The following is a 56,288-nucleotide window of genomic DNA, read 5'->3' on the forward strand; positions in this document are numbered from 1 at the left end:
GGCGACTGCGATCAGCACAGCAAGCACCGCGAAGCCGGTTGACCAGAGTTGCGACTGCTCGCGCAAGGTCAAAAATGGCTCGACCACGACCGGGTATGCGAACAGTGCCGCGAAGGATCCAAGGTTGGAGGCGGCATAGAGGACGTATGGATTGCGCGCCTGGCGATGGTCGAGGCCAGCAAACCATCCCTGCAACAGCGGAGCGCTCGCCGAGAGCGCGACGAAGGGCAGTCCGATCGATGCTGAAAACAGCCCGATGAGCCAGATCGATGTGCCTTCGCTCGGGGGCGCACCGAACAGCGCGGATACCGTGATCGGCAGCGTCGCGGCCGCACAGGCCAGCAGGCAGAAGTGAACGAGCGCGCCGTGCGACGGCAACAGCCGCCGCACCAGCACATGCGCGTAGCTGTAGCCGGCAAGCAGCGCTGCCTGAAAGAACACCATGGCGACGGACCAGACGGTGGGCGCGCCGCCAAGCCGCGGCAGCACCATCTTGGTGAACATCGGCTGGATCAAGAACAGCAGGAGCGCCGACACGAACAAAGTCGCGGCGTAAAGGGCGGGCAGAAGCCTCAGCGTGTTGACTTTATCGGGTGTTCGAGAGCGCTCGACCGTCATTCCCAGGGAACCAATTCTGGAGGGCACTACGTCCACAACTCTACCTGGCCGAGTATTAAGACGAGCTTAGTTCGGCACCTCGTTTTTTAGGCAGAGACCAGAGCTGCAAATCCCCTGCGCCTTTCTTTTGTACGGCCGGATCGTGCGTATTCAGCATCCGGTCGGCGCAGCACAGGATGACCGCCGCCGCCACCACAGCTTGTGCGAAGAGATTGTGCAGCCGATCGGTTGACCACGACTCGCACAACGCCACATCGGATTTAGCCGAGGCATCGCAGGGACCATTAGTCGCGAGATAGCTCTCGGCTTGATCAGCGTCGCAGAGGCGTTTCTCGGCAAGGCCGGCCTAAAGCTGCCCGGCGCGGCCGCTCCTGCTCCCCAGTCCCGCTTCGATGCAGGCCGCGGCGGCGAGAAGCCGGCGGTCGCTGTTGCGCCGGCCGATCAGCATCAGGCCGACCGGTAAGCCGGGGCCCGCGATCGGCAGCGAGATCGACGGACAATCAAGCAAATTGGCGACCCGCGGATTGCGCAGCACCAGGCCGTTGGCCTCACGAAACGCCGCGATATCGTCAACCGCGGCAATAAGCGGCGCGACGATCGGCGTGGTCGGCACGACCACGATCTCGTCTTCGCCGAGCGACCGGTCGAACGCCTCGATCGCTGCTTGTCGGTGCCGCGTCATCAGCACATAGTCGGTCGCCGAGACGTTCCTACCCGCCTCGATGCGCGCCCGCGTCTTCGGATCGACGCCGTCGAGCGACGTGACGGCGAGCTCGGCCAAGGTCGCGGCGACCTCGACGGACGGGAAGGTGCCGAGCTTGTCGATCCGGTCGGTGTATTCGAGGATCGGATCGAGCGAACGCTCGTCGACGGCAATGCCGACGGCTTGGCATCTGGCAATGGCGCGGTCGAAGGCCTGCAGCACGTGCTCGTCGCAGCGCGCGAACAGACGGCCCCGCCCGATCGTCAGCCGGAAGTCCTTCGGTTCGGCAGGGATCAGCGCGGCGGTGCCGCAACGCCCCGACAGGATTTGATCGGCCACCGCGCAGTCGGCGACGCTCAAGGCGATCGGGCCGACAGTGTCGAGGCTCGACGATAGCGAGAAAGCGCCGGCGGTCGGCACGCGCCCGCCGGTCGGCTTGAACCCTACCGCGCCGGACAGCGCGGCCGGAATCCGCAGCGAGCCGCCGCTGTCGCTGCCGGTGGCGATGTCGGCCATGCCCCCGACAACCGACACCACGGCGCCGGACGACGAACCGCCCGGCACCCGCGCGCGGTCGCGCGGATTGCCCGGCATGCCGTCGTGCGGATTGGTCCCCAGGGCCGAGAAGGCGAATTCGGTCATCTGGGTCTTGCCGATGATGATCGCGCCGGCGGCGCGCAGCCGTTCGATGATCTCCGCATCGCGGCTGGCCGGCGGCAACTGGCGCAGCACCGCCGAGCCGGAATGCGTCACCGTGCCCGCGACGTCGAACAAGGCCTTCACCGACACGATGCGACCGTCCAAAGCGCCCTTCGACATGCCGCTGGCGGCGCGGCGTTCGGCGGCAAAGGCTTCGATCTTCGCGCTTTCGCTGAAGACCTCGGTGAAGGCCAGAGGCCCCTGCCCGCCGCGAGCGTCAATGTTCGCCAGTGCAGTTTGCAGTCGGTCGGTTGCCGAGGCCATGTCAGCTCACAGAGGTTCGGTGATTGATTTAGGCGCGAGACAACGCCGCGCGGGCGAGATTGTCCGGGTATGGCGGATTCCGGCCGCCACGGGCGTGCCCGCTTAGCAACAGGCCAATATTCGCGCCGAGCGCTGCGGAAGACGTATCGGCGGCGCCTCGTTCGGACGACGCCAGCCACGCCACGAGGCGATCCTGCTCAAGGTATTCGGCGGCGAGTTCGATATCCTTGACGCGGTCGCGAAGCGATTTCGCCTCGGCCGCCTGTTCGCGCGCGAGCGCGGCAATCCCCTGCTTCATCGCCCGCCGGCACGTGCGCAGCGGCACGATGACGCCTTCACGAATGCCGGCCACTTCGCGATCGATCGCGGCGAGATCCTGCGCGCTCAGCATGATCCTGGCGACGACCCCGGCATAGGCGCAGAACAACAGAATGTTGACGTCAACACCGTGACCGTCCTGCAGGCTCAGACACTCTTCCTCGACCCCCGGCGCGGTGTAGACGGCAAACGAGAAGTAGCGGAACGACATCATCGCGTCTCGCGGCCTTATGTGAGCCGGCCCGCTTCCACCGAAAGACGATAGCGGTGGATGGACCACTTCTCGAAGCAGCCGACCTCGACGAAAGGATCGCCGGTGACGATCCTTTCGGCGGTTTCACGGTCGGCCACATCGAGCAACAGGATCTGGCCCATGCGGGTCTTGCCGTCATCGGACAGGATCGGTCCGCCGAAGCGGATGCGACCGAGGTGCTCCTCCCAATAAGCATCGTGACGAGGCTTCGTCTCGGTGCGGAGCACCTCGGTATTCGGCTTGCTGGTCAAGATAGCGACGTACACACGCGCGCCTTATTGCTTGGTGGTGTAGACGATGTCGATGAGGTCCTTGAGCTCGGCCGCGGTCAGCGGCTTCGCCAGGAACTTGCCCTCAACCGCCTGCTGCATGGTCTGGTCGATGCCCTTGATCGGCCCGAACGCCAGCGTCTTGCGGTTATAGAAAGCGATGCCCTTCTCGGCGATGTTGGCCTCAACCTTGTTGAGCTTGCCATAGAACTTCGAGGATTCCGCCTTGTTGGCATAGGCCCAGTCGATGCACTTATCGAGCGTCTCGAGGAACTTGGCGACCACGGCGCGGTTCTTGGCGAGGTAATCCGCCTTCACCACGATGACACGGCCGGTGAGATCGGCCTGCGACTTGACGTCATCGCCGGCGAACAGGACGCGGATCTTGCCTTCGTCAACCGCGGCGAGACCGGCCGGTGGGATCGAGTAGCCGACATCGACCTGCTTGGTCATCGTCATGGTCATGGTTGCATCCATGCCGCCGGTCGCGACCGGCTTGAAGTCGAGCTTGCTCTCGCTCTTGAAAGCGAGCAGCAACGCCTCGCTGGCGCCGCCGGGACGCGGAAACGCCACCGACTTGCCGGCGAGGTCCTTGGTCGACTTGATCGGGCTGTCCTTCGGCACATAGAAGAAGGTGTCGTTCTGGCCAAGGAACTCGGCACTGACGATCTTGAGCTTATTGCCCTGAGCATAAGCCGCAAGCACGGCGTTGAGGCCGGGCGAGTAGCCGATGTCCATGCCACCGGCGATGACGGCCTGGATGTTTTCAGAGCCGCCGCGCGTCGATGTAACGTCGACGTCGAGACCCGCCTTGGTGAATTCGCCGCGCTCCTGGCACAGCGTCGGCTGCGAGGTATCCCACAGGCCGAGGAAGGTGGTGGCCACCTTCACCTTATCCTGCGCCAGAGCAGGTTGAACGATCATGCCGACGCCGGCTGCCGCAAAAGCTACTTTCATCAGAGTACGCATAGTCCGATCCCTCTTGAGTAGTTGTTGTTGACCCCGGACTTCCAATCCACCCGCTCAGACCAGGACGACCTGTGCGGGCCCAATCGCTCCATACTTCGCCTTGTTGCCCGTAATCTCGATGGCTTCGGGCACTTTCTCGATCCCTTGAAGCACGTGCGTCACCGTTGGCTCGATGTGCACGCGCTTCGAGGCGACCAGATCGATCGCGTAATTGATGATGCGCGGCGACGGGCTGCGCGTACCGATTACGTGCAGGCCCTTCTTGTCGATCGGCCCGATCGGAACCGTCGAGCCGACCGGCAGATGGCCGAATTCGGAAATGCGGCCTTCGTTGCGCAGCATCGCCAGCCCCTGGATGAAGGTGTCGACACCGGCGTGGCCCTGCTCCTTGCTGCCACCGGCGCATTCGAGCACGACGTCACAGCCGAGACCTTTGGTGATCTCCATGACCGCCTCGACCGGGTCGGTCTTCGTCGCGTTGATGATGTGCGTGGCGCCAAGCTGCTTCGACAGCGCGAGCACCGGATCGCGCCGCGCGATCGCCACCACCTTTGCGGCGCCGGCGACGGCGGCGATCTGAGTGCAGAACAGGCCCATCGGTCCCTGACCGATGACGACGACGGTATCGCCCATCGCAATGCCGACGCCTTCGATACGGCCCATCACCGACACCAGCGGCTGCATGCCGCACGCTTCGATGTCGGAGATTTCCGGCGGGATCGCCGCGATGGTGCTTGCCGGAATCGGGAAGTACTCGGCGAGGCAGCCGGGCGTGTCTTCCGAGACGTTGATGACCGAGCGGCAGAGATGCGACATCCCGGCGCTGCAGTACTTGCAGGTGCCGCAAGGCACGCCGCGATGATAGAAAACGCGATCGCCAAGCTTGACGTTGGTCACGCCGGCGCCGACTTCGACAACTTCGCCGCAGAATTCGTGGCCCCAGAGCTGCATGGGCGCCCGCTCGGCGAGCATGCGCTTGATGTTGTCATGCGACGGAACGGGCAGCCCGCGAAACTCGGCGATTTCGGTGACCGACAATTCGGCGTTGCGGACCTTGCACACCACCCAGCCGGGCTCGGCATGCGGCATCGGCACCTCTTCGAGGCGCATGTCGTTGAAGCCGTAGGAGAGCCAAGCCTTCATACCGATATCCTATAGTTTATCTATGTTATGCTTTTTAGTATAGTACCTAGTCTGAACAGGCAGTCAATTGCGCCATGTTTATTTTGCGTCGCAGTGGCTGCCCCATCTTGTCGCGCATCGAGCCGTTTGTTTGTGCACGTCGTCCAAAGGTAACGGCGTCCGGCCTTCCGGCGCTCCACCTTTCGGCTTTCATGCGCGCTCCGCGTTTCGTAACGCCGCCCACACGTTCTGGGCGGTCGCCGGCATGTCGATCCGAGGGACGCCCGCGCGGTATAGCGCATCGGCAACCGCGTTCATGACGGCCGGCAAGGCGCCGACCGTTCCGGCTTCCCCTGCGCCCTTGGCGCCAAGCGGATTGGTGGCGGTCGGCACGGCGTGGCTGATGACGTCGAAAAACGGCAGGTGGCTGGCGCGCGGCATGCCATAGTCCATGAACGAGCCGGTCAAGAGTTGGCCGTCGGCATACGCGATGTGCTCCATCAGCGCCTGGCCGACACCCTGAGCGATGCCGCCATGCAGCTGGCCCTTGAGCAGCAGCGGGTTCATGACCTGGCCGACATCGTCCACCACGGTGTAGGCCACCAGCTTTGTCACCCCGGTGTCGGGATCGATCTCGACCTCGCAGATGTGACAGCCATTGGGAAAGGTGGCGTCGCGCGGCGTCACGACCGCCTTGGCGTCGAGGCCGAAATCCATGTCGCGCGGCATGCGCGCGGGCAGATACGACGCACGCGCCACGTCGGCCAAAGCGATCTTGAGATCGGTGCCCGGCACGGCGAAAGCACCCTCGGTAAACTCCACATCGCCCTCGCCGACCTCGAGAAGATGCGCGGCGACCTTCTTGCCGCGATCGATGACGCGCTGCGCCGCGGTTGCGAAAGCGGTGCCGGCCGCCATCATGGTGCGGGAGCCGAACGAGCCGCGGCCATGTGCGACTTCATCGGTATCGCCGCTGACGATGCGTACCTGATCGGGCGCCAGACCGAGATATTGCGCTGCGAACTGCTTGAGCACCGTCTCGTGGCCTTGGCCGTGCGAGTGGCTGCCGGAGACGACGGTGCAACTGCCGCTGGAATCAAAGCGGATCTCGACCGCCTCCTCCATGGGCATGCCCTGCGGACCGCCCGCGATCTCAATGACGCAGGCAATGCCGATGCCGCGCAGCAGGCCGCGCGCCTCGCTGGAACGGCGGCGGGCGTCGAAGCCTTTCCAGTCGGCAGCTTCGAGACAGCGGTCCATCACGGCTTCGAACTCGCCGCAATCGTAGGTGTAGACCAGCCCGGTCTTGTAAGGCATGGCGCTCGCCGGAATGAGGTTGCGACGACGCAATTCGGCCGGATCGACGTTCAGCTCACGCGCGGCGAGGTCAATGATCCGCTCGATGCAGTATGACGCCTCGGGCCGCCCCGCCCCCCGAAACGGACAGGTCGGCGGCGTGTGGCTGAATGCGCCGGTGACGGCGACGTCGAACGCCGGGATCTTATAGACGCCGGCGAGGCCGCCGAGGTTGTTGGTCGATGAATGCAGGCCGTTGAGCGCGATATAGGCGCCAATATTAGCCACCGTTTCGACGCGCAGCGCCAGAAAGCGGCCGGCCTTGTCGAGCGCCAGCGCCACGTCGGAAATGTTGTCGCGCGCCTGGTGGTCGGACAGGAAGCCTTCGCTGCGCTCGGCCACCCATTTCACGGGCTGGCCGACAATCCGCGACGCCCACAGCACCAGCACCTGCTCGGGATAAACGCTGCCCTTCATGCCGAATGAGCCGCCGACATCGTGAGCCACAACGCGGAAACGGTTTGCCGGCTGGCGGAAAATGCCGGCAATCTCGCGCTGGATCGTGTGCGGCGACTGCAGGCTTGAGTAGAGCGTGTAACGACCGTCCTTTGCCGTGTAGTGACCGAGGGCATTGCGCGGCTCGATCGAGTTGGTCGTCATCCGGGTGATGATGAGGCGGTCACGGACGACGTGGTCGGCCCGGGCGAAAGCGGCTTCGGCCGCCGCCTTGTCGCCGAGCCGGAAGACGAAACAGCGATTGTCGCCCTGCCCCTCCCACACCACCGGTGCGTCGGCGTCGAGGCATTGCGCGGTATCGGTGACGTCGGGCAGCACCTCGTAGTCGATCTCGACCAGTTCGGCGGCGTCCTTGGCCTGCGCCAAAGTCTCGGCGACGACGGCGACGACGGCGACGCCGCTGTGCGGCGCCACCTCCACGGCCAGCGGATAATACGGCGGCACGAAATTCGGCTCGCCATTGGCCTTGTGACGCTGCACCCGCGACGGCAGGGTGGCGATATTGGCCGCGACCACATCGACGCCGCTCAACACCGCCAGCACCCCGTCCACCGCCCTCGCCGCCTCGACATTGATGCTGACGATCCGCGCCGCGGCGTGCGGCGAACGTACCAGATAGAGCGAAGCGGCGGGCCCCAGATCGATATCATCGGTGTAGCGGCCGAGCCCGCCAGTCAGCCGCGCATCCTCGCTGCGCACCACAGATCGGCCGATGCCCCAGTCGAGTTCACGCATGCCGCGGCCAATACCTCATGCGCCCGAGGTCGCGGCGAGCGCGGCCTTGTCGGCGGCGCGTTCCGCGGCCGTCGTCTTTTGCCCGCGTCTGCCGAGAAAACCCTGCAGCAGACTCAAGGCGAAATTCATGAAAGCGGCAGTGGCAAAGATCAGAATGGCATCGGCATAGACCGACGCGATACGGAACTGATCGGCGTAGCGGATCAGACGGAAGCCGAGGCCGCCTTGCGAGTTGGCAATCTCGGCGGACAGCACGCCGATGATCGACATCGACATGGCGAGGCGCAGGCTGGTGAGCACAGGATTGGCCATCGCCGGCAGATAGACCTTGCTGAACATCTGCCAGGTGGAAAGATTGAAGCTGCGGCCGGTCAGCAGAAAGATTTTCGGAATCTGCACGAACGCGCTGGTCGTGCTCAGCACCACCGGAAAGAACGCCGACAGCGATGCCTTGGCAATCTTGGATTCGATGCCGAGGCCGAATACCAGGAAGATGATCGGCAGGAAGATCACCTTGGGCGTGCCACCCAGCGCGGTGACGAACGGCTCGAAGACGCGCCGGCCGAATGGCCGCAGGCCGAGCAAAATGCCGAGAACCAACGCGATCAGCGAACCGGCGATAAAGCCGGCCGTGGCCGCGAACACGGTCAGACCAAGATCGACGTAGAAGTCCTTCGCCATCAGTTCCTGCACCAGCGCCACGATCACGGCCCAGGTCGGCGGAATGACACCTTCGTAGAAAACGCCTGAGCGCGCAGCGAACTCCCACAGCGCCACCAGAGCCAGAATGGTGCACACCCGGATCCACAGAACCTGGAGATGAAGCGCGTGTTGTCTCGGGTCGAATATCTTCATCGCGACCGGATCCATTGTTCGCCGCGGCCGATCAACCAGTTCAGCAGGACACTGACCGCCGCGACGGCGACGATCGCCGAATAGGTACCCGGAATATCGAAGCGGAAATAACGGTCGGCAACGATGCGGCCGAGGCCGCCGACATCAACGAGATACTCGACCGCGACGATGTTGATCAGCGTGTACATCAACGCCAGACGCACGCCGGTGGCGATGGTCGGCGCCGCGGCCGGCACCATGATGCGCCAGAAGATCGCGTTCTTGGACAGCGCATAGCTGTGCCCGACATTGATGAAGGTCTGTTTGACGCCGAGGAAGCCCTCCTGGACGTGCAGGATCAGCGGGATGACGCCCGGCAGGAATCCCATGACGATAAGCGTCACCTGGTTGCGGCCAAAGACGACGAGGAACAACGGGTACAGCAGGAAAATCGGCGCGGCCGACAGCGAGGCCAGCCAACTCGTATAGGCGATGCCGACGGCGCGTCGCTTGTACATCAGGTGGCCCAGCGGGACCGCGACCAGGATTTCGAGCCCGACCGCGGTCAAGGTCGACGTCAGGGTGGATCGCAGTGCGCCGAGAATATCGACCTTGGCCTGCAGGTCGACGATGCCAAGGATCGTCGCACTCGGCTCGGCGACGATCGCGCGCGAGACGAGGCCGCTTCGCACCAGGCCCTCAAGCAGAAGAAGGAATGCCACAAGCAAGCCGAACGAGCAGAACGCCGGCGAACTCAGAAGCCGGATCACGAAAGGTCGTCCATTTGCCGGTCGGTTCGCCATGTCAGGCATCGCTCAACCAATCGAAACTTGCGCCCCGCGAGGGGTCGATGACGACGTCGATGACATAAGGCTTGCCAGCCTCGGCCGCCTTGATGCCGCGTTCAAGCGCGGCGAAAAGATCCCCGGCCTTCTCGATCGGACCTTCAGCCTCGACGCCAAAGTCGCGCGCCAGGCCGGCAAGATCGACCGCCGGGTCATCGATGCGCTGGCCGATCCAGCGATTGGCGACCGGACGCTTGCGCTCGCGGGCCACGGTCTCCTGCTGGATTTCATCGGTGAAATAGGACCGGTTGTTCGCCACCACCATCAGCAGCGGGATGTTGTAATGCGCTGCCGTCCATAGTGCCGACACAGCGCCGAGGAATTCGCCGTCGCCCATGATGCCAACGACGACACGCCCCGAGCCGGCCAAAGCCAGTGCGGCACCCACGGTCATTCCGGGACCGGAGCCGACCCCGCCACCGCCGTCATACCCGAGATAGTCGAGCGGCTCGCGGAACGGATAGCTGGCGGACGGCCAATTCAGCGGCGCTCGCGCCAGCGTGATCTGGCGGCCGTCACGGAGCTTCGCCATGGCCTGCCCCAGATCCGCGAGCGTCGGCGTCAAAGCGGGATCGCCGGTGAAGTCGGGCGCCCTCTTCTGCTCGATCGCCATAGGCTTGGCCGGCGGTTTGAGACGATCCAGTAGCGCTGCAACCGCCATGTGCGGCTCGACGGCCATATCGAGATCGACGGGGGCCAGGCGCTGATGATCGCCACTGTAGGAATTGTGCGCGTGATGATCGACCGAAACGCTGATCACTTTGGCGCTGCCGCCGGCCTGAAGCATGGTATCGGCAAGGTCATACCAATCGAGGCTGAGGACGAGATCGGCCTTGCCGATGGCCGCCTTGTCGTTCGGCGACAGGAACAGGTCGGCCGGCCCACCGTGCAGTGGATGCTCGGTCGGAAACGACGCGCCCATACGCAAATCGGTGACGACGCGCGCCTTAAGGCGCTCGGCCAGCGCGACGCGCCGGTCCCACTGCTCCCGGTCAAGCGAAACGCGACCGATCAGCATGACGATGTTCTTCGCCGCGGACAGCATTGCCACGGCACTGTCGAGTGCCTCTTTCGACGGTGTGGCCGGGGCCTTCGGCTTGTAGCGCGCGATATCCGGCAACGCGATATCGCCTTGCAACGCGTCTTCCTGTAAGCGGCGATCGAGAATAACGTAAGAAGGACCGCACGGTGCCGTGTTCGACGCCTGATACGCACGCAGAATGCTGTCGATCTGGGCGCGCGGCGTGGTCGGCTGCTCGTCCCATTTGACAAAGTGACGGACCAAAGCGCCCTGATCGCGGAAGGTATGACTCCAGTCGATCCAGTTGCGACGCACGGCGCTGTCCACCGCACCAGTGGCGCCGAGAATGAGCATCGGCACGCGGTCGCACCAGGCATTGAAGATCGACATCATACCGGCCATCAGTCCGACATTGCTGTGCACCACCACAGCCATCGGCTCACCGCAGGCCTTGTAATAGCCGTGCGCAATCGCCACGACCGATTGTTCATGCAAAGACAGCAGCATCTGCGGCTTCTCATTGCCGAGATAATTGATCAGGCTGTCATGCAGACCGCGGAAGCTCGAGCCCGGATTAACGCAAACGTATTTGATGCCGAGACGGCGCAGCAGCTCGGCGACAATGTCGCTGCCCCAACCCAGCACCGGCTTTGCATCTTTTTCCGTCAGGTCGGATTTCATCGGCCCACTACTGGTAGGTTTCGGTGATGGTCTTAATGTTCATGTGCTCGAGCAGACCTTCGATGCCGGACTCGCGGCCGATGCCGCTGTCCTTCATGCCGCCGAACGGTCCTTCCGGAGCTGTCACGGTGACGCCGTTGATGGCGATAACGCCGGCCTGCAGCGTTTCGCCGATCCGCGCTGCGTAAGACTGCGAGCGCGTGAAGGCATAAGCCGCAAGCCCGTATGGGAGACGGTTCGCTTCCTTGACGACGCCATCGAAATCCTTGAACGGCACGATGGGCGCCAGCGGCCCGAACGGCTCGGTATTCATCAGGCTGGCCTCGTTCGACAGGCCGGTGATGACGGTAGGTTCGAAGAAGAACCCGGTATTGCCTTTACGACGGCCGCCGGCCGCGACACGCCCGCCGCGCGCTTCGGCATCGGCGACCAGTTTTTCCATGGCCTCGATGCGGCGCGCATTGGCCAGCGGACCCATCTGCGATTTCGGATCGAGGCCGCTGCCGACCTGGAGCGCGGAGGCTGCCGCCGTGAACCCCGCGACAAACCTATCGTAGAGAGACTCGTGGATGAAGAAGCGCGAGCCGGCGGTGCACACCTGTCCGGCATTACGGAAACGGCTGCCGACCGACAACGAGACGGCTCGGTCGAGATCGGCATCCTCGAAGACGATGACCGGTGCGTGTCCGCCGAGCTCGAGCGTGACTTTCTTGAAATCATGGCTGGCGAGCGATGCAATATGCCTGCCAACATTGGTCGAGCCGGTCAGCGTAACTTTGCGGATGATCGGCGATTTGATGAGGCGTTCGGAAACCTGCGCCGGTTCGCCGAACAGTATATTGACGACGCCCTTGGGCACGCCGGCCTGCTCGCACGCCTTGCCCAGCGCCACCGCGGTGCCTGGCGTCTCCTCCGCCGGCTTGAGCACGATCGAGCAACCCGCGGCGAGCGCATGGGCGATCTTGCGGCCCGGCATCATGCAGGGGAAATTCCACGGCGAGAACGCCGCCACCGGCCCGATCGGCTCATGCACCACCATGGTGCGGGTATTGGCAACGCGGCTCGGCACCAGGCGGCCGTAGATGCGCCGGGATTCTTCCGCCAACCACTCGAACAGTTCGGCCGTTGCGCCGACTTCGGTGCGCGCCTCGGCGATCGGCTTGCCCTGCTCCAGGGTCATCGTGTTGGCGATGGCGTCGGTCTGCTCGCGCAGCAGCGTCGCGATCTTGCGGATGACCTTGGCGCGCTCCTGCGGCAGCACCTTCTTCCAGACCTCGAAGCCGCGCTCGGCGGCCGCCAGCGCCCGGTCGATATCGTCAAACGACGCGAACGGCACGCGGCCGATCTCCTCGCCGGTCGCCGGATTGAGCACGGCGCCGCTGCGCTTGCCGTCGCCCGTGCTCCACGCGCCGTCGATGAAGAACGCCAGGCGGTCGTGCATGTTCAGACCAATCTGCCGTTCGGCATATGAGCGAAGGTGCTCATCTCGTGGCACGGCCCGAGCGGATCGACCGAGCAGAGATAATCCTTCGTCAATTCCTTGAACGAGACGAGGCCGAGCAGCGCCAGCGTATTGGTGATCTCGCGCTCGATCAGTTCGAGAGAACGCACCAGACCGTCGGCGCCGCCGGCGGCCAGCGCCCAGCCCTGCATCCGGCCGATCAGCACCGCGTCGGCGCCGAGCGCAACCGCCTTGATGACGTCCGAGCCCCGTAGAAACCCGCCATCGACGAGAATGCGGGCCTTGCCCGCCGCCGCGGCAACCACGGTCGGCAGCGTTTCCATCGCGCCGAGACAATGATCGAGCTGACGACCGCCGTGGTTGGAGACATAGATGATGTCGACGCCGCGCTCGACGGCCAGCTTGGTGTCGGCGGCGGTGGCTACGCCCTTGAGAATGAACGGCCCGCCCCACTCCGCTTTGATCCAGTCCATCAACTCCCAGGTAATGGCGGACTGCAGGTGGCGGTTGGTCTGCGCCTTCACGCTCGGCGGCTGATATTGATTCATCAGCTGGCGTTCACGGATGCTGTAAACCGCCGAGTCCACTGTCAGCGCCAGCGCGGCATAGCCCGCCGCCTTGACGCGGCCGATGATGTCTTTTAGCCAGGCCTTGTCCCCGCGCACGTAGAGCTGAAAGATCTTCGGCCCTTCCGCGGACTTGGCGCAGTCCTCCAGACTCGGCTGCGTGATCGACGAGATCATTGGAATGGTGCCGAACTTCGCGGCCGCGGCGCAGGACGACGCACCACCGCCTTCATGAATCGCCTGCAGCGAGCCTATCGGCGCCAGCATCACCGGGATGCGCAGCTTGTGGCCGAGGAAGGTGGTCGATGGATCGACCTTGGAAACATCGCGGCAGACGCGCGGCAGGAAGGCCAGCTTGTCGAGCGCATAGCGGTTGCGCCGCAAGGTCGTCTCGGACTCAGCGGCGCCGGTCAGATAGTCCCACACATCCTGGGTCAGATTCTTGCGGGCAACCTCGATGATTTCCTGGTTGCAGGTGAAGTCCGCGGCCATCCCAGAGCTCCGTTACCCTATTGGTCTCGATCAGTTCGCCGTCGCAGCTTCCACTTCCTTGATGGCTTCAAGGAATATGTCGATACCCTTACGCAGATGCGCCTCCGTGATGACGAGCGGCGGCATCAGGCGGAACGTATTGCCATTGCGGCCACATGCCATGACGCGCACGCCGCGCTGTTCGCAGGTCTTGGCGATCTGGCCCATGTATTTGGCTTCGAGCGGGGTGCGCTTATCCTTGTCGCTGACCAGTTCGACGCCAATGAAAAGGCCACGCCCGCGCACTTCGCCGACCAGCCGGCATGTCTTCTGGAATTCGAGCAGACGCTGCTTGAGGTCGGCACCCAGCTTGGCGGCGCGGCCGATCAAATCGTCTTTCGGGTCGCTGAGGATCTCGAGATTGGCAATGCCCACCGCGTTGACCACGGCGTTCTCCGCGCTGGTGATGACCTGCGAGCTTTGCGGCAATCTTTCGTAGAACTTTTTGTGCGCGGTGACGCCGGACAGCGGCATGTCGCCACCGACCGCCTTCGCCCAGACCAGCATGTCCGGCTTGATGCCATAGTGCTCGATCGCCCACATCTTGCCGGTCCGGCCGGCGCCGGCCTGAACCTCATCGATGATCAGGATGATGCCGCGTTTGTCGCACGCCTCGCGCAACGCTTTCATGAACTCGATCGGCGGATCGATATAGCCACCATCGGCCTGCATCGACTCGACGATAACGGCGGCGACGTCGTCAGCCCCGGTATTGGGCGTGTTGAGCTTGAAATCGAGGTACTTGCCGCATGCCTGCGCGCAGGTCTTGCTGTCGAAGCCGGCAAAGCAGCGATAGCAGTACGCATATGGCATGTGGATCGCGCCGGGCATCAGCGGCATGAACGGCACACGGAAGTTCTCGCGTGTCGTCAGGGCCAGCGAGCCGTGAAAGACGCCGTGATAGGCGCCCTCGAAGGCCACGATCTGGTGCTTGCCAGTGATGGCCTTGGCGAACTTGATCGCAGTCTCGACCGCGGCGGAGCCACTCATGCCGAACACCGTAAAGCACTCGCCGCGGAGGCCTTCCGGCATGAGGTCGGAAAGCTTTTGCGCGAGTTTCACCGTGCTCGACGATACGAGACCGGCCGAATGCATGAGTTTGGTAGCCTGCTCCCGCACGGCCTCGACCACCTTGGGATGGTTGCGACCGACGCTTGATACAGCCACGCCGGCGGACAGATCGATATAGACGTTGTCGTCGGGATCCTTGATGCCCGCGCCAAACCCCTCCTCGATCACCAAAGTGCCGCGCACTGAAGGGCGCGTCGGCGTCTGCACCTTGAGGGCGTCGTCAATGACCTGCCGCGACTTCGGGCCCGGCAACTCGTTGGAGACGATCTTCGGCATCTCCGGGTAAGACAGCTTGGCCAGTTCCTGCTCGGAAATCATGGGAGACGCCTCGGAAGGAGATGGACGGGTTTCAGACGCAGTCAGTCACATCGGGATACGTTGCAGCGGCATTATCCGGCGGCGGCATTCACGCCCCGTTGGGCGCGCCGCTCGTGCTTACCCGGCGCGAGCGTCGTTTCGAGATTGAACAGACGCTGTGCGTTGCCGCCGAGGATGTCGCGCTTGGCCTGCTCGTCAAGAAACGGCAGATCGTAGATGGTCGACGGCAGGTCCATGTCCCAGTGCGGATAATCCGACGAGTACAGAAGTTGCGTCTTGGCGTTGATCATCTCGAAGGTAACTTCCAGCGCCTTCGGATTGTTGACCATCTCCATCGGCTGCGACGTGTAGTACATCTCACGCATGTAGTCGCTGGGGATGCGCTTGAGCAGCGGCGCGTCCGACGAGCGCATCATGAACTCGTTGTCGAGGCGCTGCATCAGGAATGGCACCCAGGCCAGACCGGATTCGATCCAGACGACCTTGAGCTTCGGGAATCGCTCCGGCAGCCCATTGACCAGCCAGTTGGTCATGTGGAGCATGTTGTGCCAGGTGAAGCCCAAGGCATGCACCGCCATGAAGCGGTTGGTCAGCGAGAGCTGCTTGTCGCTCCAGGTATAGGCGGCATGGAATGCCAGCGGCAGGTTGCGCTCCTGCAGCATGGCGTAGAGCTTCATATAGGCGTTGTCGTGGACGGAGCGATAATGCGTCGCCACCACCATGAAGCCGATGACGCCCTTGCGGCTGCCGAATTTCTCGACGATGTCGATGCAGGCCGCCGGATCGTTGAACGGCAGGTAGAGCATCGACTTGAGGCGGCCATTCTCGCTTTCGAGGATGTTGTCGCACAGCCAGCGATTATAGGCCCGCGCCAGCGCGACCTCGACCTCGATGCGCGGACAGGTGACGATATTCAGCATCGGCGTCGGGAACATGCAGGCCACGTCCACGCGCAGCGCATCCATCCAGCGGTACATCAGCGTGATGTCGCGATGCGGCTGTGGCGGCACCTTCTCGCCGCGCCGCTCGGGATAGCGCGTGATGCGGCCGGTCATTTCCTGGTAGGAGCCGTCCATCGAGGCAATGCCGCCGCGCGCCATGCCCTGAAACTTGGCCTCGCGGCGCAACACCGGATCGTCGATGTAGTCGGCGATCTCGCTGAAGGCCTCGGTCTCATAGTGGTGCGCGTCAACGTCGACGATCATGAAGTCGTCATAGTTGCGCGATTCGCCCTGCGCGGCGGCGTTCTTCAGATGCACCGAGCTGTTGAAGCCCTCGTTCGCGACATCGCGGTTGCCGGTCACCTTCAACATCAGTAGCGCTCCGTCACGGACTCGTCATACTTGATACGGCCGACGCTCGACATGTTCTGCCACGCGCCGAGTTCGAAAAGGGCGAGATTGACTGCTTCGAGCATCGCGGTGCAGCCGATCGCGACGTCGGTCGCGGTCACGCCGCTATTACGGCCGAACGGCAGCATGCCCTCGCCGGCCTGCGCCTTGGCAGCGTAAAGCTGCAGAACCGAAGCGAAGGCCTGGCCCAACGCATCGGCCGGAATGTCCTCGAGGCGGTTTTGCTCGATGGCCTCGAGACAGCGCGCCGAGAGCTCGCTCGCCAGGTCCGAAAATTCTCGCGCTTCAGATCGCGACATAAATCTGCCCTTCCCGCTCGACCACGTCGTATTTCTTGAGCCTCACCTTGGGATCGATGACGTGCTCGCCGGACTCGATGTGGAATTCGTAGCCGTGCCACGGGCAGACGATATGCATGTCGTTTTCATTGAACTTCTGGCAGACGAAAAGACCGTTCTCGTCGATCACGTCTTCGACCTGCGGCATGCGCACGCCTTCGCAAACGGGACCGCCCTGATGCGGGCAAACATTCTTGTAGGCGTGGCATCCGCCATTGTGGCGAATGATGCCGATCTCGACATCGCCGATGGTGCACACTCGGACGGCGCCCTCTTTGAGCTCGTCGCTCCGGCACACCGGGACCTGCTCGCTCATCTGTCTCGTCCTCCTTGCACGCACCGGGCCGCAATTGCTAAGGTACCTATTAGTAAGATATCTTACGATTAACATAAGTCAACTCAGTTTTCTGTATCAATTGTCTGCCGGAGATTTGCCTTGCCAGATACGCCACGCCGTCTCGCCGAAGGCGCTACGCAACCGCCGCCCATCGGCATCGGCAAATTGCTCCGGCGCTCGCATCTCGCCTTCAGCAAGCTGCTCCGCGATCGTCTGAAAGATCACGATATTAGCTTCAGCGAGTTCGTCCATCTCGAACGGTTGTGGTACGACGACGGCCTCAATCAGACCGAGTTGTCGCGCCGCGTCGGTATCGAAACCGCATCGTCCACCACCGTCCTCGATGCGCTGGAAAAGCGTGGATACATTCGCCGCGAGCGCGACGCGCGGGATCGCCGCAATGTTCGGGTTTTCCTGGAGCCCGCAGGCGCAGAGATAGAAGCCAAGCTGCTGGAATGCGCGGCCGGGATCAACGCCATCGCTCGCGAAGGCTTGAGCAAGGCCGATATCGCGGAGTTTTTCCGGATCATGGCCATCATTGCCGGGAATCTCGAAGCGCAGAACCGCGGCGCCTCGCGCAAGGCCGACAAAGCCTCCCCTGTCACGCCCGAATTGCCGCAGACACGCCGCAAGCGCGGCCAGTCCTGATCAGGACGCGCGCTTGCGCTCGGCTTCCTGCATGCCGCGCGAAGCCTCTTCGCGCAGGTCGGCCCAGATCATGCCGACGAGCTGACCGAAGCGCTCGCTGCTCATAATCTCGGATGAACGCGGCCGCGGCAGGTCGATCGGGACGATGCGCTTCACCGTGCCCGGCCGGTAGCTCATCACCACGACGCGATCGGAAAGCTGCACGGCCTCGGTAATGTTGTGGGTAATCAGCAGCGTTGTCTGCTCGAGCTCCTGCTGGATTTGCAGCACCTTGTCGCCGAGCAGCAGCCGCGTCTGCTCATCAAGCGCGGCGAAGGGCTCATCCATGAGCAGGATCTTCGGGTCGAAGGCCAGTGTCCGGGCAATAGCGGTGCGTTGACGCATGCCGCCCGAGAGTTCGCTCGGATAGTTGTGCTCAAAGCCCTCGAGGCCGACCAGTCTGATGAAATGCCGCGCTCGCTCGACGCGCTCTTTCTTCGGCATGCCGGCCGCTTCCAGCGGGAACATCACGTTCTGCAATGTCGTCCGCCAGGGAAAGGTCGACTCTTCCTGGAAGACGGTGCCTATGGTGCGGTCACCTGGCTTACCTTGTCCATCGAGCACCACCTCCCCCTCGTAATCCTTGAGGAAGCCGCCAATGATGTTGAACAAGGTCGATTTGCCGCAGCCGCTCGGTCCGATGATGGAGATGAATTCGCCCGGCTTCACGTCGAACGACATGTCGCGAACGGCGACGATGCCGGCGTGTCCGCCGAACCTCTTGGTTACATTCCTGATCTGAAGTCCGTGACCATGCGACATGATATTGATCCCTCGACTGGGTCTGGCTCAGGTCCCGGCACCGTCCAGCACGACATTGATGCTCTTAAGCTGCGTATTGTCCAGTAGCTCTTCGATGGACTCTTCGCGTCCAAGCCCGGACTGCTTGTAACCGCCGAACGGCACGCCGTAATAATGCGTGCTGGCGCCATTCACCCAAACATAGCCGGCTTCGACGCGCGCCGCCGCACGATGGGCGACGGACAGATTCCTGGTCCAGATCGAAGCCGTAAGGCCGTAGCTCAGTTCGTTGACCGACTGGAACATCGCTTCTTCATCGCGCCATTTGAAGACGCTGAGCACCGGCCCGAAGATTTCCTCGCGCGCGATGCGCATATTCGGCGTGACGTCGGCGAAGATCGTCGGCTCATAGTAGAAGCCATTGGCGAAGGCTGGATCGTCGGGACGTCGACCGCCGGTAACGAGCCGAGCGCCGTCCTGTTTGCCGGCTTCGACATAATGAATGACCTTGTCGAGTTGCGCCTGGCTGACGAGGCACCCCATCTCGGTGTCCGGATCGGTCGGAATCCCGAAGCGCAGCGTCTTGAGCTTCTCGACGACGCGGTCGAGCACCGCATCGTGAATGCCCTCGTGCAGGAAGGCGCGGGACGTCGAACCGCAGGATTGGCCGAGCCAGACGAAGTTCATGCCCTGGATTACGCCGGCGGCAAGCTTGTCCGGATCGGCATCCGGATAGCCGATCAGCGCATTCTTGCCGCCCAGTTCAAGCGACACCTTCTTCAGCGAATCCGCCGCGCCTTTCAGGATCGCCTTGCCGGTCGGAATGGCGCCGATCAGGCCCACCTTGGCGACCAGCGGATGCGCCACAATGGCCTCGCCGCAAGCGCGGCCGCCGGACAACACGCTGACGACACCCTTCGGAAACAGCGGCCCGATCAGTTCGGCCAACCGCAAGGTCGACAGCGGGGCCTGCTCCGGCGGCTTCATGATCACGGCATTGCCGGCGGCCAGCGCCGGTGCGGCATGGGTCGCCGCGAACAGCATCGGATGATTGTAGGCGTTGATGCGCACGACAACGCCGAGCGGCTCACGCACCGTGAAGCTCAGCACGTCGTCGCCGCCGGGAATGGTGTCGCCTTTGATCTCGGTGATCAGGCCGGCGAATTGCTCGAAGGCCTGCGCGCCGCCCTCGCTGTCCTTGATCATGCGCTTGAACGGACCGCCGCAATCGGCGGCGTCGAGCATCGCCAGTTCGTCGGCATGCTGGCGGATGACGTCGGCCGCCTTGCGCAGCACGGTCGCCCGCTCCAGTGGCTTCATGCGCCGCCACACCTTGAAGCCCTCATAGGCGGCCTTGACGGCTGCATCGACGTCTTCGGCACCTGCCAGAGAAACCGAGCCGAGGCTCTCCCCGGTCGCCGGATTGAAGGTTTCCTGCGTCGCTCCGGAATGCGCCTTGTGCCAGGCGCCGCCGTAATACAGCTCTCGTTTCACGGTGGGGAGAACGAATGCAGCAGGCTTCTTCAACGCAGTCGCCATGGCGGACCTCAGAGCGGTAACGGCACAACAAGGCTCGCCTTACGGCGAGCCGACTTCCTTGGTTTCGGTGAGCGCGGCAACGGTGCTCGGTGCGTAGCCAGCGGCGACGTGGACATCGACGACCACCGTCTCGCCGGCTCTTGCGGCGGCTACAGCTTCGGCCAAGGTCTTCGCCAGTTCGGCATGACTTTTGACCGGGCCGAAGGCGGTCGCGCCCTGGGCGCGGGCAAACATCACGATGTCGGGCTCCGGGTCGGCGATGCGCTGGCCGATCCAGCGGTTCTCGACCGGGCGGCCGCGCATCACGGCGACGCGCTCCTGATGCACCTCGTCGTTAAAGTACGAGTGGTTGTTGGCGACCACCGTGAGCATCGGCACCTTGTAGTGCACGGCGCTCCACAGCGCAGTGACGCCCATCAGGTAATCGCCGTCGCCGAGGATGGCGATCGGCAGCCGGTTGGTGCCTTTGAGCGCCAGCGCGGCGCCGACAGCCATGCCGGGGCCGGAGCCGACCCCACCGCCACCTGAGTGGCCGATCTGATCCAGCGGATGTTCGAACGGCCAGTACGAACCGTCCCAGCCGAGCGGCAGGCGCGACAGACAAACGTCATGCCCCTTCACCGCCTCACGCAAGGTCAGCGCAATATCCTTGAGGGTGATCGGGCCCTCGCCCGTTCCCTTTGCCACCTTGGCCGGCGACTTGCCGTACGCGCGCTTCGAGGCCGGCAGCGCCTTGATGAGCGCCGGCACCGCAGCTTCCGGTGTCACTGCGAGCCGCACGTCCACCGGCGGCAGCGCCATGTAGCCCATGTCCCATCCGTTATGGACGTGGTGATCGACTGAGACATGAATCACCTTGGCCGGACAGCCATCGGGCCAGGCTTGTTTCAAGGTGCCGGCGAGATCGACCCAATCGAGGCTGAGGACCACGTCGCTGCTCTGCAGCTTGCCGAGCGATTCCTTGCTGATGAACATGCCACGCGGCATGGCGTGGAGCTCGTGTTCGCTGGGAAAGCTGGCGCCGACCTTGAGATCGGTGAAGACCGTGGCGCCAAGCTGCTCGGCAAGCCGCACGCGGTCGGCCCAGGCCTTGGGATCGCGCGACACACGGCCCGACAGGATGACCGGCGACTTGGCATTCGACAGCAGACGAACCGCGGCATCGAGGCTGACGGGATCGGGGCTCGGCGACGGAATCGCCTTGTAGCGCGCCATGTCCGGCATCGGCGCGCCGCCGACATGCCTGGCTTCCTGCATCGCCGAATCGAGCACGATATAGACCGGGCCGCACGGCGCCGTGGTCGCGATTTGCATGCCGCGCAGCAGCGACTCTTCCGTGGCCTCAACCGAGGCCGGCTGGTCGTCCCACTTGGTGTAATGTCGCGTCATCGACGCCTGATCACGCGAAGTATGGATCCAGTCGATGAAGGGCCGGCGCTTGTTGGCATCGACCGGGCCGGTGGCGCCGAGGATCATCATCGGCACGCGGTCGCACCAGGCATTGAAGATCGCCATGGTGCCATGCATCAGGCCAACATTGCTGTGCAGCACCACCGCCAGCGGCTTGCCGGAGACCTTGGCGTAGCCATGGGCGATTGCGACCGCCGCCTCCTCGTGAAGGCACAGCAGCATTTGCGGCCGCACATTGCCGAGCAGATTGACCAGGCTGTCATGCAGGCCGCGGAAACTGGCGCCGGGGTTCAGGCAGATGAATGGGAGATCGAGCTCCCGGATGATGCGAGCAATGCGGTCGCTGCCCCACCCGTCTTCGACTGCATTCGGGAGGGTCGGCATCTCCGGAATGCCGGCATTGCTACGCGACTCGCCTGACTTGTTACGCACGCCTGAGCTTCCTTCCGCCACCTGCGATCGTTGTTACTTCGTCGTGCCCGCACCGGGGCCGACATAGAACATCAGCGTCGACAACGCGGTCTCGCGCTCGTCATTCGTGAGCTGGCTGGTGAAATAATCGACATGAGGCTTCACCTCGTCGTCGATGCGGTCACAGACCGCCCGGCCCGCCGGCGTAATCTTCAGGATCGTAACGCGCCCATCCGAGGCATCGGAATCGCGCTTGAGATATTTCGATTTGACCAGACCCTTGATCAGGTTCGAGGCGAACGCCGGCGCGATATCGAGGCGTTCGGCGAGCTCGCTGACGCGCAGTTCCTGGTTCTTGCTGCCGTAGACCTGGAGCAGCGCCTGATGCGCCAGCGACTCCAGGCCCAATTCCTTGGCCTTCTCTTCGATGATGCGGAAGACCTTGCGCAGGATGTAGCGCACATGCGCTACGGCCGCGAAATACTCGTGCTTGTCGGCGCCGTTGCGCGAGCGCGCGGCGGCGGCCGAGCGCCTTTCAATCTTCGCGAAGTTGAGAACCACGGTCATCGATCATTTCCCGGCATTGGCAGCGCGATCCGGTTACCGTAGCGTTCGGCACCATCATCGCGTTGCTGATTCGAATTAGTTAGTTAACACATCTTTCTGGAAATGCCAGCCTTATTTCCGCGACGGTTGTGGCGGCGGTATCGGACGGCGCGCGCTATGCAATGCACAGGCCCGCAACCCGCGATTTATGTATGTTTACAACCTTAGTTCTATAATATATGCCTGATATGCCCGTCGGCCGAACGCTGCGGCGGCGAACAGGACCATCCCGTGACCAAGCGTATCATCGTCGGCATCAGCGGCGCCTCGGGGGCAATCCTCGGTATCCGGACACTCGAGGCCCTGCGCCTCGCCGGCGTCGAGACACACCTCGTTCTCAGCAAGTCGGCGCTGCTGACGATTGCGAGCGAAACCGATTACGCGCCTGCGCAGGTCCGCGACCTCGCCGATGTCACCTACAAAGCCGAGAATGTCGGCGCCGCCATTGCCAGCGGCTCGTTCAGAACCATGGGGATGATCGTCATTCCCTGCTCAATTCGCTCGTTATCTGAGATTGCGTACGGCAATACGACGACGCTGCTGACCCGCGCCGCCGACGTCGTCCTCAAGGAACGCCGCAAGCTCGTCCTCATGGTGCGCGAGACGCCGCTGCACCTTGGTCATCTCAAAACCATGACGCGAGCCGCCGAAATCGGCGCGGTGATCGCGCCGTTCATGCCGGCGCTCTACACCCGGCCGCAGACCATCGACGACATTATCAACCATACGGTCGGACGCGTGCTCGACCAGTTCGACATCGATACCGGAGCCGTCAAGCGCTGGGGCGAACAGGTCCCGGCCATTGGCGAAACATAACGTTCAAGGGAATGCCGGATATGTACCGTGACTTGCGTGAATTCATCGATCTCGTAGACGGCCTGGGGGCGCTGCGGCGGATCGATAACGCCGACCTCATGCTCGAGATCGGCGGCATCACGGAAGTCGCCGCCGGCATGCCGGAATGCCCGGCGCTGCTGTTCGACAACATCAAGGGCTACCCGAAGGGTTATCGCATCTTCAGCAACGCCACCGTGAGCGCGCAGCGCGCCGCGCTGGCGCTCGGCCTCGATCCGCATTTGCGGCCGCTCGACGCGCTGAAGGCCTGGATGGCGAAGCGCCAGACGCTGAAGACGCTCGACCCCGTTGTCGTGAAAGACGCTGCCTGGCTCGAGAATTCGATGACCGGCGACGATGTCGATCTGGCGCGTCTACCGTCGCCGCACTGGCACCCGGACGATGGCGGCCCCTACATCGGCTCCGGCAGCCTGGTGATCATGGGCGACGCCGACGACGGCTGGGTCAACGCCTCGATTTATCGCGTGCAGGTGCATGGCAAGGATCAGGTGACGATCCAGTTCGATCATCAGGGCCGCCACGGCGCGATGATCTCGAAGAAATACTGGGAGCGCGGCAAGCCCTGCCCCGTGGTCGTCGTCAATGGCGAAGATCCGGCGTTGTTCATCGCCGGCTTCGAATATCTGCCGGCCGGTCAATCGGAATATGCCTTTGCCGGCGCGATCAAGGGAGCGCCGATCGAAGTGCACCCCGGTCCGGTCACGCGCCTGCCGATCCCGGCCTATGCCGAAAGCGTGCTCGAAGGCGAACTGCCGCCGATTTCGGAAGTGAGCCTGCTTGAGGGCCCGTTCGGCGAATTCACCGGTTACTATGCCGCCGACAAGCGGCCGGCGCCGGTGATGAAGGTCACGGCCATCCACCACCGCAATGATCCGATCCTGCTCGGCTCGCCGCCGATGAAGCCGCCGCGCTTCCATTTCGGCCTGCCGTTCCGTGGCGCCGGCATCTGGCAGAACCTGATCGCCTGCGGCGTCACCGATGTCGTCGGCGTCTGGCAGCATGTCTCGCAGCTCATGACCGTAATCGCGCTCGAACAACGCTATCCCGGCCACGCCAAGCGTGCCGGGCTGATCGCCGCAGCCAACAGCTATATGGGCCGCCTGGTCGTGGTCGTCGATGAGGACGTCGATCCGTCCAATCTCGCCGACGTGATGTGGGCGGTGACGACGCGCTCGGAGCCGTCGGAATCGGTGGACATCATCCGCGGCGGCTGGAGCTCGGGCCTCGATCCTCGCCTGACGCCGGAAGCCCGTGATCAGGGCCTGACGCAGAACTCGAAGATGATCATCGACGCCTGCCGTCCGTTCGGCTGGCGCAACAAATTTGCAAAGACCTCGGCGCTCTCGCTCGCCGAGAGCCGCGTCATCGAGGACAAATGGATGGCGAGCCTGAGACCTGCCATCCGCAGCTGATCGAAGCGCACCATGCCGAAGCCCAGGATCCTCGTCTTCGCGCCGCTCGCCGGCACAGATCAGATGATGAGTGAACTGGCCGCGCACGGTTACGACGTCGTGCTCGGCGAGCCGCGCTGGCAGCAGCCCGGCCGCGCGCAGGCCTCGGAAATCGCCGCCGCCGCGCGCGACGCCGTCGCGCTGATGGGCACCTCGATCCGAGCTACGCCGATCAGCCGAGAGGTGATCGAAGCCTCGCCTCATTTGCGCACCGTGACCAAGTATTCCGTCGGCGTCGACGACGTCGACGTCGCCGCCGCCACCGAGCGCGGCATCCTCGTCTGCCACGGCCCGACCGAAGACAACTGCTTCGCGGTCGCCGAGAACACCATCGCCCTGATGCTGGCGCTGCTGAAGAAGATCCGCCGCCGCGACGCCGATGTGCGCGCCGGCCAGTGGCGCGAGGAGCGGCACGCCGCGACTTTTCTCGGCGCTCGTGTGTCCGATGGCTATCCGGGCATCACCGTCGGCTTGGTCGGCCTTGGCCGCATCGGCACGCGCGTTTCGCAACTACTGGCGCCGTGGCGGCTGCGCGTCATCGCCTACGACCCTTACGTGCCGCCAATCAGCTTCATGCTCGCCGGCGTCGAGCGCGTCGATTACGAAACGCTGCTGCGGCGATCCGACGTCATCTCGTTCCATGCGACGCTCAGCGACGAAACGCGCATGATGTTCGGGGCGCGCGAGATTAGCCTCACCAAGCCAGGCACCATCGTCATCAACACCGCGCGCGGCAAGATGATCGACGAGGGCGCCGTCGCCGCCGCGCTGCGAGAAGGCCGGCTCGGCGGCGCGGCGATCGACGCTTTCGAAGAAGAGCCGCTGCCGATGAACTCGCCGCTGCGCGCCATCGGCGACACGCTGATCCTGTCGCCACACGCCACCGCGAAGACCGACACGATCGAATTGCGCGCCGGTGCCGAATGGGCCGGGCGCTCGGTGCACGACGCGCTCAGCGGCCGCGTGCCCGACAATGTCTACAACAAGGACGCCATCGCGCTGTGGAAGAAGCGGTTCGGCGGCGTCGATCTGTCGAAATCCTGAGCGCATAGAAAAAGGGCCGCCCTGTGCGGGCGGCCCAGTGTCACCGGGAGGGGTTTCCGGTGGGAATCGGCCTTATGCCGCGATGGCGCTTTCAGCCGACACATAAGGCAGGTTGAGGCTGTCGGCGACCGCCTTATAGGTCACCTTGCCTTTGTGAACGTTGAGGCCGTTGCGCAAATGCGGATTGGCCAGCAGTGCCTTCAAGCCCGACGAGGCCAGAGCCAGACCGAACGGCAGCGTCGCGTTGTTGAGCGCGTGGCTCGAGGTCACCGGCACCGCGCCCGGCATATTGGCAACGCAGTAATGGATGACGCCGTCCACAACATAGGTCGGTTCGGCATGCGTCGTCGCGTGCGAGGTCTCGAAGCAGCCGCCCTGGTCGATGGCAACATCGACGATCACCGCGCCTTTCTTCATCGTCTTCAGTTTGTCGCGGCTGACGAGCTTCGGCGCGCTGGCGCCTGGCACCAGCACCGCGCCGATCACGACATCGGCGGCCGCCACTTCGTTGTCGAGCGCCTCGGAGGTGGAATATAAGGTGCGAACCCGGCCCGCGAACAACTCATCGAGTTCACGAAGCCGAGGCAGAGAACGGTCGAGGACGGTCACCTCGGCGCCGAGGCCGACGGCCATGCGCGCCGCGTGAACACCAACGACGCCGCCACCGATGACGACGACGCGGCCGGCGGGCACGCCCGGCACGCCGCCGATCAGCAAGCCACGGCCGCCGGCCGGACGCTTGAGCGCAACACCCGCCGCCTCGATCGCGAGGCGCCCGGCGACTTCGCTCATCGGCGCCAGCAGCGGCAGGCCGCCGCGGTCGTCCGTGACGGTCTCATAGGCGACTGCCGTGCATCCTGACTTGACCAGCGCCGCGGTCTGTTTCGGATCCGGCGCCAAATGGAGATAGGTGAACAGGATCTGGCCTTGGCGGAGCTGGGCGCATTCGTCCAGTTGCGGCTCCTTGACCTTGACGATCATGTCCGCCGCCTTGAACACCTCGGCCGCGGATTGGGCGATATCGGCGCCGGCCTGACGATAGACGTCGTCCGCAGCGCCGATGCCGTCGCCGGCGCCGCTCTGCACCAGGACCTTGTGGCCGCGTTGGACATATTCCCGGACCGACGCCGGGGTCAGGCCAACGCGGTACTCATGAGTTTTGATTTCGCTTGGAACGCCGACGAGCATGGGCTCCCCTCCTCTGTTGGCGACAAGCTAGACCAGGTCGAAGTTGTCTTTCCGGCGTTTCCTGCGTAATCTTGTCACTCCACGCAGTATTTCTGCGCGTGCTGCCGAGATGTGGCTCGTTTCATGCACGACTTGGACCGCATCGATATCGCTTTGCTGCGCGAGATCGCGAGCAACGCGCGCGTCTCGCATGTCGATCTTGCCGAACGCGTCGGCCTGTCGAGCACGGCCTGTTCGCGGCGCCTCGCCACGCTCGAAGAGGAAGGTTTCATCGCCGGCTATCACGCCGCGCTGGGCCTGCAGGCGCTTGGGCTCGGCACCACGGTGATCGTGCGCATCACGCTGGAAAGCCAGAGCGAAGACGCGCTGCAGGCTTTCGAGGCCGCGGTGGCCGAGTGCCCGTCGGTCATCCGCTGCCTGCTGATGTCTGGCTCGGACGACTATCTTGTGACTATTCTCGCCCGCGGCATCGAGGACTTCGAGCAGATCCACAAGACGCAACTGTCGCGCCTGCCGAAGGTGGCCCGCATCCACTCGAGCTTTGCCATCCGCAACGTCGTCGAACGCCCCTTCCCGCCGACCGCTTTGGCCGAAAGCGCAAAGCGGTCGAAGCGGTAGGACGCTTGCTTACTTCGTGTCGCCGATCGGCGGCAGCGCGAGCGCGCTTTCGACCATGCCAGTGGCGCGGGCGAAATCGAAGTTGCGATAGACGTTCATCTTCACCAGGAACGACGCGCCGCCGTAGAACTTCTCATATTGTTGGTGACGGCTGCCGAACTCGGACCCGATGAAATCCCAAGCCATGCGCATCACGGCCACGCGGCTCCTGGCGTCGGCGACGCCGGACTGCATGAAGCGGTCGATGTCGGAACGCATGTCGGCGTTCTGGAAGTCGGCGTAAGCCGACGGCACCGTGATCATGCCGGCGCCGCTCAGTTCGCGAATGATCTCGAGCATGCGCGAGTTCAGTTCGGACTGCAGCGCCATGATCGAATAAAGCGCGGTCTTGGATGGCCAGAGCACGCCATCCTTGTCGATCGTTGCCGTGGTCTCCTGGGACAACAGCATGTTCTCGACGATCGAGACGAGCGAAGCCAGCTCGCCCATCTGGACCTGAACGGCCGGGTTGGAATCGTTGCCGGTCATCTCGTTCATGCGCTTGGCAAGACCGATCATGAACCGCAGCTTGGTCGCATAGCGCGCCTGGGCCTGATAGTTGCCATAGAGGTGCGACGGCGTGCGCCACCACTGATCGCGGCACACCGCGGGATTGCGGTAGATGAAGACGTTCTCCCACGGCACGAAGACGTTATCGAGAACGACGAAGCAATCGACTTCATCGAAGCGCGAGGACAGCGGGTAGTCGAACGAATTTTCCGCAACATTGGCGTAAGCCCGGCGCGGGTAGAGCTTGAGCCCCGGCGCATTGGCCGGAATAGCGACGCCATTGGCGTAGTTCTCATCGCCTGCCTGCAATGGATGGATGCAGCTCAGGTAGATGTAGTCGGAGTAAAGGCCAGCGGTCGCGAGCTGCTGCGCGCCCGACAGGATGATGCCGCCATCTGTCTCCTTGACGACACCGGCATACAGCGTCGGATCGCTCTGCTGATGCGCCGGCTTGCTGCGGTCGATCTGCGGCGGGACGATGGCGTAGCTGAGATATTGATGGGTATCGCGGATCTTCTCGTAAAAGTTGACCACATTATCGGCGAATTGCTGGCCGCCCGCCGCGAAGACGCTCGGCACCGCAGCGTAACCGGCGAAAAAGCCGGCGACGTGGTCGGGCGTCCGCCCCATCAGGCCGTAGGTCGCTTCAGCCCAGGTCTCGGCGGCCAGGCGTTTGGCCTTGAGATCGGCGTGGGTTTTCGGAATCTGGTAGGCGCGCCAGACCGGATTGCCGGTTTTCGGCGAAGTGAAGGTCATGCGCTCGCGCATCTCCGGCGCGGCAGCGACGTCGAACAGGCGCGCCAGCGACTTTGCTCCCCCGGAGAATGCCGGATGGGTCGTAACGTCCTTCACCTTTTCGCCATCGACATAGACCTGACGGCCGTCGCGCAGGGATTCGAGATATTCGGCGCCCGTGCGCAACCCGCTGCCGGCGCTCGTCCGAGAACTCCCCTTCGTCACGTTTTCAACGACGTTCATGGCGTTCCTTAACCTCCGCGGTCCGATGGATCTCTCGTCAGGATGGGGAAAACCGCCCCTACCCGGCTCTTGCATTATGCTATAAAACATAGGTATGTTAGATTAGCAATCAAATTTCACACCCCGCCGGGACAACGAGGAAAATTCGATGGCAACGAGTTCGATTTCCGAGGCCCCCTCTGCTGTAAGTCCGGCTGCGAAGCGTCGTTGGCTGGTCGCCGGCGTTCTGCTGCTGGTCGTCATCGCCGGCTTTTTCGATCGCATCAGCATCGCGGTGCTGTTCACGAACAGCGAGTTCAATCAGGCGATCGGGATCGGCTTCAATCCGCCGATGCTCGGCCTCTTGATGACGTCGTTCCTGTTTGCCTATGGCGTCTCCGGCGTGCTCCTGAGTTTCATCGGTGACATTTATGGGCCGCGGCGCAGCCTCGCGGTCGGCGCCTCGCTGTGGGGCGTGTTCATGGTGCTGATCGGCGCCGCCAGTTCCTTCACGTCGATGATCGTCTACCGCGTGCTGCTCGGCCTCGCCGAAGGGCCGCAGTTCGCTTTGGTCAACAAGGTGGTCAAGCGCTGGTTTCCCAAGCACGAGCAGGCTCGCGCCAATTCAGTGTGGATGGTCGGCAGCCCGCTCGGCTCCGCCATCGGTTTTCCGCTGACCATTGCCCTGGTGGCCGCCTTCGGCTGGCGGTCGTCGTTTTACGCCCTGGCGATCCTCAACATCGTGATCATCGTGCCGCTGGTTCTGATGCTGGTGCGCGACTGGCCGCCGCATCGTGAAGCCGAGGCGCGCGCCGAGGAAGTCTCAACCACGTCAATGACCGGCAGCATCGGCATCTTCCTGAAGGACTGGCGCTTCTGGATGATCCTGCTCTTCAATTCGGCCTGTCTGGTCTATCTCTGGGGCCTCAACGCCTGGCTGCCGAGCTACCTGCAGAAGGTGCAGCATTTCGATTTGAAGTCGCTCGGCTTCTTCGCGTCGCTGCCCTTCATCCTGATGTTTTTCGGCGAACTGCTCGGCGGTTACATCTCGGACCGTATTGGGCGCCGCGCCATCGTCTGCTTCGTCGGCCTGTTCATGGCCGGGGCGCTGATTTACGTGGTGTCGTACGTTTCGAACCCCTATGCCGCCGCAATCGTGATGGCGCTGAGCGCCGGTTTCTGGGGCTCCGCGCTGCCGCCTTTGTTCGCCATGGCCGCGCAGATCATTCCGCCCCAGGTTACGGCATCGGGCGTCGGCGTCTACAACGGGGCCGGCAACTTGATCGGCGCCTGCTCGCCATTGCTGATGGGCTGGATCATCGGCACAGCCGGTAACTTCGACGCCGGCCTTCTGGTGCTGGTCGGCGCGGGAGTCCTCGGCTCGCTCGCCATGCTGCCGCTCATCAAGCGTTACTGAACGCGCAAAGGATCAAGCCATGCCCGAGATCAAACTTACTTTCTCATCGGACGATGCCAGCGGCGATATGAACGTCAGCATCTCCGCACTCGTCATCGCGGGCTGGACCGGACGCGACCAGGCGGCGATGGAGGCGCACATCGTCGAACTGGAAAAGCTCGGCGTGAAGCGGCCGGCCTCGACGCCGATCTTCTATCGCGGCGCCACGTCCCTGCTCACCCAGGCGGCGGACATCGAGGTCGTCGGCACACATTCGAGCGGCGAGGTCGAGCCGGTAATCTTCAGCCTGCCCGATGGCCTATGGCTCGGCGTCGGCTCCGACCACACCGACCGTCAGGTCGAGACCGTCGGCATCACCATCTCCAAGCAGGTGTGCGCCAAGCCGGTGTCGAAGCGGCTGTGGCGCTTTGCCGACGTATCGGCGCGCTGGGATCAACTGCTGGTGCGCTCCTTCGCGACCCGCAACGGCAAGCGCAGCCTGTATCAGGAAGGTCCGCTGGCCAAGATGCGCCACCCTGACGACCTCACCGCGCGCTATCTCGGCGCCGGCGCCAGGCTGCCAGTCGGCACCGCGATGTTCTGCGGAACGCTGGCCGTCCATGGTGAAATCGAGGGTGCCGACCTGTTCGAGCTCGAGCTCGAGGACCCGGTCGCCAAGCGCAAGATCACCCACCGTTACACCACCCTCACCCTGCCGATCGCCGGCTAACACGCGAGGTCTCATGCCGTTCAACAAGCCACATCTCGAATTCTTCGCCCTCGACATGAACTCCGGCTGGGAGACGCCGCCCGGCTATCCGTCGGGCATCAAGCAGAAAATCCTGGCCAGCGACCTCAACGAGACAACGAAGACCGGCAGCCGCTCGCGCATCCTGCGCTTCGACCCCGGCGTCTTCACCACCGACCCATTCGTGCACGATCACTGGGAAGAAGTCTTCCTGTTCTCCGGCGACCTCACTGTCGGCAACGACAAGAACGGCAAGGGCGGCGAACCGTTCAATCCGCTGACCTATGCGTGCCGTCCGCCGGGCGCCTATCATGGCCCGTTCAAGTCGGAGAAGGGCTGCATGCTGTTCGAGATTCACTATTACGACGAAACCCAGAACAAGAAGTAGCAACCGATGAAGATCGCGGTCCCCGACCTGATTTCAAATTCGTATTTTCCGGCGGCGGCCGCGGTCGAACTCGGCTATTTCAAGGAAGAAGGCCTCGACGTCTCGCTCGAACTGATCTTCCCGGTCGACAAGTGCTATGCGGCCTTGCGCGACGGCACGATCGACTTCGTCGGCGGCTCGGCGCATTCGGCGCTGGCCGCCTTTCCCGAGTGGAAGGGCGTCAAGCTCTTGTGCGCGCAAGCACAAGGCATGTACTGGTTCCTGGTCATGCGCGCGGACCTTAAGGCCGCGCGCAACGATCTCAGCATCGTCAAGGGCAAGCGCATCGGCGCCGCGCCGTGGGTCGAGATGGGCCTGCGGCAATTGTTGAAAGCCGGCGGCATCGATCTCGAACGCGACCAGGTGTCGATCGCGCCGGTGCCGGGCGCCGTCGGCGCCACCGTCAATTTCGGCCTCACCGCCGCCAAGGCGCTCGAGGACGGCAAGATCGACGGCTTCTGGGCCAACGGCATGGGCACCGAAGTCGCGGTGACGCGTGGCGTCGGCACCGTCGTGCTCGACATCCGCCGTGGCGACGGGCCCAAGGGCTGCTTCGACTACACCATGGCCTCGATCGCCACGTCCGACCGCTTCATCGAGCAGTCGCCGGACAAGGCAGCCGCCGCCGTGCGCGCCATCGTCAAGACCCAGGCGGCGCTGAAAGCCGATCCGGCGAAAGCCACGGCCGTCGGCCGCAAGCTGTTCCCGCCATCGGAAGCCGAACTGATCGCCGAATTGATCAGGCGCGACCTGCCCTATTACGATGCGTCGATCACGCCGTCCTTCGTCGAGGGCATGAACGCCTTTGCCCGCAACATCGGCATCCTCAAGGGCCATCCGCGCTACGAGGACGTGGTCGCGACGCAATTCAGCCCGCTATGGTCAAAGGCGTGAGCGAGAACACCGACCCCAAACTGGATGCCCGCGCGTTCCGCAATGCGCTCGGACTATTCGCGACCGGCGTCGCCATCATTTCTGCCGAGGTGGATGGCAACAAGATCGGCGCCACGGTCAGCTCGTTCAACTCCGTGTCGCTCGAGCCGCCGTTGGTTTTGTTCAGCGTCGCGCGCAACGCTTATGGCCTGCCGATGTGGAAGGCGGCGAAGGCGCTGGCCATCTCGGTGCTGGGCGAACACCAGGTCGAGCTGTCCAATCGCTTCGCGCGCGCCGCCGGCAGCAAGTGGGATGGTTTGGACGATCGCCGCGCCACCAATGGCAGCCCGCTGCCGCCGGACATCCTCATGCATCTCGAATGCCGGCCTTATGCCACCTATGACGGCGGCGACCATGAGATATTTGTCTGCGAGGTCACGCGCTACACGATCCATCATCCCGGCGCCCTGCCCTTGCTGTTCTTCTCCGGACGCTATCGGCGCCTGGCACATGAGGATGGCGAGCGGGCTCCCGACGATAATCTGTGGCTCCACGGCTGGTGAGATGCGCGTCGATGTTCCGCAACACGGCCCCTTCGTGTATTTGATGCATGTCTGCGGCTAGCGGCAACGAGGCGTCGATGCCTAAAAAGCGGTATTCTGCGGTAAAAAGCGTGCCGGAATCCGGGTCCCGGGGGTCGGCGAAGAACCTCACCGTCAGCCTGCCCGAACTGCTCGTCGATGGCTCCGATCTCAAGTTCCGCGAACTGGTCGCCGACCTGTTCGCGGCCGCAGCCGGCATGCTGGCGCTGCGCCGCGCTCTGGCGACGGCGGTCGGCCTCAGCGCCGCGGAATACGCGATCCTGCTCGCGACCTGGCATCTGCAGAAGAAGGGCCCGGTCGGCATCAACACGCTCGCCGGCCAGTTGCATGTCGCCGCCGCCAATGTCACGGCGGAAGTCGGCAAGCTGGTCACGAAAGGCATTCTCGACAAGCAGCCGCATCCGAAAGACAGCCGCGCCGTCCTCATTCGCCTGACCGCGGACGGCACCGCGATCCTGCACGAACTGACGCCGTTGCTGCGGCGGATCAACGATCGCCTGTTCTCCGGCAACCGGGCGCGGGACATGGACGCCGTGGCAAACTTCCTGCGCCACATCGCCGACGAAACGCCGAACTCCATCCATCTGGCGAAGAGCTTCCACCCCCGCACGCCCCTTCGCGAAGAGCGGCGGCGGAAGCCATCCGCCAAGGAAAGCCGTTAATAATGCAAGTCCTCGTCATCGGAGCCGGCGTGGTCGGCCTCGCCGTGGCGCGCGCCATCGCGCAAAAGGGCCACGATGTCATCGTCGCGGAGGCGGCCAACGCCATCGGCACCGGCGTGTCGTCCCGCAATTCCGAAGTCATCCACGGCGGCATGTATTATCCGACCGGCTCGGTCCGGGCAAAGCACTGCGTCCTCGGCCGCCGCCTGCTCTATGCGTTCTGCGCCTCGCATGGCGTATCGCACAAAAAAGTCGGCAAGCTGATCGTCGCCACCAATGACGCCGAGACGGCCAAGCTCGAACAGATTGCGGCGCAAGGCAAGATCAACGACGTCGAAGGCCTGACCATGCTCAGCGCCGCCGAGGCCATGGCGCTTGAGCCGGCGCTCGCCTGCACCGCGGCGCTGTTGTCGCCCGAAACCGGCATCGTCAGTGCGCACGACTACATGCTGGCGTTACGCGGCGACATCGAGGACGCCGGTGGCGCCATCGCCTTCAACACGCCGGTCACCGGCGCGGTGCGCAAAGACGGCCAGTGGCTGGTCGCGTTCGGCGGCAGCGAGGCCGGCGAGATGGAATTCGATGCCGTCATCAATTGCGGCGGCCTGTCGGCACAGAAGATCGCGCTGACGATGCCCGACTATCCGGCGGTGCGGGTGCCGAAGCAGGTCCTCGCCAAGGGCAATTACTTCACCTATGCCGGCAAGCCCGCCTTCACCCGGCTGATCTATCCGACGCCGGTGACCGGCGGCCTCGGCGTGCATGTCACGCTCGACCTTGCCGGTCGCATGCGCTTCGGACCCGACGTCGAATGGATCGACAGAGAGTATTACCCGGTCGATCCCAAACGCGCCGACGCCTTCTACGACCGCATCAGAACCTATTGGCCGGCGCTCAAGGATGGCACGCTGTCGCCGGATTATTCCGGCATCCGGCCGAAGCTCACCGGCCCGGGCGAACCGGCGGCGGATTTCCTCATCGATCCGCCGGCCGCGCACGGACTGCCCGGTCTGGTGCAGATGTTCGGCATCGAGTCGCCTGGCCTGACCAGCTCGCTGTCGCTGGCCGAACACGTCGCTGCGTCGCTGGACGCCTGACGCCGGGCTACAGCGCATTCCGGCCTTGCCGGAACGCCGGGACACAAAGATATACATAACTAAGCTATCTGTTATAGTCTTTTACCGCGCGCGTTTTTCGCCGCCGGTCCATCAATGCGCCGTCGCTCAGCGTCTCGGAGACATGCCGTGCAAGACCCTGTCATACAAAACATCGACCGCCCCACCGTCCCGGTGAAATCCAACGATCTCGCCTGGAAGAGCGATGTGGCCGCCGAGCTGTTGCGCCGGTCCAAGATTCCTTTCGTCGTCCTCAATCCCGGCGCCAGCTATCGCGGCCTGCATGACAGCCTGGTCAACTATCTCGGCAATACGGCGCCGCAAATGCTGCTGTGCCTGAACGAAGATCACGTCGTTTCGATCGCGCACGGCTACGCCAAGGCGACCGATCAGCCGCTCGCCTGTGTCCTGCACAGCAATGTCGGCCTCATGCATGGCCTGATGGGCATCTTCAATGCCTGGGCCGACCGCGTGCCGATGCTGATCCTCGGCGCCACCGGCCCGGTGCAGCCGGAAAAGCGCCGGCCGTGGATCGATTGGATTCACACCGCCAAGGATCAGGGCGCCCTGCTCCGCCATTACGTGAAATGGGACGACGAACCGCGCTCGGTGCACGGCGTCATCGAAAGCATGACCCGCGCGCTGCAGATGACCACCAGCGCGCCCAAGGCGCCGGTCTATGTCTGTCTGGATGCCGGGCTGCAGGAAGAGCCGATTGCCGACGCGATCGATATCCCGGACTTCGATCGTTTCGCTGCACCGGATGCACCCTGCGGCACGCCGGCCGACATCGCCGAAGTCGCCGACATGGTCGCCGCTGCCAAGCACCCGGTCTTCCTGATTGGCCGCGGCTCACGGCAGCAACTGCATTGGGACCGGCGCGTCGAACTCGCCGAGACCGCCGGCGCCGCCGTCATCACCTCGCTGCGCGAACGCGCCGTGTTCCCAACCAGTCATGCGCAGCACATTTCGCCGCCGAGCGGCTGGATGACCGCCGGCGCCAAGGCCGCCATCAAGGACGCCGACCTGATCGTCAGCTTCGATTGGGTCGATCTCAACGGCTATCTGCAGCAATTCGACCGCAAGACGCACCGGCTCGGCGCCCGCATCGTGCATGTGTCGCTCGACAGCATCCTGCACAACGGCTGGAGCATGGATCACTTCGCGCCGGTCGCCGCCGACCGCCATGTCATGGCCGATGCTGACGCCTTCATCGAACAGTTGCTGCCCGCCATCAAATCGCGCCTCGGCAAGCCGCGCGCGCCATGGCTCAAAGGCGGCCCGGCGACACCGCGCGGCTTCAGCGACGATGCCGAGAAAGAACTCATCCCGCACGACATCGAGGCGCTCCTCACCGAACTGCAAAAGCAGCATCCGATCACGCTGGCGCACACCGTGATCGGCTGGGCCTCGACCGACCTCCCGATGTCAGGACCGCTCGATTATCTCGGCCATGATGGCGGCGCCGGCCTTGCCGCCGGTCCGGGCCTGACCATCGGCGCGGCGCTGGCGCTGCACGACACCGGGCGCATCGTGGTCGGCGTGCTCGGCGACGGCGATTTCCTGCAAGGCGCGACGGCGCTGTGGACCGCGGCGCATTACAGCGTCCCCTGCCTGTTCATCGTCTCGAACAACCGGTCCAACTTCAACGACGAGGTGCATCAGGAAACCGTCGCCAAGACGCGCGGCCGGCCGGTGGAAAATCGCTGGGTCGGACAGCGCATCGACGATCCGGCGGTCGATCTGGCCGCCATCGCACGGGCGCAAGGCGTCGACGCCATCGGCCCGGTGCAGACGCTCAGCGAATTGCGCGACGCCGTGAACCAGGGCCTCGATGCCGTGAAGAGCGGCAAACCGTTCTTTATCGATGCCCGCGTCAAACCCGGTTACGCCAATATCATCGTGTCGCGGCACGGCTGAGGCCGCGCCCGGTCCGGTCAGGGCGTCGACCGCGGCGGCTTGCGATGCTGCGTGGCCTGCTCATAGGCATAGGCCAGCTCGATCATGCGCGCGTCCGAATAAGGCCGCCCCAGGAAGGTGATGCCAGCGGGCAGATCATCGGTGGTGAAGCCTGCTGGCACCACGACCGAGGGCACATTGGTCAGGAACGTGTTGAGGTGCGGGGCGCCCTTCTGATCGACGAACGGAGGCTCGATGCCGTCCTTGATTAGCGTCGGCTGGTGTTCGACTGCCTTGTGCACGATGGCGTCGAGCCGGTGATCGGCCATCACCTTCAGCAGGTTCGTCAGCAGTTGTTCGCGAGCCCGGTGATAGGCGAGCTGCTTGTCGTCGGACGGCGCGTCGAGCCAGCGCTTCTGCGAGTTGATCCAGACTTTCTGGAACAGCGGTGACGCCGCCACCTCCCGGCGAGTGGCGAACGGCGCCTGGGTACCCTTGACGTACATTGCATACATCTGATCGTCGTTGTCCGGATTGCGCGCCCGCTTCTTCAACAGCGCCACCAGATTTGGAATGACGATCGGATCGACGATCTCGGCGCCGGCCTGCTTCAGCTCGGCCACCGCTTTGTTGAAGACGTCATCGACCTTCTGGAAATCGTCGGACTGCGGTTCGCTGTCGTAGCCGATCGGCTCGCGCAGGATGCCGATGCGCGCGCCGACGAGCTCGTCCTTCTTCAGCGTCGCGCTGTAGCTTGCCGGCGTCTGGCCTACGCCATAGGCGGTGCTCGGATCGCCGGGGTCGTAGCCGGCCATGACGTCGAGCAGCTTCGCCAGATCGGCGACGCTGCGCGCCATCGGCCCGAGCGAGCCGTTGGTGGTGGGCCAGCCGCCATAGACGCCGCCGCGACTGACCAGTCCGATCGACGGCCGCATGCCCACGATCCCGTTCCAGATCGACGGCCGCCGGATCGAGGAGAAGCCTTCCTGCCCAATGGCCGCGGCGCAAAAATTCGCCGACACCGCGGCGCCACAGCCGCCTGACGAGCCGCCGGCCGTGCGCGCGGTGTCATAGACGTTGCGGGTCGAGCCGAACAGCGAGCCGTGAGTATCGCCGCCGCCGAGTTCGCCCAGGGTCACCTTGCCGAGCATGATGGCGCCGGCCTGTTTTAACTTGTTGACGACGAAGGCGTCGCGGCCGGGGCGGAAGTCCTTGAACAGCAGCGAGCCCATGGTGGTCGCCATGCCGTCGACGTCGATCTGGTCTTTGATCAGCAGCGGAATGCCGTGCAGCGGGCCGGTCATGCCCTGCGCCTTGAAGCGGGCGTCGAGCCGATCGGCCTCATCGAGCGCCTTGTCGTTGAGCGCGATCACTGCATTGATGGCGGGGCCCTGCTTGTCGTAGGCGGCGATGCGCGCAAGATACGTCTCGACCAGCTGCCGCGCCGTCAGCGTGCCGGCTTCGAAAGCGGCGTGAATGTCGGCGATCGTCGCCTCGACGACGTTGAAGGCTGCGGAGGTCATGGGCGTTTCCTTTCAGGCGTCAGGCACAGGCTTCGAACGGCCGGCTTCAGACGTTGGTCTCGTAATTGCGCAGCAGCGCGCCGCTCCAGCCGATCAGCAGGTTGACCGCGAGGCCGAGAATGCCGGTCAGCATCACCAGGCCGAACACCGTCGCGCTGCGGAAGGTGCTTTGCGCCAGCGAGATCTCGCGGCCGATGCCGGAGCCCTGAGTCAGGATTTCGACGAGCAGCACGATGATCAGCACGATCGGCGCCGCGATCTGGGTACCGAGCTGGATGGCGCCGACCAGCGACGGGATCAGGATCTTGCGCTGCGTCGCGAACCACGACAGGTGCAGCACGCGCGCCGCGTCGAGCCGGTCCGGGCTGATGCGCCTCGCCGCCGAGCGCACATTGAGCAGGATCGGCCAAATGCTGGTCAGCGTCACGACGAACAACGTCATCTGCTCGGTGTAGCCGAGGATGAGTACCGCCACCGGCACTAGCGCGCCGGCCGGCATGGTGCGCCAGAATTCCAGCGACGGCCCGAGCATGCGGTCGAGGCGTTGCGAACGGCCGAGCAGGATGCCGAGCGCCGAGCCGATCAGGATGCTCAGCACCAGCGCCTCGGCGAAACTGGTCATGGTCGTGAAAATGGCCGGCCACAGGCTGCCTGACACGCGCAAGGTCTCGAGCGCTTTCAGCCACTCGAGCGGCGGCGGCAGATACGCCACGCTTTTCGGCGCCAGGAACTGCCAGGCCAGCAGGCCGACGATCAGCGGCAGCAGCCCGCGCAGCGGCGGTGCCGACGCGCCATGATTGCCGCCCGGCGTCATGGCGTCACCGTGTGAACGTTGAGGAAGCGCTCGACCGCGGCCATCAGCGCCGCGTTGAGCGCCCAGCCGATCAAGCCGATGACCAGGAGATAAGCGAAGGCCTGCGCCGGCTGGATCGCCTGCTGCGCATAGACGATGCCGAAACCGAGCCCGGCCGGATTGCCGACCATCTCCGCCACCACCGCCAGCGCGATCGACAAAGTCAGCGCCAGCCGCACGCCGACCAGAATGCTCGGCAGTGCCGCCGGGATGCGCACCTTCATCACCGTGGCGCGCTGCGACAGCCGCAGCACACGCGCCGAATCCAGGTAACTGCGCGGCGTCGCACCGACCGCGCTCGCAGTCGCCAGCAGCACCGGCCACTGGCTGACATAGACGACGATCACCATCTCCATCTTCGACGAGAAGCCGAACAGCAGGAGCGCGATCGAGATCAGCGAGATCGACGGGATCGAGCGCAGCACATCGATGCTGGCCATCGAATAGGTCCACACCGGGCGCCACAAGCCGATCACCAGCCCGGCCGTGAGGCCGACGGCGCTGGCGATCAGCCAGCCGGCCACCGACACCAGCACGGTGTGCCCGAGCTGGGACAGAAGCGCGCCATCGCTGACGAGCTGATAGAGCGCGATGAGAATCGCCGACACGGACGGAATGGTATCGAGCCGCGCGCCGACCGTGCGGCTGAAGATCTCCCACAGCAGCACCAGGGCGGCCATGCAGGCGAGCCCGGGGAGATTGATCCTCTGAACCATCCTGTTCATGCCGGCCGCATCCGCTCCGCTGTCACGCTTCAGGCCCGCGTGCCATGGCCGCGCAGCATCTCGTAGATTGTGTGCCGCAGTTCGAGGAACGCCGGCAATTCCTTGGTCGTGATCTGGTCGCGCTCCTTCGGCAATGGACTGACGATGTCGAGGCCGACCGCCGCCGGCTTGCCGCGCAGCACGATCAGCCGGTCGGCGAGCAGCACCGCCTCATCGACGTCATGCGTGATAAACATGATGGTGGCGCCGGAGGCCTGATGGATGCGGCGCAGCTCGATCTGCAAATTCTCGCGCGTCATGGCATCGAGCGCGCCGAACGGCTCGTCCATCAGCAGCAGCCGCGGCTCAAGCGCCAGCGCCCGCGCAATCTGCACGCGCTGCTGCATGCCGCCCGACATCTGCCGCGGATAGTCATTGGCGCGGTCGGCGAGGCCGACCTGCTCCAGTGCCACCATGGCGCGGCGCTGCCGCTCGGCCTTCGGCAACGTCTCCTCGAGGCCGAGCTCGACATTCTTGCGTGCGGTGCGCCACGGCAGCAACGAACCCGCATAGTTCTGGAACACGAACACCGCGCCCTGCGGCGGGCCGGAAATCGCCTGACCGTTCAGTTCGAGCCTCGAGCCTGGTGCCGCCGGTACCAGGCCGCCGAACACGCGCAGCAGCGTCGTCTTGCCGACTCCGGATTCGCCGAGGATGCAGACGAACTGCCGGCGCGGCACCTCGATGTCGAGATTTTCGATGATGCGCCGCTTGTAGTCGGCGATGCCAAGATCGACCGCCAGCGACCGGCAGCGGAACGCGATTCCGTCATCGGATGACTGCATCTCCGGGCCGCTACCGCCGCCAGCCGCACGCTCCGCCACGCTCACAAATCCTTCCTCCGACGCAAAGTCCCGCCGCCGCGCGGCGTCAGTTCATCTTGATGGTCTTGAGATGATCAATCGCCGCCCCGACCGTGGTGACGTCGCCATACTTCATGTCGATGTCGGCGAGGAACACCCAATGTGCCGTCTGGATGCGGTCGAAGGTGGCGTCAGCCACCACGGCGACTTTGAAGTTGTGCGAGAAGCCGTCGACCGCTGTCGCATAGATGCAGCCGCTCGACGTGCCGCCGCAGATGATCAGCGAGTCGATGCGGTGGGCGATGAGATAAGGCAAGAGGCCGGTGCCGAAGAACAGGCTCGGCTTGTTCTTCGAGAACACCATCTCGCCCGGCTGCGGCGCCAGTTCCTTGACGATCTGGTTCTCGCCCTTCTGCGGATCCGGGTTGAAGCCGGTGTCCTCGACGCCGCGGCGGTTCTTGGCGCGCCACAGCCCGGGTTCGTATTCCGGGCTCGCCGGGTCTTCCATGGCACTGTAGATCACCGGCGCGCCGGCGGCGCGCGCCTGCGCGAGCAGCGCCGCGCTGGCCTCGACGGTCTCCCAGGCGAACTCGCCGCAGGAGCGCCGTTGCGCGGCGATCGATTCGAGGATCGGCTTCGGCTCGCGGCCGCAAAAGCTGTAGGTCGCGTCGACGAGCAGGATCGCGGGACGCGATCCGAAGCCGATGCGCTTGCCGTAGCCTGCGGCATCGGAAATCTCGCGCTCGGTCGGCGTCAGACAGTCGCGAAGCCGCTGCGCCAGAGCGGCTTCCTGGGTCTTGTCGGTCATGTTCCGCGTCTCGATTGCAAAGCCGTTATTGAGCCCAGGCCGGCATCAGGGCCTCTTTCCTCACCGGCGGGAAATCGCTAGTGCGCTTGAGGATGTCGATCCAGGTCGTCACGTCCTGGCCCTGCTCCTTCTTGAGATCCTCAACGGTCGTCGAGAAATGGAATTCCGGGATCGGCACGCGATCGAGGATCGGCCCCTTCAGCCCGGTGTAGGAGCTCAGGATGGTCTTCGCCTCTTCGCGATTGGCCTCGATCCATTTCACCGCGTCTTCGAGCGCCGCCGAGAAGGCCAGGATGCGATCCTTGTTGGCGTCGGCCCATTCGCGCTGCGCCAGCAGGATGCCGACATAAGCGCGATCGCCGATCGAGCGGAACGGGTTGCCGAGCGACACGCCGCCGTTGGCGACGGCGCTGGTCGCGAACGGCTCGATCTCCTCGATCGCATCGACGCGGCCCGCCTTCAACAGATCGGGCAGCTGCGGCACGGTGCCGCTGACCCAGCGGATGCGCTTGAAATCGACGCCCTGCTTCTGCAGCCCGTCGAGCAGCGCGAAATGGATGTTGCCGGTGAGCGTCAGCGTGCCGACGGTCTTGCCTTCGAGCTGCTTGAGCGAGGTGATGCCGGATTCCTTGCTCGCGACGATGTCCGAAGTCGGCACCTTGGTGGTGTCGAGCGCCGCGCCCGTCACCACCACGATCGGCAGGCCCTGCCCGGCCGCGGCAATGAGCGCCGGCTGTGTGCCCATCGCGATATCGAACTGCCGGCCGAGCGCCGCGATCGAATCGGAAATCTGCACCTGCGAGATTGTGTACTTCGCCGCGACGTTATGTTTGGCGAACAGGCCCTTCTCCTGCGCCACCACGATCGGCAAGGCCGTGGTGGTGCGCTGGATGGTCACCCGGATCTCATCCTTGGCCTGCGCATGGGCCGGCGTAAGCGACGCCGCCAAGAGCAGAGCCGCGGCGGAGAGGCCGAGCGTCGTGAAACGTTTGTCAAAATACATGGGGCAATTCCTTGTTTCGTCAGAGCAGCCGCGACTCAACGGCCGCGCTACGGTTTGGCGGCGGCCTTGACCGTCGCCGCGATCTCATTCCACTGCGCCACCTGATCGCGAATGAAGCCGTCGAACTCCGAAGGCGTCGTCTTCTGGACGAAGATGCCCATCGGCTCGAGCCGCTTCTGCAGGTCGGGCTTGTCGAGCGCGCGATTGAGCGCGGCGTTGAGCTTCTCGATCACAGGCGCCGGCGTGCCGGCCGGCGCGGCGATGCCGTACCAGGTGCCGCGCTTGAAGCCCGGCAGATCCATGCCCTTCTCCGCGAAGGTCGGAACGTTGGGCGCTTCCTTCAGCCGCTCCTGGCCGATGGCGGCGAGCATCTTCAGCTTGCCTTCCTGGACGAGCCCGACGGCGCTTTGCGGTCCGACAAAGGCGCTCGAAATGCGCCCGGCCAGCAGATCGGTGACCGCCGGCGTCATGCCGCGATACGGCACCATCAGCGGCTTGATCTTGGCGACCTTGGCGAAAGACAGGCCGGCCAGATGCGGCGTGCTGCCGAGACCGGCATTGGCGATCGAAACGCCTTCGCCAGCCTGGCGCGCATTCTGGACGAAGCTGTCGAGATCCTGCGTCTTGCTGTCGGCCGGCACGACCAGCACGAGGGTGGACAGCGTTGTCTGCCCGACCATCTTGAAATCTTTGACCGGGTCGTAGCCGACATTGTCGTGGAAGTGCGACAGCACCACGAACGACATATCCACCGCGACCAGCGTGTAGCCGTCCGGCTTGGCGCGGCCGACGTAGCTGAAGGCAATGGCGCCGCCGGCGCCCGGCTTGTTTTCGACGACGACGGTGCCGTTGATCTCCTTCGACATGCCATCGGCAACCGCGCGGGCGATGACATCGACCGGGCCACCGGCCGCAAAAGGCACAACGAGCGAAATCGGATGATCGGGGAAATCCGCCGCCGCCGCGAGCGCGTAAGATGAGCCGGACCAAAAGCTGAAGACCGCCAGCGAACAGACGCCAAGACGCTTCAACCAGAAACTACCGACTTTCATTTCGCGCTCCAGTTCATGTCCAACGACAGGCAGACGCTCTCCAGATGCGCGCGGGGTGCCGCGCGAGCCCCCGGCAATGGCTGATCAAGAGACCGCCCCGAGAGCCCTTCCGGCTCCCAGGCTACTAAACATATATACAGTAGCTATATTACATAGTTTTATTTTAGAGGCAACCCGGACGGGCGCATCGATTTGTCGCGCGGCGCGACGTCGGATATGCTCGCATTGCAATATAACGTCACGGCTTCTCTTCCTGAGCGCAGGCTTCGCCACGATGGCTGCGCCATTTGCATCTTCGGTGCCAACCGGGCGCGGCGCGTTGCGGCGCCATTTGCACGGCGATCGTGATTGAACCCTGCCGTCGCCAACTCTTGCGGCCGCTTTTATCGGCACGCTGCACGTTCAATGAGCGTTAAGCCGCCGGAACCCGGCACTCTGTGTTCTCCCGAGAAACAGCCGGCGGTTGCGCCGCGCGATGGAACGGCGGCTTTCGCCGTCGCACATGAAGCGCAAGTCCAACGAACAGCAATGTAGATGATCGACGTTCGCTGGCTTCAGGAAATGGCGAGCCGGTCGCCGGCTTGCGCCAGCGAGGGCCACACCAAAGTCGATGACGGAAAGGGATTGTCGGCGGTCGGCGGCACGATACCGAGAAATGGAATGCAGCTGTCGCGGGCCGCCTAGAACTCGGTCATGGAGTCGCCGATGGCCAGCGCCTCGGCCGGCCGACATCCCTCTTCCGACAGGATTTGCTGGAAGCGCTCCCGCTTCGTGGCCGGGGCGCCGCGTACGGTGACGAAATAGCGCGCCAGCGCGCGCTCGCGCACGACCTCGTTCAATTCTCCGTCGGGCGTTCCGGAGATGACATGCATGCGGACCTTGCCGGCGGCGCGGTCGAGCAACTCCAAGGCACCGTCGATGAAGGCGCAACGCAGGACACCTTCGAACACGATGTCGAAGTAGCGCCGGCACAGCGCATCGACACTTGCGGCATCGCCGGAACGGCCGAAGATCTCACGCTCGTAGTATTCGAACTTGACGCGCCTCGTGATGCCGCCGTGATATTCGGCGTGCCTGATGATGGCGCTCACCTTGTCGGCGTCTTCGTTGGCGTAAACCTGCGGATAGGCTCGCAGCTTCAAGCCCGCGGAATCGAGGATCACGCCATCGAAATCGAAGATAATCACCTTCGGCGGACGGGGCAGGCCTGGTGTCATCGCATTCGCCAACGCTTCGGCTGCCATCCTACCGCGTGCCCCGAACGCTCGACGAGGTCGCGACCCTCCGCAAACACAACTACATTACAACCGGCAGCGCAACGATATCGTAGGCGTGACCGATGCGGCGGCCGAGCACGGGATCCTCGATTTCCATCTCGAAGCGCGACGCCGGGCGAATGCCGCCGATGGCGCCGACCGTGCCGCAGAACATTGCCGAGCCGTTCCTGAGCGCGGTCGAGCCATCGTAGCGCGCCAGCAAATCCGCCGGCGTGCGCATGTTGATGAGCGAGCCCTCCTGGTAGAGCACACGCTCGCCGCCGATCGTTGCATGCGCGCGAATGATAAGTTTGTCCTAATGCGGCGTGAGCTCGGCAAGCGGCCACACATCCTCGCCAATCACCTTGCCGCAGATCTGCTTCGACAGCGCAATGCCGAGCGTCTCGAGCTTGCGGTCGGTGTGATCGGAGCCGACCCCGAGCCACATCGCCCCGTCGAACGACAGCACCACGGGCTCGACCTCGCCGGAGCTGTCGCCGCCGAGCACTTGAAGCCGCGTCGTGCGTCCTTGGTGTCACGGCCGGTCCAGCCGGCGACGATCAGGGTGTCGAGTGCGGCCGCGATCGGCGCGCCGCCGGGCCGCTTGAAGTTGAAAACGGGCAAGAGCACATCTCCTTCGGTCTCAATATTTCCTCGGTGACATAGCTAACTTTAGAAGGTAATAATCGCACAAAGCAAGCCGGATTGGACCTGCGATGAGCTTCGACGATCGCCGATTCCGCGACGCACTAGGCGCCTTCCCGACCGGCGTCGCCGTCATCACCGCCGTCACGACCGCGGGCGAGCGCCTCGGCATGACGGTGAGTTCTTTCAACTCCGTCTCGCTGACGCCGCCTCTCATTCTCTTTAGCGTCGTCCGCCGCGCCCACAGCTTTGCCGCCTGGATGCAGGTCACCCGCTACGCCGTCAACATCCTGTCGCAGGACCAGGAGAAAATATCCAACCGCTTCGCGCGGCCGCTGGCGGACAAATGGAGCGGACTGGTGGTGATCGATGGCGAGACCGGCGTCCCGCTGCTGCCGAATGCGCTGGCGAGCTTTGAATGCGAGTCTCACACCCATGTCGAAGGCGGCGACCACGTGATCTTTCTCGGCCGCGTCACTGCGCTGCGCACGACACCCCTGCGGCAGTCGCAACCGCTGATCTTCTATGGCGGACGCTATCGCCGGCTCGATACCGGCTTCCGGGATGAGCCGCCGCGCGATGCCCACATTTTCGAGGGCTGGTAGCCCTTCCCGCTCACGTCAAAGGAGACCGGCATGGCCGTCAACAAGGAGCACAAGGAATTCCACGCGGTCGATATGTCCACGGGGTGGGAAACGCCGCCGGGTTATCCGGCCGGCATCCAGCAGAAAATTCTCTCCGGCGCGCTCGATGAGCCGAACAAGCGCGGCACGCGCTCGCGGCTGCTGCGCTTCGCGCCGGGCGTCTACACCACCGCGCCTTTCGTCCACGACTACTGGGAAGAAGTGTATCTCGTGTCCGGCGATCTCACCGTCGGCAACGACGCACAGGGTCAGGGCGGCACACCGTTTGCGCCGAACACCTATGCCTGCCGCCCGCCGGGCGCCTATCACGGCCCGTTCAAGTCGAACGGCGGCTGCCTGCTGTTCGAACTGCACTTTTACGATCCAGTGTAATCCTGATCGAACGCGGCCTAGTGCGTCGGCGCGGCGAAATCCTGCATCACCGATGACCGCACCACCCGCGCCTTGCGGGTGGTCGCGGGCGTGTTGCGGCTACGGCCGACGAAACGCGGCACGCCAGCCGTGACGACGCCACCGATGGCGGCAATGTCGCCATGCTTGATCGCCGCCAGCGCGATCTGCTGCGTGCCACCGTCGGGCGCGTCCAGCAGCACAATGTCGGCCGCCTTGCCGGCGGCGAGATAGCCGGAATCGAGGCCGTAAATGCGGGCATTGCTGCCCGAGGCAGCGCAGACAAAACGCTCCGGCTCCATATCGGTGAGGCTCGCGCAATGCGCGATGGTGTAGAGCATCCCGAGCGGCATGATGCCGGAACCAGTTGGTGTATCGGTTGCGATAATGAAACGATCGAAGGCGTCCAGCTCATCGGCAAGCTTTGCGCATAACAACGTGGTCCGCAGATTGCCGGCCGTGCAGACCTGCAAGGCGATCTCGCTTTCCTTGATGACGCGCTCGAAGTGCGAATCCGGCATCGCCGTCGGCCCGCCATTGATGTGGAACGAGACGTGAGGGTGAAACGACAGAAGATGATCGCCGGTGATGGCGCCCGAACCGGGGATCGACGAACCGCCGGTGTGGCAGGTCGTGATCATGCCGGCATCCTTCGCCGCCTTGACCAAAGGGCCGTAATCGTAGGCGGTCTTCACGGCGCCGAAGCCGGCCTTGGCGAGCTTGACGCCTTTGCTGAAGAGTTCGGTGAAATCTCCGGGCACGAGCCCCGGCTCGAGAATGACCGAGCCTGCGATGACGCGCATGCCGCCGGGCCGGTAGGTTTCGAAGCAGCGCTGCGCCGCCAGCGCCAGCGCTTTCACGCCTTCCGGATCGCGCGGGCGGCCCGGCACATGCACCTCGGAAGCGCTGATGCAGGTGGTGGTGCCGCCGTGCAGATAGCTCTCGAGATAGCCGACGGTGCGTTGGCGCGGCGTATAGTCGCCAAAGGTAATGTGGACGTGGGAGTCGATCAGGCCGGGAATCGCGGTCATGCCGTCAGCGTCGATGACAACGTCCGCAGCTTCGACTGCCGCGGAGGATGCGGTGCCGACACTGACGATCTTCTCGCCGTCGGTGATGATGCTATCACCGGCAACAAAAGGCGACCGCCATTCGCCGGAAACAATCTGGCCGAGATTGACGATCGCGACTTTCATCGGTCCTTCGCCTGTCAGCTGGCTGCCTCGACGCGCTTCAATTCGTCGTCGAGCTCGTAGGACGACAGAAGTTTTTCGACAAGACCCGTCGCGCCGTTCCAATCATAGGTCCGCATGCTATGGCCGCAAGTGACGAACCGCGCGCCGGCATAGAACATTTCGTACTGGGTGTGCCGCGAGCCGAACTCTGACCCGATGGCATCCCACGCCGCCTTCATGAATTTGACCTTGTGTTCGGAATCCATGGTTGCCGAGCGCTGGGTCTTCTCAATGATCTTGGCCATCTCCGGATTGCCGAAATCGGCGATCGAGGAAGGCAGCATGATCAGTGCGCCGCCGGCAAGGTCGCGGATGGTGTTGATCACCTTCGGATAGAGATCCTGGGTGATGACCTGTGCCGAGTACATGAAGTGCCGGTTCGGCACCCAGTAGCCGCCACGCATCTCGCCGGACGCTTCCATGCCGGACAGCATCGAATTGACCATGCCGGCCTGCGCGGCCAGCAGGCCGAGCTGCTCCGACACGCTTGGAATTTTCGTGGTGCCGATCGCCTCGGTGATCGAGCGCGCCAGACCGACGAGGAAAGCGATCTTCACCGACAGGCGAATCTGCGCCTGGTAGTTCTGGTAGGCGTGACCTGGCGTATCGTGAAATTGGGCACGGCAGGCGTCGGTGTCGCGGTGAATAAAGACGCGATCCCACGGTACCTTGACGTCCTCGAAATAGATCAGGGCGTCGTTCTCGTCGAACTGTGACGAGATCGGATTGTCGAACTTCGACACGGCGTGAGCTTCGTAGGACTTGCGCGACAGAACGCGGATGCCCTTGGTATTCATCGGCAGCGCGCAGCAGAACGCGAGATCTTCCTCGCCCGGCTTGAGCGGCTGCAGATTGGCGACGAATACCTCGTTGGCCATGATCGAGGACGTGCCCAGCATCTTGGCGCCGCGGATCGTGATGCCGGTCGAATCCTCGTCGACGATGCGCGCCACGAGATCCTCGGCCTGCTCGCCCCAGCCTTTGGCGCGCTCGGCCTGCGGGTTGATGATCACGTAGGTCAGGAACAGGTCGTTCTGCGTCGCGTAATCGACATAGGCCTCGAAAGCCTTGGCGCGTTCCTCGCTGTGTTTACGGAAAACCTCGATGCCCATGCGCTGTCCGATCAGCGCCGAGGCCAGGTGGTCGGGCGAACGGCCGAGGAAACCGCCGGATAGCGCCGACCAGGCCTGCAGCGCTTTGCGCCGCTGCACCATCTCCTCGTAGTTCCGGGGCATCTGCCAGCCGCGGTTGACGCGGCGGTTCGAGCCTTCCGGCCGGAACGTCATCATTTCGAGATTTTCGGGCCTCGACTGGAAGTCGTACAGGTTGGCCGCCGCGCGCACCGCGTTACGGAAGGCTGGATGCTCCGTCACGTCGCCAGCCAGCTTGCCGTCGATATAGACGGTGCGGCCGTCCTTCAAAGACTTGATGTGATCCGCTCCGGTCTTGCAATCGCTCATGACCTGCTCCGTTGAACCGTTTTTGCGAGCCGCCTCGTCTCGGCGGCGCCCTCAGGTGAGACCGTCGATTCCCTTGATGTCGGCAGCCGCCAGCCCGCCAACCCGGGCATTGACGCGACCGCGTGTCGCATAGGCGCAGATGACCGCGATCTCGTCCGGCGCCGGTCCGTCCGCCACGGTGATGCTGATGCCGTCGTAATGCGAGCGCACATAGAGTGCATCTTTATGCGCGAGGGGAATGTCGATGCTGGCGCCGGGCGCCGCACGCTTGGTGAAGGATGAAATCCAGGCCACACCGCCGCCGGCGGCCTCGCGCATGACGTTGCCGAACACGGTGGTGAGCATGGCATTGCCGTGCTCCTGCTCGCCGGCGATGCCGACGATGGCCGCCTTGCCGTAGCTCACCGGTTTGTGCGGTGCGAGCAAAGAAACAGCGATGGCGCAAATCTCGCGGCCGACCGCTTCGCTCTCTTTCGTCAGCAGCGACAGGTCTTCCACATATTTGCCGGCAAAGGGATTTTGCACGATGGCCACCGCGGCGGATTTACGCAGCACGGGCTCGGCCGCGCGGCCGCTCGCCTCGCGGATCTCATCGAAAAAAGTGAGGATTCGCTTGATCTTCATGGTCCGCCCTCTTCCGCCGGCTGAGTATTTATCGAGCAACCTGTCACGATAATTGCCTAACTAACTAAGCTTTTCAAGTTCGCTTTCTGATGCTAGCCTTTTTCTCGGGCGTGGCATGAAAATCGCATCATCCCAGCAACGCCGGATGCAGATCTGAAGCGAAGCACCGCGCCGACCTTTGCGGGCGAGAACGTCACATCGGAGGAGAGGACATGTTGGAAATGCGTAAATTGATCATCGGCGGTCTGATGACTGCCGCGCTGATGTCGGGCGCGCAGGTCGCGCAGGCGCAGAACACAATCAACATCGGCGCTATCGTGCCGAGCAGCGGCCCGTTCGCCGAATGGGGCCGCGCCAACACGGTGACGCTGAAGATGCTCGAGAAGGAGGTCAACGATGCCGGCGGCGTCAACGGCGCCAAGCTCAACATCGTCATCCTCGACGACGCGGCGAAGCCGGCGCAGGCGGCCAACAACATGCGCAAGCTCGCAGGCGACGACAAAGTCCTCGCCGTTGCCGGTCCGCTGACCAGCAGCGCCTGTGAAGTCACCTTCCCCGTCGCCAACGAACTGAAGACGGTGTCGACATCGCAGGCTTCTTCGAAGCCGGGCGTCGCCAAGGCGAACAGGCCGTGGGCCTTCCGCAACACGATCGACGAGGGCATCCTCGCCAAAACGTCGGTGCCGTACTTCAAGAAAACATTCGACGCCAAGTCGGTGGCGATCATCTATGACGCCAAGGACGCGGTCTCGACCTCGATCGCGACCAAGATCATGCCCCAGGTGTTCGCCGACGCGGGCATCAAGGTGATCAACGGCGATTCGCCGATCTCGTTCAACACTGGCGACCTCGACGTCAGCGCCCAGGTCACCAAGCTCAAGAGCATGAGCCCGGACGGCATCGTCATCGGTGCCGACTACAGCCAGGCGATCACCGTGCTGCGCGAAATGAAGCGCCAGGGGCTGACCAAGCCGGTCATCGGCGGCACGCCGCTCATCTCATCGGCCATCCTCAAGGCGGCGCCGGAAATCCCGGTGGTCGCGCCGGCGACCTTCTACGCCACCATGACCACGCCGAAGGCCAAGAAGTTCGTCGCCGACCTGCAGCCGCTGATGCGGGCGACGGCGGGCCTGCCGAAGGACATCGAGCCGAGCATGTATGACGCCAACATCTACGAGACCGTCAGCATGTACATTGACGCGGTCAAGAAGACCGGCGTCACCGGCAAGCCGGATAGCCTGGAAGCCGACCGCACCAAGATCCGCGACTACATGGCGAACCTGAAGGGCTACGAAGGCTTCAGCGGCCCGATCCACTTCGGAGAGGACGGCGACGCCATCAAGAACTTCTTCATCGTGCAGGGCCAGAACGGCGCCTGGGAAACCAAGGTCACCGGTTGCTCCGCGGCCGGCGGGAGCTGCTGAAGACACTCGTGAATGGCGCGTTCGGGCTCCCCTCGCCCGGGCGCGCCCTTTATCTTTGCCCGAACTTGCCTGCGTCATCTCTGCAGGACGGCGCCGCGCGGAAAGTTCTGAAACGCGACTCTGCCACACGGATCGGTAGGCAATCATGTTGTTGCAGCAACTGGTGAATGGCCTGACGCTGGGAGCTGTCTATACGCTCGTTGCACTGTCCTTCTCGCTGGTCATGGGCATTCTGTCGGTGCTCAACATCGCCATCGGGGAACTGTTCATGCTCGGCGGCTATCTCGGCTTTGCCATCATCGCCCGCGGACTGCCGCTGCCCCTGGCGATGGCCGTCGCCATGCTGGGCGCCTGCGTCGTTGCGGTGATCATTCAGAAGATCGCCTATGAGCCGCTGCGCGACGCACCGCTGATCACGCCGATGCTGTCGACGCTCGGCTTCTCCATCATCCTGCAGAATGTCGTCACGAACGTATGGGGCTCCGACCCGCTTCAGCTTCCCTCGGAGATGTTCGACGGCGATTTCCAGATCGGCCCGGTCCGTATCGGCGTCATGCAGATCGTCGTCATCGGCGTCACGATTATTCTCGTCGGCGCCGTCGCCTACCTGGTGCAGCGCACCCCGGCCGGACGCGCCCTGCGCGCGATCGCGGAGAACCGCGATGTCGCGCGGCTGCTCGGCGTCTCGGTGAGCAAGACGACGTTCCTCGCCTTTGCCATATCCGGGCTGCTGGCCGGCGCCGCCGGCGTGCTGATCAGCCTGCACTACGCGGCGATCACGCCGTATATCGGCGTCGATATCGGACTCAAGGCCATCGCCGTCATGGTGATCGGCGGCACCACGCGCGTCTGGGGCGCCTTGCTCGCCGGGCCGCTCATCGGCATCGCCGAAGTCCTCACCATCGCCTACGGCGGTTCGCAGATCCGCGATCTGGTCGTCTACGGTCTGATGATCCTCATCCTTCTCTTGCGTCCGCAGGGCCTGCTCGGCGGGGCGCGTTCCGACGTCGGGCAGCGCGTGTGATGTCGACCTATTACGCCGGCCTGTTCGCCGATATCGGCATCCTCTTTCTCGGCGCGATGAGCGTCTACATCATCCTGGCGACCGGGCAGCTCTCGCTCGGCAATGCCGGTTTCATGGGCATCGGCGCCTACCTCGCCTCCTTCCTCACCGTCGAACTGCAGTGGCCGTTGACCGCGGCGCTGATCGCGGCCGCGCTGGCCGCGGCGCTGATCGGCGTCGTCGTCGGCTTCCCGGCGCTGCGGCTCAAGGGCATATATCTTGCGATCGCCACGCTCGGCTTCGGCGAGATGGTGCGCAGCTTCCTCCTGAATTTCGACCGCATGGGCGGCTCGGGCGGCTTCCACGGCATGAAGCACGTGTCGCTGGCAACCATCTGGCTGTGGGCTGGCGGCATCCTCGTCCTGATCGTGCTGCTCGAGCGCTCGCGGCTATGGCTGCACATGCGCGCGGTGCACGACGATGAGATCGCGGCCAATCTGGTCGGCCTCGATACCACCGCGACCAAGGTCGGCGCCTTCGGCTTTGGTGCAGCGGTCGCGGCGATCAGCGGCGGCCTGTTCGCCCATCACTATGTTTACATCGAGCCCGGCAATTTCGGCTTCGAGCGTTCGATCGATTTCGTGCTCGCCGTCATTCTCGGCGGCTCGACGGTCGGGCCGGGCGCGCTGATCGGCGCCGGCCTGCTGGTGCTGCTGCCCGAATGGCTGCGCTTCCTCGCCGACTGGCGGCTGGCGGCGTTCGGCGTGCTGCTGGTGCTGGTGCTGCTCACGCGGCGCCAGGGCATTCTCGACAAGCCGCTGCTCGACCGGCTCACCTTCGGGGGGTTGCGCGCATGACCGTGCTTGCTCTCAACGGCGTCGGCAAGAGGTTCGGCGGCATCCAGGCCCTCACCGACGTATCGCTGGAGGTGCCGGCAGGCCGCATTGTCGGCGTCATCGGCCCCAACGGCGCCGGCAAGACCACCTTGTTCAACGTCATCACCGGCGCCTACCGCGCCAGCAGCGGCGACGTGCTGCTCGCCGGCAACAACATCACGCAATGGCCGTCGCACCGCATCATGCAGTCCGGCATCGCGCGGACCTTCCAGAACATCCGGCTGTTCGCCAGCATGACGGTCTGGGAGCATCTGCTCGTCGCGCAGCCGCGCGCCGGCGGGCTGTGGCGCAGCGTCATGCCGATCGGCTGGGCGGACGCCGAAGCGCGGACCCGCGCCGAAGATGCCTTGGTCTTTTTCGGCCTCGAACAATATCGCGACGTCATCGCGCGCACGCTGCCCTACGGCATCCAGCGCAAGGTCGAGATGGCACGGGCGCTGACCGCGCAACCCAAGCTTCTGTTGCTCGACGAGCCGGTGGCCGGCATGAATGCCGAGGAAGCGGACGAGCTGCGCGCGCTGTTTCACGGTCTCAATGCTAGGGGACTGTCGATCCTGCTGATCGAGCACGACATGCCTTTCGTCATGAGCCTCTGTCATCAGCTCTATGTGCTCAATTTCGGCGTCCTGATTGCCGAAGGCACGCCGGACGCCGTGCGCAACGATCCCGTCGTCCTCGACGCCTATCTCGGCACGGAGGCGGCCTGATGCTGAAGGTCCGCGGCCTTGAAGTCTTCTACGGCCCGATCCGGGCAGTGCGCGGCATCGATCTCGATATCGAAGCTGGCGAGATCATCGCGCTGATCGGCGCCAATGGTGCCGGCAAGACCACGACCGTGCGCGCCATCGCCGGGCTCACTCCCTACAAGGGGTCGATCAGCTATGACGGTAAGACGCTGCCGCCGAACAGCGCCGAACTGAATCTTCGCGCCGGCCTGGCGATGGTCCCGGAAGGCCGGGGCATCCTCGGGCGCATGACGGTCGAAGACAATCTCAACATGGGCACCTACTGCCGCAAGGATCATGCGGCGGCGGCAAGAGACATCGCGGAGATGTTCGAGCGCTTCCCGATCCTGAAGGAGCGACGCCAGTCGCTGGCCAACCTGCTGAGCGGCGGCGAACAGCAGATGCTGGCCATCGCCCGCGCGCTGCTGAGCCGGCCGCGCCTGCTCCTGCTGGACGAGCCCTCGCTCGGTCTCGCGCCGAAAACGACGACCGCCGTGTTTGAGTTGATCTCATCGCTGCGCCGCGACGGCCTCACCGTCCTGCTCGTCGAGCAGAAGGCACGCCAGACCCTCAAAATCGCCGACCGCGCCTATCTCCTGGAAACCGGCCGCGTGGTAATGTCCGGGCCGGCTCAAGACCTTGCAAACGATTCGCTCATGTCGCAAGCATTCCTGGGAGGAGCGACGGCCCTCTGATGAGGCTTCCCGTACCCCTCTGATACCTTTCCATCACGTGGCAAGCCTTGCCGGGTTCGCCGACAGAAAAGTCCGATGACAGTCTCCGCACGAAAACGCTCTGCCGGCGCCACCGCCCCTTCCGTCCGCAAGAGCGGCAAGCGCGGGGAGATGCCGCTGACGATATCGCGGCCGGAACTGATCATCAACGGCAGCGACCGCGACTTCCGCGAACTCGTCCATAACCTGTTCGGTTTTTTCGCCCTGCACGAGCGGCTGCGCAGCGGCCACGGTAAATACATCGGGCTCGGCGGCGTCGAATACACCGTTCTGATTTCGATCGGTCACCTGGCGCGTGACGGCGACGTCAACGTCAAGACGGTCGCCGATCATCTGCACTTGTCCGGCGCATTCATCACGGCGACGACGAACCGGCTCTTGAAGATGGGCTACATCCACAAGACCGTCGATACGGCCGACCGCCGGCGCGTCACGCTGACCGTATCAAGCAAGGGCCGCGCGGCGCTCGAATCGCTGGCGCCGGTGCAAAGCCGTCTGAACGACATCGAATTCGCCGCATTGAGCCGGCAAGAGTTCCTGATGTTGAATGACCTGTTGAAGCGAATGATCGCCGACAGCCATCGTGCGGTGGCGTTGCAGGATTATTATTTGGCCGGTGGCGAAGAGGCGTAACGCTCACCGCTGCCATTGCACCTAGCGCCGCCCGTCCCGGCGGATATGCAATTGAAAATACTCTTTTGATATCTGGCTTTTAGCGAGGAAGCACGTTGCCGTGCGCCCGCGCCAAGATCTTCGCGCCGAACGGTTCCGACTCCGGGGGTCGCCGAACGCGACGCAGAACCACCAAATCCGCGCGGTTGGCCGAGCCGATAAGTGCCGGCCGCGGCGAGCGATCGAGGTGACAGCCGGCTTCCGGAAAACACACGGTACGATTTTTGCTTCAAATTCAGAGACGCGGTTTCTGACATCGACGGTGCCGCGGGCAGTCATAGGGTTTGAACGATGAGTCACGGCTACGAGAGCGGGCGCCTGGATCTGCCTTTTGTGGGATTTTGCACGTTCGGGAAATATCCGATTTGCCAGGACTGGGACGCTATCGACGCCGATGTCGCGGTATTGGGCGCGCCTTACGATTTCGGAACGCAATGGCGCGCCGGAGCGCGCTTCGGGCCGCGCGCGATCCGCGATGCGTCGACGCTTTTCGCGTTCGGCCACTCCGGCGCCTACGATCACGAAAACGATGTCGTCTACCTGCCGGCCGACAAGACCCGCATCGTCGACATTGGCGACGCCGATATCGTCCACACCGACACGATCGGAAGCCATCGCGCAATCGAGCACGGCGTACGAAAGATTCTCTCGGCAAGGGCCATTCCGGTCGTGCTCGGCGGCGACCACTCGATCAATATTCCCTGCATCAACGCTTTCGACGATCAGGGACCGATCCACATTATCCAGTTCGATGCTCATCTCGACTTCGTTGATGAACGCCATGGCGTGCGATACGGACACGGCAATCCGATGCGGCGGGCCGCCGAGAAATCCTATGTTACCGGCCTTACGCAACTCGGCATCCGAAACGTGTCCTC

56 protein-coding genes and 1 pseudogene (2 of these 57 cut by a window edge) are annotated in these 56,288 nt (G+C 64.0%); 22 read left to right on the forward strand and 35 right to left on the reverse strand.

Annotation, left to right across the window (positions count from 1 at the left end; all coding sequences use genetic code 11):
• The 17 genes from ASD45_RS11645 to ASD45_RS23720 form a co-directional block, all read right to left on the reverse strand.
• On the reverse strand, positions 1-618 hold the 5' portion of the coding sequence (locus ASD45_RS11645; protein ID WP_056911627.1) for a fused MFS/spermidine synthase. The gene continues 1,629 nt to the left of window position 1, outside the view; 618 of the gene's 2,247 nt are visible here — the first part of the coding sequence; the start codon lies at positions 616-618; the stop codon falls past the left edge of the window.
• Positions 619-964: 346 nt separating this feature from the next.
• On the reverse strand, positions 965-2,284 hold the full coding sequence (locus ASD45_RS11650; protein ID WP_056911628.1) for an amidase family protein: 1,320 nt from the start codon (positions 2,282-2,284) through the stop codon (positions 965-967).
• 28 nt (positions 2,285-2,312) lie between these two features.
• Positions 2,313-2,816 (reverse strand): TIGR02444 family protein, encoded by a 504-nt coding sequence (locus tag ASD45_RS11655; protein WP_082540792.1) that lies wholly within the window; start codon positions 2,814-2,816, stop codon positions 2,313-2,315.
• A 14-nt stretch (positions 2,817-2,830) separates the two neighbouring features.
• On the reverse strand, positions 2,831-3,121 hold the full coding sequence (locus tag ASD45_RS11660; RefSeq protein ID WP_056911630.1) for a YciI family protein: 291 nt from the start codon (positions 3,119-3,121) through the stop codon (positions 2,831-2,833).
• Positions 3,122-3,130: 9 nt separating this feature from the next.
• Positions 3,131-4,093 carry an ABC transporter substrate-binding protein gene (locus ASD45_RS11665; protein ID WP_082540793.1) on the reverse strand — a complete coding sequence of 321 codons (963 nt, stop codon included), beginning with the start codon at positions 4,091-4,093 and terminating at the stop codon, positions 3,131-3,133.
• Positions 4,094-4,147: 54 nt separating this feature from the next.
• Positions 4,148-5,236 (reverse strand): zinc-binding dehydrogenase, encoded by a 1,089-nt coding sequence (locus ASD45_RS11670; RefSeq protein WP_056911632.1) that lies wholly within the window; start codon positions 5,234-5,236, stop codon positions 4,148-4,150.
• Positions 5,237-5,425: 189 nt separating this feature from the next.
• Positions 5,426-7,762, reverse strand: a complete 2,337-nt coding sequence (locus tag ASD45_RS11675) for a xanthine dehydrogenase family protein molybdopterin-binding subunit (protein ID WP_056911633.1) — start codon at positions 7,760-7,762, stop codon at positions 5,426-5,428.
• A 15-nt stretch (positions 7,763-7,777) separates the two neighbouring features.
• The gene (locus ASD45_RS11680) at positions 7,778-8,617 is read right to left on the reverse strand and encodes an ABC transporter permease subunit (RefSeq protein WP_162249412.1); all 840 of its coding nucleotides are present in this window, start codon (positions 8,615-8,617) and stop codon (positions 7,778-7,780) included.
• Entirely contained in the window at positions 8,614-9,366 is a 753-nt protein-coding gene (locus tag ASD45_RS11685; protein WP_056911635.1) for an ABC transporter permease subunit, read from the reverse strand. The genes ASD45_RS11680 and ASD45_RS11685 overlap by 4 nt, the downstream gene beginning before the upstream one ends.
• Positions 9,367-9,400: 34 nt before the next feature.
• Positions 9,401-11,143 (reverse strand): thiamine pyrophosphate-binding protein, encoded by a 1,743-nt coding sequence (locus ASD45_RS11690; protein WP_056911636.1) that lies wholly within the window; start codon positions 11,141-11,143, stop codon positions 9,401-9,403.
• Between the two features lie 7 nt (positions 11,144-11,150).
• Positions 11,151-12,584, reverse strand: coding sequence for an NAD-dependent succinate-semialdehyde dehydrogenase (locus ASD45_RS11695; protein ID WP_056911637.1), 1,434 nt, complete (start codon positions 12,582-12,584; stop codon positions 11,151-11,153).
• 2 nt (positions 12,585-12,586) lie between these two features.
• Entirely contained in the window at positions 12,587-13,663 is a 1,077-nt protein-coding gene (locus ASD45_RS11700; RefSeq protein WP_056911638.1) for an alpha-hydroxy acid oxidase, read from the reverse strand.
• A 30-nt stretch (positions 13,664-13,693) separates the two neighbouring features.
• Positions 13,694-15,091 carry an aspartate aminotransferase family protein gene (locus tag ASD45_RS11705; protein ID WP_056911639.1) on the reverse strand — a complete coding sequence of 466 codons (1,398 nt, stop codon included), beginning with the start codon at positions 15,089-15,091 and terminating at the stop codon, positions 13,694-13,696.
• Positions 15,092-15,162: 71 nt separating this feature from the next.
• Positions 15,163-16,404 carry an amidohydrolase family protein gene (locus ASD45_RS11710; protein WP_056911640.1) on the reverse strand — a complete coding sequence of 414 codons (1,242 nt, stop codon included), beginning with the start codon at positions 16,402-16,404 and terminating at the stop codon, positions 15,163-15,165.
• A complete protein-coding gene (locus ASD45_RS11715; RefSeq protein ID WP_056911641.1) occupies positions 16,404-16,742 on the reverse strand; it encodes a hypothetical protein in 339 nt (112 codons plus the stop codon). Before ASD45_RS11715 ends, ASD45_RS11710 begins: the two co-directional genes overlap by 1 nt.
• Positions 16,729-17,097: a Rieske (2Fe-2S) protein gene (locus ASD45_RS11720; protein ID WP_056911642.1), complete on the reverse strand. Its 369-nt coding sequence runs from the start codon at positions 17,095-17,097 to the stop codon at positions 16,729-16,731. The genes ASD45_RS11715 and ASD45_RS11720 overlap by 14 nt, the downstream gene beginning before the upstream one ends.
• A 96-nt stretch (positions 17,098-17,193) precedes the next feature.
• Complete coding sequence (locus ASD45_RS23720) at positions 17,194-17,370, reverse strand: hypothetical protein (protein WP_162249413.1); 177 nt, start codon at positions 17,368-17,370, stop codon at positions 17,194-17,196.
• A 9-nt stretch (positions 17,371-17,379) separates the two neighbouring features.
• Here ASD45_RS23720 and ASD45_RS11725 point away from each other — a divergent pair, with 9 nt between their 5' ends.
• Positions 17,380-17,766 (forward strand): MarR family transcriptional regulator, encoded by a 387-nt coding sequence (locus ASD45_RS11725; protein WP_162249414.1) that lies wholly within the window; start codon positions 17,380-17,382, stop codon positions 17,764-17,766.
• On the opposite strand, the gene ASD45_RS11730 is transcribed toward ASD45_RS11725, so the two are convergent.
• The 4 genes from ASD45_RS11730 to ASD45_RS11745 are packed head-to-tail and all read right to left on the reverse strand — an operon-like array spanning position 17,767 to position 22,473.
• Positions 17,767-18,567 carry an ABC transporter ATP-binding protein gene (locus tag ASD45_RS11730; RefSeq protein WP_056911644.1) on the reverse strand — a complete coding sequence of 267 codons (801 nt, stop codon included), beginning with the start codon at positions 18,565-18,567 and terminating at the stop codon, positions 17,767-17,769. It lies immediately after the preceding gene.
• Between the two features lie 27 nt (positions 18,568-18,594).
• Positions 18,595-20,085, reverse strand: coding sequence for an aldehyde dehydrogenase family protein (locus ASD45_RS11735; RefSeq protein ID WP_056911645.1), 1,491 nt, complete (start codon positions 20,083-20,085; stop codon positions 18,595-18,597).
• Between the two features lie 39 nt (positions 20,086-20,124).
• Entirely contained in the window at positions 20,125-21,927 is a 1,803-nt protein-coding gene (locus ASD45_RS11740) for a thiamine pyrophosphate-dependent enzyme (protein WP_244485317.1), read from the reverse strand.
• A 33-nt stretch (positions 21,928-21,960) separates the two neighbouring features.
• A complete protein-coding gene (locus tag ASD45_RS11745; RefSeq protein WP_056911647.1) occupies positions 21,961-22,473 on the reverse strand; it encodes a MarR family winged helix-turn-helix transcriptional regulator in 513 nt (170 codons plus the stop codon).
• A gap of 270 nt (positions 22,474-22,743) precedes the next feature.
• Here ASD45_RS11745 and ASD45_RS11750 point away from each other — a divergent pair, with 270 nt between their 5' ends.
• Genes ASD45_RS11750 through ASD45_RS11760 form a run of 3 tightly spaced genes read left to right on the forward strand, consistent with a single transcriptional unit; the run spans position 22,744 to position 25,862 of the window.
• A complete protein-coding gene (locus ASD45_RS11750; RefSeq protein WP_056911648.1) occupies positions 22,744-23,328 on the forward strand; it encodes a UbiX family flavin prenyltransferase in 585 nt (194 codons plus the stop codon).
• A 20-nt stretch (positions 23,329-23,348) separates the two neighbouring features.
• The gene (locus ASD45_RS11755; RefSeq protein ID WP_056911649.1) at positions 23,349-24,779 is read left to right on the forward strand and encodes a UbiD family decarboxylase; all 1,431 of its coding nucleotides are present in this window, start codon (positions 23,349-23,351) and stop codon (positions 24,777-24,779) included.
• A gap of 12 nt (positions 24,780-24,791) precedes the next feature.
• Complete coding sequence (locus tag ASD45_RS11760) at positions 24,792-25,862, forward strand: NAD(P)-dependent oxidoreductase (protein ID WP_056911650.1); 1,071 nt, start codon at positions 24,792-24,794, stop codon at positions 25,860-25,862.
• Positions 25,863-25,934: 72 nt separating this feature from the next.
• On the opposite strand, the gene ald is transcribed toward ASD45_RS11760, so the two are convergent.
• Entirely contained in the window at positions 25,935-27,050 is a 1,116-nt protein-coding gene (gene ald / locus ASD45_RS11765) for an alanine dehydrogenase (protein WP_056911651.1), read from the reverse strand.
• A 123-nt stretch (positions 27,051-27,173) separates the two neighbouring features.
• Here ald and ASD45_RS11770 point away from each other — a divergent pair, with 123 nt between their 5' ends.
• Positions 27,174-27,668 (forward strand): Lrp/AsnC family transcriptional regulator, encoded by a 495-nt coding sequence (locus tag ASD45_RS11770; RefSeq protein WP_056911652.1) that lies wholly within the window; start codon positions 27,174-27,176, stop codon positions 27,666-27,668.
• 9 nt (positions 27,669-27,677) lie between these two features.
• Here the strand turns inward: ASD45_RS11770 and ASD45_RS11775 are convergent, their stop codons facing one another.
• Entirely contained in the window at positions 27,678-29,195 is a 1,518-nt protein-coding gene (locus ASD45_RS11775) for a 4-hydroxyphenylacetate 3-hydroxylase N-terminal domain-containing protein (protein WP_056911653.1), read from the reverse strand.
• A 148-nt stretch (positions 29,196-29,343) separates the two neighbouring features.
• On the opposite strand from ASD45_RS11775, the gene ASD45_RS11780 reads away from it, so the two are divergent.
• The 8 genes from ASD45_RS11780 to ASD45_RS11815 all read left to right on the forward strand — a co-directional run bounded on the left by ASD45_RS11780 (position 29,344) and on the right by ASD45_RS11815 (position 36,917).
• Complete coding sequence (locus ASD45_RS11780; protein WP_056911654.1) at positions 29,344-30,591, forward strand: MFS transporter; 1,248 nt, start codon at positions 29,344-29,346, stop codon at positions 30,589-30,591.
• A gap of 19 nt (positions 30,592-30,610) precedes the next feature.
• Positions 30,611-31,300 (forward strand): DUF2848 domain-containing protein, encoded by a 690-nt coding sequence (locus ASD45_RS11785; RefSeq protein WP_156380808.1) that lies wholly within the window; start codon positions 30,611-30,613, stop codon positions 31,298-31,300.
• Positions 31,301-31,313: 13 nt separating this feature from the next.
• The gene (locus ASD45_RS11790; RefSeq protein ID WP_056911655.1) at positions 31,314-31,706 is read left to right on the forward strand and encodes a hypothetical protein; all 393 of its coding nucleotides are present in this window, start codon (positions 31,314-31,316) and stop codon (positions 31,704-31,706) included.
• Positions 31,707-31,712: 6 nt separating this feature from the next.
• Positions 31,713-32,639: an ABC transporter substrate-binding protein gene (locus ASD45_RS11795; RefSeq protein ID WP_056911656.1), complete on the forward strand. Its 927-nt coding sequence runs from the start codon at positions 31,713-31,715 to the stop codon at positions 32,637-32,639.
• Positions 32,636-33,181: a flavin reductase family protein gene (locus ASD45_RS11800; protein WP_244485319.1), complete on the forward strand. Its 546-nt coding sequence runs from the start codon at positions 32,636-32,638 to the stop codon at positions 33,179-33,181. Before ASD45_RS11795 ends, ASD45_RS11800 begins: the two co-directional genes overlap by 4 nt.
• A gap of 77 nt (positions 33,182-33,258) precedes the next feature.
• Positions 33,259-33,882, forward strand: coding sequence for a MarR family winged helix-turn-helix transcriptional regulator (locus ASD45_RS11805; RefSeq protein WP_162249415.1), 624 nt, complete (start codon positions 33,259-33,261; stop codon positions 33,880-33,882).
• 2 nt (positions 33,883-33,884) lie between these two features.
• Complete coding sequence (locus ASD45_RS11810; protein WP_056911658.1) at positions 33,885-34,979, forward strand: NAD(P)/FAD-dependent oxidoreductase; 1,095 nt, start codon at positions 33,885-33,887, stop codon at positions 34,977-34,979.
• Between the two features lie 147 nt (positions 34,980-35,126).
• Positions 35,127-36,917: a thiamine pyrophosphate-binding protein gene (locus ASD45_RS11815; protein WP_244485321.1), complete on the forward strand. Its 1,791-nt coding sequence runs from the start codon at positions 35,127-35,129 to the stop codon at positions 36,915-36,917.
• A 17-nt stretch (positions 36,918-36,934) separates the two neighbouring features.
• On the opposite strand, the gene ASD45_RS11820 is transcribed toward ASD45_RS11815, so the two are convergent.
• The 9 genes and pseudogenes from ASD45_RS11820 to ASD45_RS23055 form a co-directional block, all read right to left on the reverse strand.
• A complete protein-coding gene (locus tag ASD45_RS11820) occupies positions 36,935-38,419 on the reverse strand; it encodes an amidase family protein (RefSeq protein WP_056911659.1) in 1,485 nt (494 codons plus the stop codon).
• A 46-nt stretch (positions 38,420-38,465) separates the two neighbouring features.
• A complete protein-coding gene (locus ASD45_RS11825; RefSeq protein WP_056911660.1) occupies positions 38,466-39,233 on the reverse strand; it encodes an ABC transporter permease subunit in 768 nt (255 codons plus the stop codon).
• Positions 39,230-39,997, reverse strand: coding sequence for an ABC transporter permease subunit (locus tag ASD45_RS11830; RefSeq protein ID WP_082540798.1), 768 nt, complete (start codon positions 39,995-39,997; stop codon positions 39,230-39,232). Before ASD45_RS11830 ends, ASD45_RS11825 begins: the two co-directional genes overlap by 4 nt.
• A gap of 29 nt (positions 39,998-40,026) precedes the next feature.
• Positions 40,027-40,860 carry an ABC transporter ATP-binding protein gene (locus ASD45_RS11835; RefSeq protein WP_200949664.1) on the reverse strand — a complete coding sequence of 278 codons (834 nt, stop codon included), beginning with the start codon at positions 40,858-40,860 and terminating at the stop codon, positions 40,027-40,029.
• Between the two features lie 46 nt (positions 40,861-40,906).
• Complete coding sequence (locus tag ASD45_RS11840) at positions 40,907-41,647, reverse strand: isochorismatase family protein (protein WP_056911662.1); 741 nt, start codon at positions 41,645-41,647, stop codon at positions 40,907-40,909.
• 25 nt (positions 41,648-41,672) lie between these two features.
• Entirely contained in the window at positions 41,673-42,650 is a 978-nt protein-coding gene (locus ASD45_RS11845; protein WP_056911663.1) for an ABC transporter substrate-binding protein, read from the reverse strand.
• A 47-nt stretch (positions 42,651-42,697) separates the two neighbouring features.
• On the reverse strand, positions 42,698-43,702 hold the full coding sequence (locus ASD45_RS11850; protein WP_056911664.1) for a tripartite tricarboxylate transporter substrate binding protein: 1,005 nt from the start codon (positions 43,700-43,702) through the stop codon (positions 42,698-42,700).
• A gap of 680 nt (positions 43,703-44,382) precedes the next feature.
• Positions 44,383-44,919: an HAD family hydrolase gene (locus ASD45_RS11855; protein ID WP_162249416.1), complete on the reverse strand. Its 537-nt coding sequence runs from the start codon at positions 44,917-44,919 to the stop codon at positions 44,383-44,385.
• Positions 44,920-44,998: 79 nt separating this feature from the next.
• Positions 44,999-45,466: pseudogene (locus ASD45_RS23055) on the reverse strand (DUF2848 family protein).
• Positions 45,467-45,674: 208 nt separating this feature from the next.
• Between ASD45_RS23055 and ASD45_RS11870 the strand changes: the two are divergent.
• Together ASD45_RS11870 and ASD45_RS11875 are read left to right on the forward strand one after the other, a co-directional pair.
• On the forward strand, positions 45,675-46,208 hold the full coding sequence (locus ASD45_RS11870) for a flavin reductase family protein (protein ID WP_056911667.1): 534 nt from the start codon (positions 45,675-45,677) through the stop codon (positions 46,206-46,208).
• A gap of 30 nt (positions 46,209-46,238) precedes the next feature.
• Positions 46,239-46,619 carry a hypothetical protein gene (locus ASD45_RS11875; protein WP_056911668.1) on the forward strand — a complete coding sequence of 127 codons (381 nt, stop codon included), beginning with the start codon at positions 46,239-46,241 and terminating at the stop codon, positions 46,617-46,619.
• 17 nt (positions 46,620-46,636) lie between these two features.
• Here ASD45_RS11875 and ASD45_RS11880 read toward each other — a convergent pair whose 3' ends face one another.
• The 3 genes from ASD45_RS11880 to ASD45_RS11890 are packed head-to-tail and all read right to left on the reverse strand — an operon-like array spanning position 46,637 to position 49,956.
• Positions 46,637-47,833 carry an amidohydrolase family protein gene (locus ASD45_RS11880; protein WP_056911669.1) on the reverse strand — a complete coding sequence of 399 codons (1,197 nt, stop codon included), beginning with the start codon at positions 47,831-47,833 and terminating at the stop codon, positions 46,637-46,639.
• Between the two features lie 14 nt (positions 47,834-47,847).
• A complete protein-coding gene (locus tag ASD45_RS11885; RefSeq protein WP_056911670.1) occupies positions 47,848-49,332 on the reverse strand; it encodes a 4-hydroxyphenylacetate 3-hydroxylase N-terminal domain-containing protein in 1,485 nt (494 codons plus the stop codon).
• Positions 49,333-49,383: 51 nt separating this feature from the next.
• Positions 49,384-49,956, reverse strand: coding sequence for an amino acid synthesis family protein (locus ASD45_RS11890; protein ID WP_056911671.1), 573 nt, complete (start codon positions 49,954-49,956; stop codon positions 49,384-49,386).
• Between the two features lie 221 nt (positions 49,957-50,177).
• Here ASD45_RS11890 and ASD45_RS11895 point away from each other — a divergent pair, with 221 nt between their 5' ends.
• The 7 genes from ASD45_RS11895 to speB form a co-directional block, all read left to right on the forward strand.
• Entirely contained in the window at positions 50,178-51,380 is a 1,203-nt protein-coding gene (locus ASD45_RS11895) for an ABC transporter substrate-binding protein (protein WP_162249417.1), read from the forward strand.
• A gap of 145 nt (positions 51,381-51,525) precedes the next feature.
• A complete protein-coding gene (locus tag ASD45_RS11900; protein ID WP_056911673.1) occupies positions 51,526-52,404 on the forward strand; it encodes a branched-chain amino acid ABC transporter permease in 879 nt (292 codons plus the stop codon).
• Positions 52,404-53,240, forward strand: coding sequence for a branched-chain amino acid ABC transporter permease (locus ASD45_RS11905; protein WP_056911674.1), 837 nt, complete (start codon positions 52,404-52,406; stop codon positions 53,238-53,240). Before ASD45_RS11900 ends, ASD45_RS11905 begins: the two co-directional genes overlap by 1 nt.
• Entirely contained in the window at positions 53,237-53,986 is a 750-nt protein-coding gene (locus ASD45_RS11910) for an ABC transporter ATP-binding protein (protein ID WP_200949666.1), read from the forward strand. The genes ASD45_RS11905 and ASD45_RS11910 overlap by 4 nt, the downstream gene beginning before the upstream one ends.
• Before the next feature lie 47 nt (positions 53,987-54,033).
• A complete protein-coding gene (locus tag ASD45_RS11915; protein ID WP_244485323.1) occupies positions 54,034-54,699 on the forward strand; it encodes an ABC transporter ATP-binding protein in 666 nt (221 codons plus the stop codon).
• Between the two features lie 75 nt (positions 54,700-54,774).
• Entirely contained in the window at positions 54,775-55,371 is a 597-nt protein-coding gene (locus ASD45_RS11920) for a MarR family winged helix-turn-helix transcriptional regulator (RefSeq protein ID WP_156380812.1), read from the forward strand.
• A 330-nt stretch (positions 55,372-55,701) separates the two neighbouring features.
• A protein-coding gene (gene speB, locus ASD45_RS11925) for an agmatinase (protein WP_056911677.1) crosses the window boundary here: on the forward strand, positions 55,702-56,288 show its 5' portion. The gene runs 364 nt beyond the window's last position; 587 of the gene's 951 nt are visible here — the first part of the coding sequence; the start codon lies at positions 55,702-55,704; its stop codon lies beyond the right edge, outside the window.

It is taken from the genome of Pseudolabrys sp. Root1462, assembly GCF_001426945.1.
Classification (GTDB): Bacteria; Pseudomonadota; Alphaproteobacteria; order Rhizobiales; family Xanthobacteraceae; genus Pseudolabrys.

Excerpts from the sequence above, each read along its gene's own strand:
- ASD45_RS11730 (WP_056911644.1), bottom strand. The coding sequence starts at position 18,567 with ATGTCGCATGGTCACGGACTTCAGATCAGGAATGTAACCAAGAGGTTC.
- ASD45_RS11770 (WP_056911652.1), top strand. The coding sequence starts at position 27,174 with ATGCACGACTTGGACCGCATCGATATCGCTTTGCTGCGCGAGATCGCG.
- ASD45_RS11705 (WP_056911639.1), bottom strand. The coding sequence starts at position 15,091 with ATGATTTCCGAGCAGGAACTGGCCAAGCTGTCTTACCCGGAGATGCCG.
- ASD45_RS11785 (WP_156380808.1), top strand. The coding sequence starts at position 30,611 with ATGCCCGAGATCAAACTTACTTTCTCATCGGACGATGCCAGCGGCGAT.
- ASD45_RS11845 (WP_056911663.1), bottom strand. The coding sequence starts at position 42,650 with ATGTATTTTGACAAACGTTTCACGACGCTCGGCCTCTCCGCCGCGGCT.
- ASD45_RS11650 (WP_056911628.1), bottom strand. The coding sequence starts at position 2,284 with ATGGCCTCGGCAACCGACCGACTGCAAACTGCACTGGCGAACATTGAC.
- ASD45_RS11805 (WP_162249415.1), top strand. The coding sequence starts at position 33,259 with ATGCCTAAAAAGCGGTATTCTGCGGTAAAAAGCGTGCCGGAATCCGGG.
- ASD45_RS11745 (WP_056911647.1), bottom strand. The coding sequence starts at position 22,473 with ATGACCGTGGTTCTCAACTTCGCGAAGATTGAAAGGCGCTCGGCCGCC.
- ASD45_RS11830 (WP_082540798.1), bottom strand. The coding sequence starts at position 39,997 with ATGAACAGGATGGTTCAGAGGATCAATCTCCCCGGGCTCGCCTGCATG.
- ASD45_RS11680 (WP_162249412.1), bottom strand. The coding sequence starts at position 8,617 with ATGAAGATATTCGACCCGAGACAACACGCGCTTCATCTCCAGGTTCTG.
- ASD45_RS11920 (WP_156380812.1), top strand. The coding sequence starts at position 54,775 with ATGACAGTCTCCGCACGAAAACGCTCTGCCGGCGCCACCGCCCCTTCC.
- ASD45_RS11825 (WP_056911660.1), bottom strand. The coding sequence starts at position 39,233 with ATGACGCCGGGCGGCAATCATGGCGCGTCGGCACCGCCGCTGCGCGGG.
- ASD45_RS11735 (WP_056911645.1), bottom strand. The coding sequence starts at position 20,085 with ATGGCGACTGCGTTGAAGAAGCCTGCTGCATTCGTTCTCCCCACCGTG.
- ASD45_RS11850 (WP_056911664.1), bottom strand. The coding sequence starts at position 43,702 with ATGAAAGTCGGTAGTTTCTGGTTGAAGCGTCTTGGCGTCTGTTCGCTG.
- ASD45_RS11790 (WP_056911655.1), top strand. The coding sequence starts at position 31,314 with ATGCCGTTCAACAAGCCACATCTCGAATTCTTCGCCCTCGACATGAAC.
- ASD45_RS11795 (WP_056911656.1), top strand. The coding sequence starts at position 31,713 with ATGAAGATCGCGGTCCCCGACCTGATTTCAAATTCGTATTTTCCGGCG.
- ASD45_RS11870 (WP_056911667.1), top strand. The coding sequence starts at position 45,675 with ATGAGCTTCGACGATCGCCGATTCCGCGACGCACTAGGCGCCTTCCCG.
- ASD45_RS11675 (WP_056911633.1), bottom strand. The coding sequence starts at position 7,762 with ATGCGTGAACTCGACTGGGGCATCGGCCGATCTGTGGTGCGCAGCGAG.
- ASD45_RS11700 (WP_056911638.1), bottom strand. The coding sequence starts at position 13,663 with ATGGCCGCGGACTTCACCTGCAACCAGGAAATCATCGAGGTTGCCCGC.
- ASD45_RS11720 (WP_056911642.1), bottom strand. The coding sequence starts at position 17,097 with ATGAGCGAGCAGGTCCCGGTGTGCCGGAGCGACGAGCTCAAAGAGGGC.
- ASD45_RS11905 (WP_056911674.1), top strand. The coding sequence starts at position 52,404 with ATGTCGACCTATTACGCCGGCCTGTTCGCCGATATCGGCATCCTCTTT.
- ASD45_RS11715 (WP_056911641.1), bottom strand. The coding sequence starts at position 16,742 with ATGTCGCGATCTGAAGCGCGAGAATTTTCGGACCTGGCGAGCGAGCTC.
- ASD45_RS11690 (WP_056911636.1), bottom strand. The coding sequence starts at position 11,143 with ATGAAATCCGACCTGACGGAAAAAGATGCAAAGCCGGTGCTGGGTTGG.
- ASD45_RS11900 (WP_056911673.1), top strand. The coding sequence starts at position 51,526 with ATGTTGTTGCAGCAACTGGTGAATGGCCTGACGCTGGGAGCTGTCTAT.
- ASD45_RS11810 (WP_056911658.1), top strand. The coding sequence starts at position 33,885 with ATGCAAGTCCTCGTCATCGGAGCCGGCGTGGTCGGCCTCGCCGTGGCG.
- ASD45_RS23720 (WP_162249413.1), bottom strand. The coding sequence starts at position 17,370 with ATGGACGAACTCGCTGAAGCTAATATCGTGATCTTTCAGACGATCGCG.
- ASD45_RS11710 (WP_056911640.1), bottom strand. The coding sequence starts at position 16,404 with ATGTTGAAGGTGACCGGCAACCGCGATGTCGCGAACGAGGGCTTCAAC.
- ASD45_RS11855 (WP_162249416.1), bottom strand. The coding sequence starts at position 44,919 with ATGACACCAGGCCTGCCCCGTCCGCCGAAGGTGATTATCTTCGATTTC.
- ASD45_RS11875 (WP_056911668.1), top strand. The coding sequence starts at position 46,239 with ATGGCCGTCAACAAGGAGCACAAGGAATTCCACGCGGTCGATATGTCC.
- ASD45_RS11665 (WP_082540793.1), bottom strand. The coding sequence starts at position 4,093 with ATGCGTACTCTGATGAAAGTAGCTTTTGCGGCAGCCGGCGTCGGCATG.
- ASD45_RS11695 (WP_056911637.1), bottom strand. The coding sequence starts at position 12,584 with ATGCACGACCGCCTGGCGTTCTTCATCGACGGCGCGTGGAGCACGGGC.
- ASD45_RS11755 (WP_056911649.1), top strand. The coding sequence starts at position 23,349 with ATGTACCGTGACTTGCGTGAATTCATCGATCTCGTAGACGGCCTGGGG.
- ASD45_RS11780 (WP_056911654.1), top strand. The coding sequence starts at position 29,344 with ATGGCAACGAGTTCGATTTCCGAGGCCCCCTCTGCTGTAAGTCCGGCT.
- ald (WP_056911651.1), bottom strand. The coding sequence starts at position 27,050 with ATGCTCGTCGGCGTTCCAAGCGAAATCAAAACTCATGAGTACCGCGTT.
- ASD45_RS11840 (WP_056911662.1), bottom strand. The coding sequence starts at position 41,647 with ATGACCGACAAGACCCAGGAAGCCGCTCTGGCGCAGCGGCTTCGCGAC.
- ASD45_RS11890 (WP_056911671.1), bottom strand. The coding sequence starts at position 49,956 with ATGAAGATCAAGCGAATCCTCACTTTTTTCGATGAGATCCGCGAGGCG.
- ASD45_RS11880 (WP_056911669.1), bottom strand. The coding sequence starts at position 47,833 with ATGAAAGTCGCGATCGTCAATCTCGGCCAGATTGTTTCCGGCGAATGG.
- ASD45_RS11820 (WP_056911659.1), bottom strand. The coding sequence starts at position 38,419 with ATGACCTCCGCAGCCTTCAACGTCGTCGAGGCGACGATCGCCGACATT.
- ASD45_RS11885 (WP_056911670.1), bottom strand. The coding sequence starts at position 49,332 with ATGAGCGATTGCAAGACCGGAGCGGATCACATCAAGTCTTTGAAGGAC.
- ASD45_RS11670 (WP_056911632.1), bottom strand. The coding sequence starts at position 5,236 with ATGAAGGCTTGGCTCTCCTACGGCTTCAACGACATGCGCCTCGAAGAG.
- ASD45_RS11655 (WP_082540792.1), bottom strand. The coding sequence starts at position 2,816 with ATGATGTCGTTCCGCTACTTCTCGTTTGCCGTCTACACCGCGCCGGGG.
- ASD45_RS11910 (WP_200949666.1), top strand. The coding sequence starts at position 53,237 with ATGACCGTGCTTGCTCTCAACGGCGTCGGCAAGAGGTTCGGCGGCATC.
- ASD45_RS11775 (WP_056911653.1), bottom strand. The coding sequence starts at position 29,195 with ATGAACGTCGTTGAAAACGTGACGAAGGGGAGTTCTCGGACGAGCGCC.
- ASD45_RS11895 (WP_162249417.1), top strand. The coding sequence starts at position 50,178 with ATGCGTAAATTGATCATCGGCGGTCTGATGACTGCCGCGCTGATGTCG.
- ASD45_RS11760 (WP_056911650.1), top strand. The coding sequence starts at position 24,792 with ATGCCGAAGCCCAGGATCCTCGTCTTCGCGCCGCTCGCCGGCACAGAT.